Origin of the sequence: Polynucleobacter finlandensis (assembly GCF_018881755.1) — a bacterium.
Taxonomy (GTDB): domain Bacteria; phylum Pseudomonadota; class Gammaproteobacteria; order Burkholderiales; family Burkholderiaceae; genus Polynucleobacter; species Polynucleobacter finlandensis.
Genome location: NZ_JACVPS010000015.1, coordinates 1 through 57671 on the forward strand (window position 1 = coordinate 1; position 57671 = coordinate 57671).

52 protein-coding genes and 1 tRNA gene (1 of these 53 running past the window's edge) are annotated in these 57671 nt (G+C 47.1%); 19 read left to right on the forward strand and 34 right to left on the reverse strand.

All coding sequences use genetic code 11. The annotated features are described in order from the left end of the window. The coding region (locus tag ICN49_RS09910; RefSeq protein WP_216167915.1) for a lactonase family protein at positions 1-475 on the forward strand (475 nt) is incomplete at its 5' end. A 168-nt stretch (positions 476-643) separates the two neighbouring features. Here the strand turns inward: ICN49_RS09910 and ICN49_RS09915 are convergent. The 13 genes from ICN49_RS09915 to rpsU all read right to left on the reverse strand — a co-directional run bounded on the left by ICN49_RS09915 (position 644) and on the right by rpsU (position 14908). Beyond that, the gene (locus tag ICN49_RS09915) at positions 644-1600 is read right to left on the reverse strand and encodes an amidohydrolase family protein (protein ID WP_216167916.1); all 957 of its coding nucleotides are present in this window, start codon (positions 1598-1600) and stop codon (positions 644-646) included. An 18-nt stretch (positions 1601-1618) separates the two neighbouring features. Then, positions 1619-2680, reverse strand: coding sequence for an isocitrate/isopropylmalate dehydrogenase family protein (locus ICN49_RS09920; RefSeq protein WP_216167917.1), 1062 nt, complete (start codon positions 2678-2680; stop codon positions 1619-1621). Between the two features lie 20 nt (positions 2681-2700). Next, on the reverse strand, positions 2701-3675 hold the full coding sequence (locus ICN49_RS09925; protein WP_216167918.1) for a Bug family tripartite tricarboxylate transporter substrate binding protein: 975 nt from the start codon (positions 3673-3675) through the stop codon (positions 2701-2703). A gap of 364 nt (positions 3676-4039) precedes the next feature. After that, positions 4040-4831, reverse strand: a complete 792-nt coding sequence (locus tag ICN49_RS09930) for a sulfite exporter TauE/SafE family protein (RefSeq protein ID WP_216861192.1) — start codon at positions 4829-4831, stop codon at positions 4040-4042. An 84-nt stretch (positions 4832-4915) separates the two neighbouring features. After that, positions 4916-6214 (reverse strand): amidase, encoded by a 1299-nt coding sequence (locus ICN49_RS09935; protein ID WP_216167919.1) that lies wholly within the window; start codon positions 6212-6214, stop codon positions 4916-4918. A gap of 64 nt (positions 6215-6278) precedes the next feature. After that, positions 6279-7250 carry an ABC transporter substrate-binding protein gene (locus tag ICN49_RS09940; protein WP_216167920.1) on the reverse strand — a complete coding sequence of 324 codons (972 nt, stop codon included), beginning with the start codon at positions 7248-7250 and terminating at the stop codon, positions 6279-6281. 29 nt (positions 7251-7279) lie between these two features. Further along, positions 7280-8095, reverse strand: coding sequence for an ABC transporter permease (locus tag ICN49_RS09945; protein WP_216167921.1), 816 nt, complete (start codon positions 8093-8095; stop codon positions 7280-7282). After that, entirely contained in the window at positions 8092-8880 is a 789-nt protein-coding gene (locus ICN49_RS09950; protein ID WP_216167922.1) for an ABC transporter ATP-binding protein, read from the reverse strand. Before ICN49_RS09950 ends, ICN49_RS09945 begins: the two co-directional genes overlap by 4 nt. A 384-nt stretch (positions 8881-9264) precedes the next feature. Further along, positions 9265-9341, reverse strand: a tRNA-Ile gene (locus ICN49_RS09955). A gap of 13 nt (positions 9342-9354) precedes the next feature. Next, positions 9355-11904, reverse strand: a complete 2550-nt coding sequence (gene rpoD / locus ICN49_RS09960) for an RNA polymerase sigma factor RpoD (protein WP_216167923.1) — start codon at positions 11902-11904, stop codon at positions 9355-9357. A gap of 224 nt (positions 11905-12128) precedes the next feature. Further along, the gene (gene dnaG / locus ICN49_RS09965) at positions 12129-14078 is read right to left on the reverse strand and encodes a DNA primase (RefSeq protein WP_216167924.1); all 1950 of its coding nucleotides are present in this window, start codon (positions 14076-14078) and stop codon (positions 12129-12131) included. A 19-nt stretch (positions 14079-14097) separates the two neighbouring features. Then, complete coding sequence (locus ICN49_RS09970) at positions 14098-14544, reverse strand: GatB/YqeY domain-containing protein (protein ID WP_216167925.1); 447 nt, start codon at positions 14542-14544, stop codon at positions 14098-14100. Between the two features lie 151 nt (positions 14545-14695). Next, the gene (rpsU, locus tag ICN49_RS09975) at positions 14696-14908 is read right to left on the reverse strand and encodes a 30S ribosomal protein S21 (protein ID WP_011903537.1); all 213 of its coding nucleotides are present in this window, start codon (positions 14906-14908) and stop codon (positions 14696-14698) included. Between the two features lie 65 nt (positions 14909-14973). Here rpsU and tsaD point away from each other — a divergent pair, with 65 nt between their 5' ends. Next, a complete protein-coding gene (tsaD, locus tag ICN49_RS09980) occupies positions 14974-16047 on the forward strand; it encodes a tRNA (adenosine(37)-N6)-threonylcarbamoyltransferase complex transferase subunit TsaD (protein ID WP_216167926.1) in 1074 nt (357 codons plus the stop codon). A 24-nt stretch (positions 16048-16071) separates the two neighbouring features. Here the strand turns inward: tsaD and folE2 are convergent, their stop codons facing one another. Genes folE2 through xseB form a run of 4 tightly spaced genes read right to left on the reverse strand, consistent with a single transcriptional unit; the run spans position 16072 to position 19970 of the window. Next, positions 16072-16899, reverse strand: coding sequence for a GTP cyclohydrolase FolE2 (gene folE2 / locus ICN49_RS09985; protein ID WP_216167927.1), 828 nt, complete (start codon positions 16897-16899; stop codon positions 16072-16074). A gap of 25 nt (positions 16900-16924) precedes the next feature. Further along, the gene (gene dxs / locus ICN49_RS09990; protein ID WP_216167928.1) at positions 16925-18829 is read right to left on the reverse strand and encodes a 1-deoxy-D-xylulose-5-phosphate synthase; all 1905 of its coding nucleotides are present in this window, start codon (positions 18827-18829) and stop codon (positions 16925-16927) included. 17 nt (positions 18830-18846) lie between these two features. Beyond that, complete coding sequence (locus tag ICN49_RS09995; protein WP_216167929.1) at positions 18847-19737, reverse strand: polyprenyl synthetase family protein; 891 nt, start codon at positions 19735-19737, stop codon at positions 18847-18849. Continuing rightward, positions 19737-19970 carry an exodeoxyribonuclease VII small subunit gene (gene xseB, locus ICN49_RS10000; RefSeq protein WP_216167930.1) on the reverse strand — a complete coding sequence of 78 codons (234 nt, stop codon included), beginning with the start codon at positions 19968-19970 and terminating at the stop codon, positions 19737-19739. Before xseB ends, ICN49_RS09995 begins: the two co-directional genes overlap by 1 nt. A 162-nt stretch (positions 19971-20132) precedes the next feature. On the opposite strand from xseB, the gene ICN49_RS10005 reads away from it, so the two are divergent. After that, positions 20133-21239, forward strand: a complete 1107-nt coding sequence (locus tag ICN49_RS10005; protein WP_216167931.1) for an aromatic ring-hydroxylating oxygenase subunit alpha — start codon at positions 20133-20135, stop codon at positions 21237-21239. Between the two features lie 23 nt (positions 21240-21262). Further along, positions 21263-22093 carry a sulfurtransferase gene (locus ICN49_RS10010; RefSeq protein ID WP_216167932.1) on the forward strand — a complete coding sequence of 277 codons (831 nt, stop codon included), beginning with the start codon at positions 21263-21265 and terminating at the stop codon, positions 22091-22093. Here the strand turns inward: ICN49_RS10010 and ICN49_RS10015 are convergent. From ICN49_RS10015 to polA, 3 genes are read right to left on the reverse strand one after another with little or no spacing between them, the layout of a single operon-like run. Further along, complete coding sequence (locus tag ICN49_RS10015; RefSeq protein WP_216167933.1) at positions 22090-22863, reverse strand: ZIP family metal transporter; 774 nt, start codon at positions 22861-22863, stop codon at positions 22090-22092. The two genes, ICN49_RS10010 and ICN49_RS10015, sit on opposite strands and share 4 nt — an antisense overlap. A 5-nt stretch (positions 22864-22868) precedes the next feature. Beyond that, positions 22869-23765, reverse strand: coding sequence for a dienelactone hydrolase family protein (locus ICN49_RS10020; protein ID WP_216167934.1), 897 nt, complete (start codon positions 23763-23765; stop codon positions 22869-22871). A gap of 39 nt (positions 23766-23804) precedes the next feature. Then, positions 23805-26636 (reverse strand): DNA polymerase I, encoded by a 2832-nt coding sequence (gene polA / locus ICN49_RS10025; RefSeq protein WP_216167935.1) that lies wholly within the window; start codon positions 26634-26636, stop codon positions 23805-23807. Between the two features lie 151 nt (positions 26637-26787). Between polA and ICN49_RS10030 the strand changes: the two genes are divergently transcribed. From ICN49_RS10030 to ICN49_RS10040, 3 genes are read left to right on the forward strand one after another with little or no spacing between them, the layout of a single operon-like run. Beyond that, positions 26788-27132: a hypothetical protein gene (locus ICN49_RS10030; RefSeq protein ID WP_255535503.1), complete on the forward strand. Its 345-nt coding sequence runs from the start codon at positions 26788-26790 to the stop codon at positions 27130-27132. 3 nt (positions 27133-27135) lie between these two features. Beyond that, positions 27136-28113, forward strand: coding sequence for a homoserine kinase (locus ICN49_RS10035; RefSeq protein WP_216167937.1), 978 nt, complete (start codon positions 27136-27138; stop codon positions 28111-28113). Further along, positions 28110-28892, forward strand: a complete 783-nt coding sequence (locus ICN49_RS10040) for a BPSS1780 family membrane protein (protein ID WP_216167938.1) — start codon at positions 28110-28112, stop codon at positions 28890-28892. Before ICN49_RS10035 ends, ICN49_RS10040 begins: the two co-directional genes overlap by 4 nt. A 5-nt stretch (positions 28893-28897) precedes the next feature. Here the strand turns inward: ICN49_RS10040 and ICN49_RS10045 are convergent, their stop codons facing one another. Then, a complete protein-coding gene (locus ICN49_RS10045) occupies positions 28898-31297 on the reverse strand; it encodes a UvrD-helicase domain-containing protein (protein ID WP_216167939.1) in 2400 nt (799 codons plus the stop codon). A 24-nt stretch (positions 31298-31321) separates the two neighbouring features. Here ICN49_RS10045 and ICN49_RS10050 point away from each other — a divergent pair, with 24 nt between their 5' ends. Together ICN49_RS10050 and galU are read left to right on the forward strand one after the other, a co-directional pair. Continuing rightward, entirely contained in the window at positions 31322-34213 is a 2892-nt protein-coding gene (locus tag ICN49_RS10050; protein ID WP_216167940.1) for a valine--tRNA ligase, read from the forward strand. Positions 34214-34232: 19 nt separating this feature from the next. Beyond that, complete coding sequence (gene galU, locus ICN49_RS10055) at positions 34233-35117, forward strand: UTP--glucose-1-phosphate uridylyltransferase GalU (protein ID WP_216167941.1); 885 nt, start codon at positions 34233-34235, stop codon at positions 35115-35117. A 28-nt stretch (positions 35118-35145) separates the two neighbouring features. On the opposite strand, the gene ICN49_RS10060 is transcribed toward galU, so the two are convergent. Both ICN49_RS10060 and alaS read right to left on the reverse strand, forming a co-directional pair. Then, on the reverse strand, positions 35146-35373 hold the full coding sequence (locus ICN49_RS10060) for a sulfurtransferase TusA family protein (protein ID WP_216167967.1): 228 nt from the start codon (positions 35371-35373) through the stop codon (positions 35146-35148). 14 nt (positions 35374-35387) lie between these two features. Continuing rightward, a complete protein-coding gene (alaS, locus tag ICN49_RS10065; RefSeq protein ID WP_216167942.1) occupies positions 35388-38012 on the reverse strand; it encodes an alanine--tRNA ligase in 2625 nt (874 codons plus the stop codon). 126 nt (positions 38013-38138) lie between these two features. On the opposite strand from alaS, the gene ICN49_RS10070 reads away from it, so the two are divergent. The 3 genes from ICN49_RS10070 to ICN49_RS10080 all read left to right on the forward strand — a co-directional run bounded on the left by ICN49_RS10070 (position 38139) and on the right by ICN49_RS10080 (position 41976). Next, positions 38139-38600, forward strand: coding sequence for a tripartite tricarboxylate transporter TctB family protein (locus ICN49_RS10070; protein ID WP_216167968.1), 462 nt, complete (start codon positions 38139-38141; stop codon positions 38598-38600). Positions 38601-38618: 18 nt separating this feature from the next. After that, the gene (locus ICN49_RS10075; protein ID WP_216167943.1) at positions 38619-40121 is read left to right on the forward strand and encodes a tripartite tricarboxylate transporter permease; all 1503 of its coding nucleotides are present in this window, start codon (positions 38619-38621) and stop codon (positions 40119-40121) included. Positions 40122-40203: 82 nt separating this feature from the next. After that, entirely contained in the window at positions 40204-41976 is a 1773-nt protein-coding gene (locus ICN49_RS10080; protein WP_216167944.1) for a glutamine--tRNA ligase/YqeY domain fusion protein, read from the forward strand. Here the strand turns inward: ICN49_RS10080 and ICN49_RS10085 are convergent. Beyond that, positions 41957-42853: an SDR family oxidoreductase gene (locus tag ICN49_RS10085; RefSeq protein WP_216167945.1), complete on the reverse strand. Its 897-nt coding sequence runs from the start codon at positions 42851-42853 to the stop codon at positions 41957-41959. The genes ICN49_RS10080 and ICN49_RS10085 overlap by 20 nt on opposite strands. A 27-nt stretch (positions 42854-42880) precedes the next feature. On the opposite strand from ICN49_RS10085, the gene ICN49_RS10090 reads away from it, so the two are divergent. Together ICN49_RS10090 and ICN49_RS10095 are read left to right on the forward strand one after the other, a co-directional pair. Next, complete coding sequence (locus ICN49_RS10090; RefSeq protein ID WP_216167946.1) at positions 42881-43918, forward strand: CDP-6-deoxy-delta-3,4-glucoseen reductase; 1038 nt, start codon at positions 42881-42883, stop codon at positions 43916-43918. Between the two features lie 42 nt (positions 43919-43960). Continuing rightward, a complete protein-coding gene (locus tag ICN49_RS10095) occupies positions 43961-45154 on the forward strand; it encodes an acetylornithine transaminase (RefSeq protein WP_216167947.1) in 1194 nt (397 codons plus the stop codon). Between the two features lie 29 nt (positions 45155-45183). Here ICN49_RS10095 and ICN49_RS10100 read toward each other — a convergent pair whose 3' ends face one another. From ICN49_RS10100 to ICN49_RS10130, 7 genes are all read right to left on the reverse strand, one after another. Further along, on the reverse strand, positions 45184-45900 hold the full coding sequence (locus ICN49_RS10100) for an ABC transporter ATP-binding protein (RefSeq protein ID WP_216167948.1): 717 nt from the start codon (positions 45898-45900) through the stop codon (positions 45184-45186). Next, a complete protein-coding gene (locus tag ICN49_RS10105) occupies positions 45900-46667 on the reverse strand; it encodes an ABC transporter ATP-binding protein (protein ID WP_216167949.1) in 768 nt (255 codons plus the stop codon). Before ICN49_RS10105 ends, ICN49_RS10100 begins: the two co-directional genes overlap by 1 nt. Then, a complete protein-coding gene (locus tag ICN49_RS10110; protein ID WP_216167950.1) occupies positions 46664-47746 on the reverse strand; it encodes a branched-chain amino acid ABC transporter permease in 1083 nt (360 codons plus the stop codon). Before ICN49_RS10110 ends, ICN49_RS10105 begins: the two co-directional genes overlap by 4 nt. Next, a complete protein-coding gene (locus tag ICN49_RS10115) occupies positions 47739-48674 on the reverse strand; it encodes a branched-chain amino acid ABC transporter permease (RefSeq protein ID WP_216167951.1) in 936 nt (311 codons plus the stop codon). Before ICN49_RS10115 ends, ICN49_RS10110 begins: the two co-directional genes overlap by 8 nt. Positions 48675-48771: 97 nt before the next feature. Then, positions 48772-49953, reverse strand: coding sequence for a branched-chain amino acid ABC transporter substrate-binding protein (locus ICN49_RS10120; RefSeq protein ID WP_216167952.1), 1182 nt, complete (start codon positions 49951-49953; stop codon positions 48772-48774). Between the two features lie 23 nt (positions 49954-49976). Continuing rightward, a complete protein-coding gene (ispH, locus tag ICN49_RS10125; RefSeq protein WP_216167953.1) occupies positions 49977-50918 on the reverse strand; it encodes a 4-hydroxy-3-methylbut-2-enyl diphosphate reductase in 942 nt (313 codons plus the stop codon). Between the two features lie 6 nt (positions 50919-50924). Next, a complete protein-coding gene (locus tag ICN49_RS10130) occupies positions 50925-51371 on the reverse strand; it encodes an FKBP-type peptidyl-prolyl cis-trans isomerase (RefSeq protein WP_216167954.1) in 447 nt (148 codons plus the stop codon). A gap of 30 nt (positions 51372-51401) precedes the next feature. On the opposite strand from ICN49_RS10130, the gene radC reads away from it, so the two are divergent. The 3 genes from radC (at position 51402) to rpmG (ending at position 52653) form a co-directional block, all read left to right on the forward strand. Continuing rightward, positions 51402-52097 (forward strand): RadC family protein, encoded by a 696-nt coding sequence (radC, locus tag ICN49_RS10135; RefSeq protein ID WP_216167955.1) that lies wholly within the window; start codon positions 51402-51404, stop codon positions 52095-52097. Between the two features lie 143 nt (positions 52098-52240). After that, positions 52241-52474, forward strand: a complete 234-nt coding sequence (gene rpmB, locus ICN49_RS10140) for a 50S ribosomal protein L28 (RefSeq protein WP_088526345.1) — start codon at positions 52241-52243, stop codon at positions 52472-52474. 11 nt (positions 52475-52485) lie between these two features. Beyond that, on the forward strand, positions 52486-52653 hold the full coding sequence (gene rpmG, locus ICN49_RS10145; RefSeq protein ID WP_015421876.1) for a 50S ribosomal protein L33: 168 nt from the start codon (positions 52486-52488) through the stop codon (positions 52651-52653). A gap of 70 nt (positions 52654-52723) precedes the next feature. Here the strand turns inward: rpmG and ICN49_RS10150 are convergent, their stop codons facing one another. Genes ICN49_RS10150 through purN form a run of 3 tightly spaced genes read right to left on the reverse strand, consistent with a single transcriptional unit; the run spans position 52724 to position 56175 of the window. Then, positions 52724-53923: a DesA family fatty acid desaturase gene (locus tag ICN49_RS10150; RefSeq protein WP_216167956.1), complete on the reverse strand. Its 1200-nt coding sequence runs from the start codon at positions 53921-53923 to the stop codon at positions 52724-52726. A gap of 33 nt (positions 53924-53956) precedes the next feature. Continuing rightward, positions 53957-55549 carry an RsmB/NOP family class I SAM-dependent RNA methyltransferase gene (locus ICN49_RS10155; protein ID WP_255535504.1) on the reverse strand — a complete coding sequence of 531 codons (1593 nt, stop codon included), beginning with the start codon at positions 55547-55549 and terminating at the stop codon, positions 53957-53959. Next, a complete protein-coding gene (gene purN / locus ICN49_RS10160; protein WP_216167957.1) occupies positions 55546-56175 on the reverse strand; it encodes a phosphoribosylglycinamide formyltransferase in 630 nt (209 codons plus the stop codon). Before purN ends, ICN49_RS10155 begins: the two co-directional genes overlap by 4 nt. Before the next feature lie 38 nt (positions 56176-56213). Here purN and ICN49_RS10165 point away from each other — a divergent pair, with 38 nt between their 5' ends. Together ICN49_RS10165 and ileS are read left to right on the forward strand one after the other, a co-directional pair. Next, the gene (locus tag ICN49_RS10165; protein WP_216167958.1) at positions 56214-57164 is read left to right on the forward strand and encodes a bifunctional riboflavin kinase/FAD synthetase; all 951 of its coding nucleotides are present in this window, start codon (positions 56214-56216) and stop codon (positions 57162-57164) included. Then, positions 57139-57671: the 5' portion of an isoleucine--tRNA ligase gene (gene ileS / locus ICN49_RS10170; RefSeq protein ID WP_439650863.1), read on the forward strand. 2347 nt of this gene lie beyond the right edge of the window; the window shows 533 of its 2880 coding nt (coding positions 1-533); it begins with the start codon at positions 57139-57141; the stop codon falls past the right edge of the window. Before ICN49_RS10165 ends, ileS begins: the two co-directional genes overlap by 26 nt.

Here is a 57671-nt window from a genome sequence, read left to right on the forward strand (position 1 = left end):
AACCGGCGAAGTTATTGTCTTTGCTAGGGATATCAAGTCGGGAACCTTAACTCAAATTCAAGCTACCTCAAGCCTTCCAAGTGATAGCAAGTTGGTGCCCGGCAGACCAAGACCTCCAACTGGCTCACCTGAGGCGACTGCTTTTGATGACTCTAATATGATCTTCTGCGCTGAAATTAAATTGACCCCTAATGGTAAATTTCTTTACACATCCGAAAGAACTAAGAGTACATTAAGCGGCTTTGAAGTAGACCCAGCAACAGGAAAAGTAAAATATTTATTTAACATTCCAACAGAGGAAATGCCTAGGGGATTTAACGTTGATCCTAGCGGACAATTTTTAGTTGCCTCCGGGCAAAAGTCTGAGAAGGTTTCGCTTTATTCCATAAACCAAAGTACTGGCGAGCTCGCTCTAATTGAAAGAGTGCCTGCTGGTAAAGGTGCAAACTGGGTTACATTTGTAAAAACGAAGTGACGCTATGATTCACAAAATGAGAGCCGCCTCCGGGTGGCTTTTTTTAATAGCCTAGAGCTCCATTCCTACCCCGGCAGATCTATATGTTTATTGAGGCGGTGGCGGAAGATATGGGAGATTGCTTACGCTCTTATTGTCACTAAATGAAAAACCTCTATTAAGTCCACTCTAGAAGCGATATAGACGCTCCGGATTGCTCACTAGTACTTTCACTAAATTTTGGCGATTTGGAATCCAATCCGGTAGTAAGTTAAAGACCCTCACGTCGTTAGCAATTCTGTAAGGTGTTACTTGGGTTGCTGGAATGCCGGCGATGGTATTGGTATGGGGCCAATCACTTGCCCAGAGCATGCGATCAGGATTGGTTTCTACGTAAAGCTGAGCCAAATCTTTTACTTCAGAATAGTCAGGGCCCGCTTCAGAAATTCGATAAATACCAGATAACTTGATATAAATTTGGCCTGACCTAGCTAGATCCAAAATCACAGGTAACTCTACTTGTTTCTCAAAGCCCTTTGCTTTGATGGAGGCGAAGTGATCAAAAACAACAGGCACCGGAAGAGTGTAGATGGTATCGGCTATGCCGGCAATAACCTTAGCTGATGCGTAGATCTGAATATGTAGTCCAAAATCTTTTATACGCTGCGCCAAGGAAATTAATTGTTTGCGCGCCACTTCAGCATCAAAGATGCCGGAGGTAGAGAGATTCATGCGAACACCGCGGGCACCCATAACAATCATTTTAGTCAAGTCTTGATCGGAAGTTTTCTCATCAATCACAATCACTGCACGAGCAGAATTACCCATCTCTTCAGTAGAGAGTAGCTGGAAGGTGTTATCTGTACCATAAAAACTAGGCTGAATTAATACCACCCTGGAAAGATGTAGTTGCGTGAGATGTTTTCTGAGCTCAGGTACTCCACACTCAGGTGGGGTATAAACTCGATCTGAAACCATAGGGTATTTAGATTGGGGACCGATAACATGAATATGACAATCACATGCACCAACAGGCACATCAAAGTTAGGCTTCAATTGAGACTCCGCAAAAGATTCGGTAGAGAAAAGTGTGCTACCCGCGAGTAGTGCAGTTGAACTGGCAATGAAATTTCTTCTAGTGATCATGGCCTACCCTTAAAAAAACTAGCCTTTAGAAAAATGTCTAACAAAAGAATCGCCTACTGCTTTGGTACCCAGGTTTCCGCCAATATCTCTGGTTACTTCGCCGGAGTCAATTAATAGCCCAACGCATTTTTCAATTGCTTTTGATGCATCAGTAAACTGAACTTGAGTGGTTTTTTGGCCATGCCAGTTTAAGAGCATGGCTGCTGATAGAACAAGCGAGAATGGGTTAGCGATATCCTTACCAGCAATATCAGGCGCAGAGCCATGTGCTGCCTGGCCCATGGCGTATTGCTCCCCAGCATTAAGCGAACCACCTAGGCCAAGACTGCCAGATAGCTCCGCCGTAAGGTCAGACAAAATATCTCCGAACATATTAGTTGTGACGATAGTATCAAAGCGTTCTGGTGCACGCACAACATGAGCCATCATGGCATCAACAATGAAATCATCAATTTGCACTTGTGGATAGTTTTGGCCAATGGCTTTGCAAATATCGATAAACATACCATCACCAATTTTGAGGACGTTCGCTTTGTGAACAATGGTGACATGCTTTTTGCGAGTCATTGCTAGCTCAAAAGCTGCTTTTGCAATACGTTCACAACATTGCCTGGTAATCCTTCTCAGAGAAATAACTACATCAGGCGTGATGAGCATTTCGCTGCCGCCAGATTCAATATTCCTATCAGCATAAAAGCCTTCAGTATTTTCTCGTACGACAGCTAGATCAAAAGGCTTTACGCAGGTCGGTACCTTTGGATATGTGCGCGACGGCCGAATATTGGCAAATAGATCTAATTCTTTTCTAAAGAATTTAGAGGGATTAATCTCGCCTTTAGACTCATCTTTGAAATCGTACGTTGCCATGGGTCCGAGCATCAGGCCGTTAGCCGCCTTTACTTTTTCAAGCAGTATTGAGGTAACGGTGCTACCATATTTTTCTAAGCTACTATGTCCAGCAATTTCTTGCTCCAGTTTTAAGCCTAAATTAAATTTAGCAGAGGCGTTCTCCAATACTTGAGTTGTCACAGCCATGGTTTCTGGGCCGATACCGTCCCCAGGAATAATGATGATTTTCATGTCTTCTTCTTAATTTGAATCTAGTCGTTCTTAATTTCAATGGTCTTTAATAGTTTGCTGTATTTAATAGTTTCACGCTTAATGAACTCCATAAACTCGGCTTGTGAATTTATCTTAATGAATAAGCCATCCTTCTCTAAGGGGCCGCTAAAGGACGGATCTTTTAATACCTCGTTAATTTCAGCATTTAAGTAATTTGCAACATAATCTGGAGTACCTACGGGGGCAAAAATACCTCCCCAAAGTGTAAAGTTAAATCCCTTAATGGCATCTTCGGATACGGTATGCACTTCAGGAAGAATAGCCATTCTCTTTTCGGAAGATACCGCAAGCGCTCTGAGAGTTTTGCTTTCAATATGAGGAATGACAGCGGGTGCGCTTGAGAAAAAGATATCGACATGACCGCCAAGCAAATCAGTCATTGCCTGCCCAGCTCCCTTATAGGGGGCATGCGCCATATTAATATTCATATCTTGCGCTAGAGATGCCGCAGCTAAATGTCCGGGCGTCCCACTACCCGATGAGGCGTAAGTCATTGAGCCTGGTTTTGCTTTGGCGAGCTTAATAAATTCAGGGAGGGTACGATAGCTAGAGTTTCCTGGTGCCGCAAGAATGAGAGGGGCATCTCCTATTAGTGCAACGGGCCTGAAATCTTTATTGGTATCGTAGCCCACATCCTTATTCACAATTGGATTGATCACCATTTCGCCAGTTTGGCCTAAAAGGAGGATGTAACCATCAGGTTTTGATTTGGCAACATATCTTGTGGCTAGGGCCCCTGTAGCCCCTGGCTTGTTTTCAACTACAAAAGTTTGTTTTGTGCGAATACTCAGCTTATCTGCTAATCGTCTAGCTAGAACATCACCCAGACCCCCTGGGGCATAGGCAACCACAATCGTTACAGGTTTATTAGGAAAAGGGGGCGCAGAACTTTGTGCGTTGCAATGTGAAATTAAGAATAGTGCGGTTAACAGCGCGCAAAAAATTGTCTTCATTCTATTGAGATTGACCTATGCAAAGTAGTTGAATGATCTTAAACCTGGCTCTAAAGCGTGGGAATGATTTATCGACCATAAGTAGATATTACACAAAGATAAAACTCCCACATTTTCTGATGGACTCACTAGGTCTTAAATCTGAGACCAACGGACTGTGAGGGCAGACATTTAAAGAAAACCGCCAGGATTTCAATAGGTTACACATCCTGATTATCAGTGTGTGAATATTTTTGCGACTAATCTAACGAGAATATAAAAAGTATGATTTTACTTTTTGGCTTTCAAAACCACAGGATTTTTGGAGCAGCCATCTAATACCTCGTTGCTCCGCAGTATTTTATGATCTAGCAATTAAACCGGTTTAAAACCCAAAAGCCTTTCTGCTTTCGTTCAGCATAAATAAAGCAACAAATAAAAGAGTGAATCCAAAAATTCGCTTTAATTTTGGAACTTCTATGTTGCTAACCACTTTTGCCCCTAGAGGCGCAACAAGCACACTCGTAATAACAATACACAGCAATGCGGGTACATACACATAGCCAAGTGAGTACTCCGGCAGAGATAAATTTCCCCAACCCCCATAGATATACCCCAACGTGGATGATGCAGCGATTGGAAAACCCAAGCCAGATGAATTTGCCATAGCACTATGGGGCTTAATATTGCACCAAATCATAAATGGGACTGTAATAAAGGCGCCGCCCGCACCTAATAGACTCGCGATCACACCCGTCAACACGCCAAAAGCAAAGAGCCCAAAGGCTCCAGGCAGAGCTCGTGCAGCATGAGGGGCTTTATTAAAAATCATTTGGCTAGATGAGTAGATGATAAAAATAGCAAAACCCAGCGATAGCCAAGCCCCATTAATGACATCAAAAAATTTGCTGCCGCCTATTAATGCCCCTAACACAAGCCCGGGGGATAGGGCGCTAACCAGCCTCCAATTAATATTGCCGTATTTCTGGTGAGCCATCACAGCCGAGGAAGTGGTAAACAAAACGCTGGCCATACCTGTTGCAATTGCCATATGCATCAGAACATTTTGATTAAATCCTAAATGACCAAATATTAAAATCATCAGTGGAACTAAAATCATTCCACCCCCGATTCCTAGCAATCCAGCCAAGAATCCAGATACAGTCCCACCCAACATCAACCAAGCGATATCAATTATTGAAATACATCACCCCAAAAAGAAAAAGCAGAACTTCACGAGTTAGGGTGTGCAAAATTATTTTTATGCCAGAGCAAACTCAGAAAATTTTGCAACACTGAGTAATTTAGCGTCACCTCGGTAGTTCCCAATGAGCTGTATACCTAGTGGCAATCCATTCTTTGACTTGCCAGCAGGAATAGTAATGGAAGGTATTCCTAAAAAGCTCCAAAGGGCACAGAAAATCGGATCACCAGTAGAGACTAAGCTCTTCGGAGCTTCCCCACTTGCAGGAGCCATTAAGAATGCATCAAATTTATCAAAATAAGTGCCGATAGATGTGCGGAGCTTTTTCTGCAGAAACTTTGCAGCGATATAAGCAGGCGCACTATGTTTTAGACCCCTGGCCACCAACTCTTGAATATGAATGCTAAGTAAATCATTCACATGCTGAGAATGATCCGCATGAATTTCTGCGGCCTCTGCCTCCATAATGAGATTCATCGCCTGAATCGCATCCCAATACTCTTGTGGCAAAGATAGTTTTTGAACAATAGCACCGGACTCCTCGAGTCTCTGCGCGGCTAAATGCAAAGCCTGCTTTTGGTCATCAGACATCATATGGTCTAGCGGCGTCTCCAGCAAAGCAATCTTCGGCTTATCTAACATCGGCAATTCTCTGTTAACGCCAAATACCAAGTCAGCAATAACAATTAACTCTGGGTCAGACCAATCGCTATTTTTTAAATTGTTAAAAGCAAACGCCATATCATCAACTGACCGTGTGAAAAATCCAATGTGATCTAGTGAATAAGATAAGGCGTGAGCTCCAGACTTGGAAACCGCACCATAGCTTGCCTTATACCCCACTACCCCACAATATGCTGCCGGCCTAATAATTGAGCCTTGCGTTTGTGAGCCTAGACCTAATGGCACTATCCCCGCGCCAACTGATGCAGCCGACCCGCTAGAGGATCCACCGGGCGTATGTTCTGCATTAACAGGGTTTGTCGTTGGGCCTGGATTACGCCATGCAAATTCAGTAGTAACTGATTTACCAAAAATTATTCCGCCAAGACTGCGAATTTTTTGAACAATAGCTGCATCTTCAGCGGGGGTCTTATCTTTATAGATTGGTGACCCATTAGTCGTTGGAAGATCAACCGTATTGATAATATCTTTTACGGCAATTGGAATTCCTGAGAGTGGGCCAGGTTTTATCTGCTTTGCCATTGACTCTAATGTAGCCCTTGAGACAAAGGCCTTGAGAACTGGCTCTACCTCATTTGCCTTATCAAAAGATGTCTGCAATAAATCCATGGGCTTCAGTCGATTAGCAGAAATTAAGTTACAAGCCTCAGTTAGTCCAATTGTGTTTTTCATATTTTTTAGTTAAGCCAAAGAAATGGGGCGTAAAAATACGCCCCAAGTAGATTAATAATCGAGATTACTTTAGTTTTAAAGCGTTTTGAATATAGGTTTCGTTAATAAAATTTTCAAATGCAGGCTGCTCTTTTAGGTTGCCCAAAGCAATTTGTGTATCCATTGAAATTTTGAGTGCTGCAGGAGTAATTTGAACGTTCTTTGGAAAAACGTTTTCACTCATCATACGAGTTACCGCATTTTCAACCACTTGTGGATCAAGTGTTGGAAATTCCTTCTTAGCAACCTCAATAGCGCCCTTAGGATCTTTAGCCATAAAACGAAGCGCAACTTCCATGCCGTTCACCATTCTCTGAGCAGAAACAGGGTCAACAGTCTTCATTGCAGTAATGGATGAGAAAGCGTAAGCACCATAAGTTTTCGGGAAGCCCAAAACAACCTTCATTCCCTTAATCGCTACCTGATCAAGACCTGGCTCGTATAAGACTGCTACTTTAGCTTGGCCGCCCAATAAGGCTGCTGGCTCAGTACCAAGAGGAACTTGGATCGTGTCGACATCTTTTTCACTCATGCCATTTTCTTTAAGCAACTTAAGGAATAAGGAAGTACTTGTCGTTGGCATTAAACCAGTCACTACTTTTTGACCCTTGATATCCTTAATACTTGTAAATTTGACATCAGGAGCTGTTGCAATCCATACAGCTGCGCCGTTAACTGCATTACTAATAACGCCAACATTGGCGCCTTTTGAAGCGGCAATGGCAGTCCATTCAGGGCCATGAATTGAAAATTGCGAACTTCCTGAAAGCACTGAAGATAAAGCTGCAGTGGGAGATCCAGCAGTTTCTTTAATCACACTTAAGCCTTGGTCTTTAAAGAAACCTTTATCAATTGCGACATAAAGGGGTAAATACAACATCGACTGAAACGCCTGAGAAATAGTGACTGTTTTTACTTCAGCAGTTGCGCTAAACGACGCGCCGGCAATGGCTAACGCCGCAACCGTTACTTGTAGCTTTCTATAAATCGATTTCATGAAAAACCTCCGTGAGATTATTAAAAAAATTACATCCGAATTTGTGTACGTCCTGCATCATCGCGCCATGGGAATAAGAGGCGCTCCAAGGCATCAATACCGTGATACAAAAAGAAACCGACGATCATGAGCATGAATAATCCAACCCATACTGAATTGAGCTCATACAAGCTTGATGCGTTATAAATCATGTGCCCCAAACCAGCTTTAGATGAAATAAATTCACCTACAACAGCGCCAACTAATCCAAAACCTACATTGATACGAAAATTGGAAACAATTGCCGGCATTGACGAGGGAACAACGACTTGACGAAATATTTGTTTCCTATTTGCACCCATTGAGTAAAGCAGTGATTGCAAATCTTTATCGGCCTCTTTGGTTGCTTGATGAGCTGCGATCAAGGCAATAATGGCCGTCATAGAAACGACTAAAACAACCTTAGCGCCCAAGCCCGTACCAAACCAAAGCAAAATAATGGGAGCCAAAGCAATTTTAGGAACGCTATTGATAGCAACAATGAATGGCTCAACAATTTGTGACACCCATTTTGAGTACCACAGTAGTAACCCAATACTTGTCCCAACAAGGGTGCCAATGACAAAACCTAATAAAGCTTCCCAGAGCGTGTATCCCGTATCAATAAAGATTGAGTAATCCATCACACTTGCGATAAACCGCTTCCAAATACCAAATGGAGTGCCAATTAAAAACTCTGAGATGAGCCCAAACTCCGCCAATGTTTGCCATATGGCGAAAAAAATCACAACCGATAAAATTTGGATAAGGGACTTTCCAAAACCGGTTTCCAGCATTTGACTTATGGATCGCTTCTCTTGATTCATACCACTTCATCCTTTCTAGTTTGGATATCCAACTCTGAACAGAGAAGATGAAAATATTCGCCGAAATTTTTATGCGATCTAGCCTCTATCGGGGAGGATCGCTCAATATCAATATGATGTACATTTTTTACTACGGTAGGTCTTCCGCTTAGAGCAACTACCCGTTTAGATAGAGCAACAGCTTCATCAATATCGTGAGTGACCAGAATGACTGTCTTTTTAAACTTTGCTACGGCATCTAACAAAACGCTCTCAAGGTACAGTCTGGTTTGGTAATCTAAAGCTGAAAATGGCTCATCTAACAAGAGTATGTCCGGATCCATTAGAAGGGTACGAATGAGTGCAACGCGCTGTCGCATGCCGCCTGATAGGGTCTGAGGGTAAGCTTTTTCAAATCCAGATAAGCCAAAAGTATTGAGATAGTCTCTTGCCTTTTCCACTCCATTGGCATCATCCTCGCCGCGCACCCGTAATCCAAGCATGACGTTCTCGAGAACTGTGCGCCATGGGAACAGTAGGTCCTTTTGCATCATGTAGCCCACCTTACCTCTTAGGCTTTGAATTTTGTTGCCTCGATAGATCATATTGCCGCTATCAGTCTCAAGCAGGCCGGCGATGATATTGAAGATCGTCGACTTTCCGCAGCCACTAGGCCCAATGATGCTCAGAAAATCCTGCTCCATCACGTCAAATGTGAGTCCGTTAAGAACGGGAACTGGTCCGCCTTTGCTGGCGAATGATTTATGTATTGAATCCAATGAAAGTTGAACTACAGGGTTACTCACTATCAATCTCCATTAAATATTTTTATTAGGGTTGATACTTACATGTGCTTGCACCACTAGCGAGTCCATTTGCATTCATTTAGTGCGGCATTCATCGATAAGAGTGCAGCATTCATCAATCTGGTGCGCACCTTCAATTCATTGGTGAATCAAAATAAAAAGTGTCGATAGGTTTATATGGATGTTCATTTGGGATTGCTCTCATCCGAAGTCACAAGTACTTGCAATGTTGATTACCCACAACCTACAAGCAGTTCATTGCTCCAACTAGAGACCCATATGTTTATTGGAGTTGCGCTGGAAGATGTGTGAAGATTGCTTACACACCTAGTAGCACAGAAAGAAAAACGACTTAGGAATTTCTCCCTAAGTCGTTGATTTCATTGGTGGGCCCACCAGGACTTGAACCTGGGACCAAAGGATTATGAGTCCTCTGCTCTAACCAACTGAGCTATAGGCCCGTTAGTCTTTGGTTCAATCCTCTTCGAGGAAAGTCTTGAGTTTGTCGCTGCGGCTTGGATGACGCATTTTTCTCAGGGCCTTAGCTTCTATCTGACGAATACGCTCACGCGTCACGTCAAACTGTTTACCAACTTCTTCGAGCGTGTGATCTGTACTCATCTCAACACCGAAACGCATACGTAATACTTTTGCTTCGCGTGGTGTTAATGAATCCAGAACATCCTTCACCACATCGCGCATAGATTCATGCAATGCGGCTTCAGCTGGAGCCAAGGTATTGCCATCCTCAATGAAGTCACCTAAATGAGAATCTTCATCGTCGCCAATTGGCGTTTCCATGGAGATAGGCTCTTTAGCAATCTTCATAATCTTACGAATCTTGTCTTCAGGAATCTCCATCTTCAGCGCCAAAGTTGCAGCATCTGGCTCATGACCAGTTTCTTGCAAGATTTGACGGCTGATACGGTTCATCTTATTGATCGTTTCAATCATGTGAACCGGGATACGGATCGTACGGGCTTGGTCAGCGATAGAACGGGTAATCGCCTGACGAATCCACCAAGTTGCATAGGTGGAGAACTTATAACCACGACGGTATTCAAACTTATCTACCGCCTTCATCAAACCGATGTTTCCTTCTTGAATCAAATCCAAGAACTGTAAACCACGGTTGGTGTATTTCTTAGCAATCGAGATCACCAAACGTAAGTTGGCTACAGTCATCTCGCGCTTTGCTTCACGTGCACGCTTCTCACCAGCAGTCATGCGTTTGTTCACTTCTTTTAATTCTGGAAGTGGAATAACAACACGGGTTTGAATATCAATTAACTTCTGTTGAAGTTCTTGAACAGCAGGCACGTTACGTTGCAAGAGTGCGGTATATGGCTTGTTCTCTTTTAGCAACTTATCAGTCCAAGTCAGATTCATGGACATCTTAGGGAAGTCTTTCAAGACATCACCACGATTTACGCCAACCTTGTCTACTAATAAGCTAACAATGCCGCGCTCTAACTTCCAAACTTGATCCACTTGTGAGCGCATGGTGTCACACAACTTCTCAACACTCTTCGCAGTCAAACGGAAACCAAGCAACTCACCGCGGATGAGATCTTGCGCCTTGATATACGCTGGGCAGTTATAACCTTCTTTATCAAATGCACGGCGCATCTTATCGGCCTGAGTACGAACAATTGCAAATTTCTCAAGGGAAATCTGCTTTAACTCTTCAAGCTGTTTTGCATTCGCTGTAGCCGCACCGCCGCCACCGCCGCCTTCGTCTTCACCAACATCTTCGCCCTCTTCGGCATCTGGATCAACTTCTGGCTCTTCTGGTCCAAGCTTAATATCTTCAGCATTTGGATCTACCAATCCGTCTACGAATTGATCGATCTCGATTTCACCGCTAATGATCTTATCGACGTTGATCAAAATTTCGCCAATGGTGACTGGGCAAGCAGCTAGCGCCATCACCATGTCTTTGAGGCCAGCCTCAATCTTCTTGGCAATCACGATCTCGCCTTCGCGAGTCAGCAAATCAACCGTACCCATCTCACGCATATACATGCGGACTGGATCAGTTGTACGACCAAACTCTGAATCAACCGTTGATAAAGCAGCTTCCGCTTCTTCTTCAGCCTCTTCTTCTGTAGTTGCTGCAGAACCATTCTCATTTAATAAGAGGGTTTCAGCATCAGGGGCTTGCTCGTAAACAGTAATGTTGATGTCGTTTAAAAGGCTAATCAAAGTTTCCAATGCATCGGCATCAGATAACTCATCAGACATCACGTCATTCATCTCACCATGAGTTAAGTAACCCTTGGACTTACCCATCTTAATCAGAGTCTTCAGACGTGTACGACGCAACTCTTGCTGTGCTTCAGAGCCCAACTGTTGTGCTGCGAATTCTTTTAAAAGCGCTTTTTCTTTTGCCTTACGCTCACGCGCCTTTTGACGGTCGGTTAAGACTGGCTCTGCGCCCTCAACCGGAGCGTCAGCCTTGGCTTTACGACCGCGAACTTTTTTCTCTTCACCAACAACTTCAGTAGCACCCTCAACTTCTGGTGCTTTTACTTTTTTCCCCTTAGCTTCTGCTTTTGCATCTGCTTTTGGCTCGGCCTTCACAGCTTTTGCTGGTACAGCCTTAACAACAACTGCTTTTTCTTTTTTAGCAGGCTCAACTTTTGCGACTGGTTTAGAAGCTTTGGCCGGAGTCTTTGCTACCGGCTTTGCAACAGCCTTTACTGGTTTGGCTGGAGTCTTTGCTTTAGCGACTGGCTTAGCTGCAGGTTTTGCTGGAGCCTTTGCCTTAGCGACTGGCTTAGCTGCAGGTTTTGCTGGGGCCTTTGCTTTGGCGACTGGCTTAGCAGGCGTCTTTGCTTTGGCTGCAGGTTTTGCTGGGGCTTTAACCGGCTTGGCTGGAGTCTTTGCCTTGGCTACCGGTTTTGCTGGAGCTTTTGCTTTAGCAACTGGCTTAGCAGGCGTCTTTGCTTTGGCTGCAGGTTTTGCCGGAGCTTTTGCTTTTAGAGTTGTTTTAGCGGCTGGTTTTTTCTTGATATTAGGCATTTATTAGCACTTACTCACATTACTGTTGATTGATATCGACTGATTAAGTACAGCCACGTTGTTCACTTGCCCAAAATTTCATCAAAATAAAGCGCAAGTGACTGAATTAAATCGTTTTTTTCTTGGGAACAGAGGATTATAGTCGATTGTGACTTTTTTACCCCCACTTATCGTAAAAATATGGGGTTAATTTCTCTGATTTCTAGGGTGAAATCCGTTATTTCTTACGAGAACTTCAGCCTCTCGCCTAACTCACGATATCTAGCCCGATCTTGGTCGGTTGCCGTGTTTGCGGCAAGCTTTTGGGCAATCTGAGTCATCTCTAGCTTGAGATGGGTTAACTCGAGCTTTTTAAAGGCGCCATCTAAATCAGCCTCAGCACCCTCTAGATCTAAATCAGACCCCATGACCCGCTTTCTGAGCGCTTCGTACATCGGCGCCAATTCGCTACGAGACAGTTGCTCTTGGAACATGGCAAAAGCACCCGCCCCGACCATAGCGGGCTTTTCACCTTCACCAGGTACTAGCTCGACTTGATCGCATTGCGCCAATAAATCTTGCATCAATGTGAGCGTCTTAGTAGAGCGTTGTTCAGATGCCTGCAAAGCTAAGTCGCGTTTATTAGGATCTAAAGCCTTACCCAAATGCGGAAACTGAATTAATACCCGCAAAATTTGTACAGCCAAATCCGTGGGCGCTTGAGGGGGAGCAATGTTTTGTGCAACGACTCTTTTGGAAGATCCCTTTGAAGCTTGCCATGGTGCGCCTTGCGCTCTATTACCAGTGTTGGTATTCGTAAAGCCAGGTGCACGCGTTGGGCTTGCAGAATACGATCCAGTTTGTACAGGAGCAGGTGCTACTGTTAAACCACAAAAAGCCTCTAACTCTGCAGGTGTTGAGTTTGTTCTGATCGCCAGCTCGCGCAATATTTGTGTACGCAAAGCGATCGGTGGCATGGAGAGCAACAAAGGTTTAGCCGCATGATGCGTTTGCGCCCTACCCTCTGGCGTGGTGAGTTCATGCCCTTCGCTAGCAATCTTGAAGAAGAAGCTCGAGATTGACATCGCCTCTTTAATGACTTTTTCAAAAGCAGGGGCACCATAGGCACGAACATAACTATCCGGGTCATGTTCAGTCGGTAAGAATAAGAAACGAATTTCTTTATCGTCAGACATCAAGGGCAAGCAAGCTTCTAGCGCTCTCTGCGCTGCACGTTGCCCTGCAGAATCACCATCAAACGAAAAGACCACGCGATCGGTTTGGCGCAAGAGCATACGCACATGATTAGCGGTACATGCAGTACCTAAAGTAGCTACGGCATTCGGGAAACCCAATTGCGCAAGCGCCACTACATCCATATAGCCTTCGCACACCAAGACATATTCTTGTGCACGAATGGCCTGTCTTGCCTCAAATAATCCATAGAGCGTATTGCCCTTAGAGAAGAGTGGCGTCTCAGGGGAATTTAAATACTTCGGCTCGCCTTGATCCAAGATGCGCCCACCAAAACCAATCACCTGACCTTTGGGATTACGAATCGGAAACATAATCCGATCACGAAAGCGATCGTAACGTCTTGCGGTTTGATTGCCTTCGCTCTGCTCACTCTGAATGAGTAAGCCACCCTCTAATAATGTTTTAGCCACTTCATCATTAGCGTAAGTACCAAATACTGCTTCGAGGCCTTGCCAACCATCTGGTGCATAACCTAAGGAATAACGCTTGGCAATTTCTCCGGTAAGGCCACGACCTTTTAAATATTCCACGGCACGTGGCGCCACTTTGAGTTGTGCGCGATACCAATCAGATGCCGCACTCATGACTTCGCTCAGAGCCATCGCTTGTTGCTGTCTTGCTACGTCTTGAGCGGTACGCTCCTCACGTGGCACAGTAAGTCCAGCTGAACGCGCTAAATCTTCAATCGCATCTACATAACCCAACCCCGAATACTCCATCGCAAAACTAATGGCTGAGCCATGCGCTCCGCAACCAAAGCAGTGATAAAACTGCTTGGTGGGTGAAACAGAAAATGAAGGGGATTTTTCAGAATGAAACGGGCACAGACCTTGATAGTTTGCACCCGCTTTTTTTAACTTTACGTGCTCCCCAACCACATCAACGATGTCAATCCGATTTAAAAGATCGGCAATGAAGGATTGAGGGATGAGTGCCATTAGCGCTGAACTGAGTGGCTCACTTCGCCAGAGCGGCTTTCACCAAGGCAGAAACTTTTCCCATGTCCGCCTTACCAGCCAATTGCGCCTTGAGAGTACCAATGACTTTTCCCATGTCTTGAGGACCAGCCGCACCAGTGGCGCTCACCGCCGCAGCTACTGCAGCTTCAACCTCAGCATCTGACAATTGCGCAGGCAAATACGCTTGCAAGATGGCCATTTCGCCAGCTTCAATTGCAACCAAATCATCGCGCCCAGCTTTTTCAAACTGAGAGATTGAATCTTTGCGTTGCTTCATCATTTTTTCTACAGTCGCTATGACGCCAGCATCATCGACCACGATGCGCTCATCTACTTCACGTTGCTTAATGGCAGCCAATAAAAGACGGATGGCCCCTAAACGTGCAACGTCTTTTGCACGCATAGCGTTTTTCATATCTTCGGTAATTTGGTCTTTGAGACTCATGTCATGTTTCCTGTTGTACTGAATACCCTGAATGGATTCTTACATTGATTTTCTAACGATTATTACTCGGACGCTGAAAAAGCAAAAACCCGCTGCGTTTCACCGTCAGCGGGTTTCAAAGCTTCTCGGTGAAGAGAGCTTTTAAATGCGATTAGTAAAGCTTTTTAGGCAACATCTGGCTGCGAATACGCTTGTAATGGCGTTTTGCAGCTGCTGCTTTTTTGCGCTTGCGCTCAGCAGTTGGCTTTTCATAGAACTCGCGAGCACGCAAGTCGGTCAAAAGGCCATTTTTTTCAATGGTGCGCTTGAAACGGCGTAATGCCACTTCAAAAGGTTCGTTCTCACGGAGGCGTACTGTAGTCATACTTGTTTAACTCGTTTATGCTGGAAAATTACTGAATCACGGATTCTATCACGGCTAAGCGAAAAATGATTGTTTTAGGTATAGAAACTTCTTGTGACGAGACCGGGGTGGCTTTATACAACACCATGCCCTGGGAGAGTGCACAACCCGCTTCCCTAGGCATTCTGGGGCAGGCCCTGCACTCGCAGATTGCTATGCACCGTGAATATGGGGGCGTTGTACCGGAATTGGCTTCTAGAGACCATATTCGCCGGGTTTTACCCCTTTTAGACGAGTCTTTAGCCCAGTCTGGACTGGCACTCAAGGATATTGATGCGGTGGCCTATACCCAAGGCCCTGGCCTAGCTGGGGCCCTCCTAGTGGGCAGTGCCTTTGCTAAATCCCTTGCCCAAGGCCTAAACCTCCCCTCCATTGGGGTCCATCACCTTGAAGGGCACCTACTATCCCCGCTTTTAGGGGAAACAGCGCCGCAATTTCCGTTTATTGCCTTACTGGTTTCAGGTGGCCATACCCAGTTAATGAAAGTCAGTGGGGTTGGTCGTTATGAGCTCCTTGGTGAAACGCTAGACGATGCCGCGGGAGAAGCATTTGATAAAACAGCCAAGCTATTAGGCTTGGATTACCCAGGTGGTGCAGCGATTTCTAAACTGGCAGAAAAAGGACGGCCTAGTCAATTTGATCTGCCTAAGCCAATGCTGCATTCCGGTGATCTCGATTTTTCATTCTCTGGATTAAAGACAGCGGTTCTGAACCAAGTGAAAAAGTTTCAAGAAAAAAATATTACCGACGCAACTGAAGTGGCGCAATTTCATGCTGACCTGGCAAGGGCCTTCGTAGAATCCTTGGTTGCAGTATTAGTTAGCAAATCCGAAAGAGCGCTCAAGCAAACAGGCTGTAAGCATTTAGTACTTGCTGGTGGTGTCGGCGCGAACTTGCAGTTGCGCGCAGCGCTGAATGAGAAAGCGACTAAAAATGGTTTTGAAGTGCACTACCCACCACTAGATCTGTGTACGGATAACGGGGTGATGATTGCCTTTGCGGGAGCGCTGCGTTTACTTGCCCCCAACAACGGCTCAACAACATCGGGTGCATTTGATATCAAGCCCCGCTGGGACTTGCAGAGCAATAACCTCGTTTAAATCTCAGAGGTAGAACTTCACTCGTTATTTTGTCAGGCTGATCTTGGCAAAAGCGCTGTGATTATGAATCGACTCAAAGTTCTCAGCCTCAACCACAAATGACAGGATGCGTTCGTCAGCCTTGAGCTGACCAGCAACATCACGTACCAAGTCTTCAACAAATTTTGGATTGCTGTAAGAACGTTCGGTAACCCACTTCTCATCTGGGCGCTTGAGCAAACCCCACAACTCGCTTGAAGCTTCACTCTCAGCAGCAGTCACCAAATCTTCAACTGTCATTTTGGTTTTTGGATCCAGTGCCACTGTCATCGTCACATGCGAGCGTTGATTGTGCGCACCAAAATCTGAAATCTCTTTTGAGCAAGGGCACAAACTCATTACCGGCACTACAGCGCGCAAGTTCAATTCAACATCGATTGAACCAGTGGCATTTTTCTTACCCTTGGACATCCAAGTAACTTCGTAATCCATCAAACTTTCAACACCTGAGACCGGCGCTGCTTTTTTGACGAAATGGGTATAAGTAAATTGCACACGACCTTCAGTGGCATCCAAGAGCGGCAACATTTCGCGAACCATAGAAACTACAGAGGTGCTGTCGATTGGCTCATCTTGTTGTTGCAAGATCGCCATGAAACGCGACATGTGCGTTCCCTTGATATGCGCAGGCAATGCAACATCCATCTCAAAATTACCCACCGATGGAAAGCTACCAGTCTTGGTACGAATGGTGAGCGGATGGCGCACCCCACGAATGCCTACTTGCTCAATCGGCAAGGCACGCTCATCCCGAGTGGATTGCACATCGGCCATCACACTAGGTTTGAGAAAAGATGCATTCATATCGTTCATGGCTCTATTTTCCGGCAAAACCAGCTTATTTGCCTACGAATGCTGAATTAATGTTCAAGATTGCTGGAAAACGCCGTGTAATGGACTGGTGAATACCTTCTACATCCAGGCCACACTTGGCCATAAGCAATTTGTAGTCACCATGCTCGATAAATTCATCGGGAATACCCAGTTGCAATAAAGGCTTATTAATCCCCATTGCTGAGAGTGCTTCTAGGCAAGCACTACCCGCCCCACCTTGAATCGCGCCATCTTCAACCGTGACGAAATAATCATGGTCACTCGCTAAGGATTTAATGAGATCCACATCCAATGGTTTTACAAAACGCATATTGGCAACCGTTGCGTCTAAGCGCTCAGCAACGTCTAGTGCTGGGTACAGCAAAGTACCAAATGCCAATATGGCTACGCGACTACCAATAGCTGCCGTTGATTTGCGACGCAACTCACCTTTACCAAAAGGAAGTGTGCGCAGCTCTTTAGAAGGGATTGTGCCAACACCCGCACCACGTGGGTAACGTACTGCACTCGGATGGGATTGATGGAAGGCAGTCGTTAACAAATCTCGACACTCTGCTTCATCAGCAGGGGTCATCACCAACATATTGGGAATGCAGCGTAAAAATGGGATGTCATACACGCCAGCATGAGTCGCACCATCTGCACCGACTAAGCCGGCGCGATCTAATGCAAATAACACCGGCAAATCCTGAATCGCTACATCATGAATCAATTGATCGTATGCACGCTGTAAAAAAGTGGAATAGATTGCCACCACTGGTTTCATACCCTCACATGCCATACCAGCAGCAAAGGTCACCGCATGTTGCTCAGCAATGCCCACGTCGTAATACCGCTTCGGAAAATTCTTTTCAAACTCGACTAAGCCAGAGCCTTCACTCATTGCTGGCGTAATGCCTACCAATAGTGGATCAGCATGCGCCATATCGCACAACCATTCGCCAAATACTTGCGTGAAGGTTTTCTTGGGAGGAATGTCAGGCTTCTTCACACCCTCTTCTGGGTTGAACTTACTGGGACCGTGATAGAGCACAGGATTGGCTTCGGCTAATTCATAGCCCTGGCCTTTACGGGTCACCACATGTAGAAACTGCGGACCACGCCCTTCAAGCGCAAGGCGACGGACGTTTTGCAACATCGGAATCAAAGCCGCAAGATCATGGCCATCAATAGGACCGAAGTAATTAAAACCAAACTCTTGAAAAATGGTCGATGGCGAAACCATGCCTTTAGCGTGATCCTCTAAGCGTTTAGCAAACTCTCGTAAAGGGGGCGCAATAGATAAAACGCTATCAATACCTTTTTTGGTTGCCGAATAAATATTGCCACTGAGCAAGCGCGCGAGGTGTCGATTCAATGCACCTACCGCTGGCGAGATGGACATATCGTTATCGTTCAATATCACCACGAGCGGCAAGTCGTCATACACGCCTGCGTTATTCATCGCCTCAAAAGCCATGCCGCCGGTCATGGCGCTATCACCAATCACAGCAACAGCTACTTGTTTTTCGCCTTTAGTCTGGAATGCTCTTGCCATCCCCATCGCCGCAGAAATGCTGGTAGATGAATGGCCCGTCCCGAAAGCATCGTATTCACTTTCAGTACGACGCGGGAAACCCGATAAACCGTTGAGCTGGCGCAGAGTGCTCATGCGCTCACGGCGGCCAGTCAAAATCTTATGGGGGTAACTCTGATGACCCACATCCCAAACGATCCGATCGTTTGGCGTATCAAAAACGTAATGCAAAGCAATTGATAATTCCACCGTGCCCAAATTAGAGGAAAGGTGCCCACCTGTTTTAGAAACAGAATCTAAAACAAACTGGCGTAATTCAGCGGCCAATGCTGGCAACTCTTCACGGGAAAGCTTTTTTAAATCGGCGGGGGATTGTATGGAATCTAAAGTCATCGAATCTAAGGTCAAACCTATTTGCCTCTACTGACTACTAACAGAGCTAAATCTTGTAGGGCTTGCGCTTTGCTGCCAAAAATCTCCAGACTGGCAATCGCCTCTGCTTGCAATTGCTTTGCCTGCTTCTGTGCATAGTCTAAACCCATCAAGGTTACGTAGGTAGGCTTATCGTTGGCGGCATCCTTACCAGCCGTCTTTCCGAGGGTTTGACTATCTGCCGTAGCGTCTAGAACGTCATCAACAATCTGAAAGGCCAGGCCAAGGGCCTGAGAATAATTTTTCAGGCAAGTCATTTGGGTAGGGTTCAAGTGAGCGGCAATACCGCCCAATTGCACAGCGCAAGATAACAGCGCACCTGTTTTCATGGCATGCATTTGCTTCAAACCAGCAAGATCTAATTTCTTGCCAACGCTATCTAAATCAATTGCTTGACCACCGGCCATACCGCGCGAACCGGATGCCGCAGCCAAGCTACTCATCATGAACAAACGCACGTCAACCTCGCACTGTGCGTTTGCCAAAATTTCAAAGGCGCGCGTTTGCAAGGCATCGCCGACCAACAAAGCAGTGGCTTCGTCGTAGGCCTTATGAACGGTAGGCCGTCCTCGGCGCAAATCATCGTCATCCATGCAAGGCAAGTCGTCATGCACCAATGAGTAAGCATGGATACATTCAATCGCAACTGCGGCTGCGTCTAATGCCTCGACTTTGGCATCACCTAGTGAGCCCGCTGCATAAACCAATAAAGGACGAATACGTTTACCGCCACCTTGAGCCGCATAACGCATTGCCTCATGCAATCGCTTAGGCGTCGTTTGATCTGAATCAAGCAGAGACTCTAATGCAGACTCGGTACGCGTGGAGTGCGCACTAAGCCACTCCTGAAATTGAAAAGCTGAAGTCATTAGGCCTCAAATACACGCACTTGTTGCTCAACCTGAGCAAGCACGCCCTGACAATGTTTGAGTAGTGCCGCGCCACGTTGGTAGGCCAAAAGGGTTTCTTCTAGAGAGAACTTTCCAGACTCCATGTCAGAAATTAACTTCTCAAGCTCTTTAACTGCCTCTTCATAGCGCAATTTGGGATCAATTTGGGCCTCAAGAGCAGGCTTTTGACTCTCTGATTTTTTAGCTGGCATAGACCCGTTTCCTTTGTATTTCTTGCACAAACAGCCCTATATATTAAAGCGAGAAGCCCTTTCGATGGGTATAATTCATCCCTTCCTTTCCAATATCGACTCGTCGATGGTTGGATTGGTTATTCCGCTTAGCTTCGGCTGACGTTTTCGGGGGTGGGGAGAATGACTAATCTGGCTACCGCGCAGAAGCTTGCGCCGTCCAATCTACAACTGCCGGTTTCGGCATATTTTGACGTTGATTTGTATCAGCGCGAAATTGAACTGCTTTTCAAGCAAGGGCCTGGCTATGTCGGCCACGATCTCATGGTGCCCGAAATTGGCTCCTATCGCACATTGGCCGCAGAAAATGAAGGTCGCATTCTGGTTCGCAATGAGGCCGGTGTAGAACTCTTATCAAATGTTTGCCGTCATCGCCAAGCACTCATGCTCAATGGCTCCGGCAAAACAGAAAATATTGTTTGTCCACTGCATCGCTGGACCTACGATCTGAATGGCGATCTTTTAGGCGCCCCTCATTTTGAAGACAAGCCCTGCCTCAATCTTGGCAAGTCCCCATTGCAAAACTGGCAAGGACTGTTATTTGAAGGTCCGCGTGATGTGAGATCTGATCTTGCCAAGCTGGGTGTTGCAGATGATCTCAAGTTTGATGGCTATATGCTCGATCACGTTGAGGTGCACGACTGCAACTACAACTGGAAAACATTTATCGAGGTTTATCTCGAGGACTACCATGTCGTTCCATTTCACCCTGGCTTAGGAAAGTTTGTTTCTTGCGAAGACCTCCGTTGGGAATTTGGCGACTGGCATAGCGTGCAAACGGTTGGCATTCATAAAGATTTAGCAACGCCCGGATCACCCGTGTATCGCAATTGGCATGAAGCAGTGTTGCGCCAATTTGGCGGAAAATCACCACGCCATGGGGCAATCTGGCTGACCTATTACCCTAATGTCATGGTCGAGTGGTACCCAGGCGTGCTCTGTGTTTCTACCCTACATCCACTTGGTCCGAATAAAACACGCAACATTGTTGAGTTTTATTACCCAGAAGAGATTGCTCTATTCGAGCGTGAGTTTGTTGAGGCTGAACGTGCCGCCTACATGGAAACCTGCATCGAGGATGATGAAATCGGCGAACGCATGGATGCAGGTCGTGCTGCCCTCTTTGCTCGCGGCATCAACGAAGTTGGTCCATACCAAAGCCCAATGGAAGACGGCATGCAGCATTTCCACGAGTGGTATCGTCGTGTCATGAACTATCAAGGCGTTTAATTTAATTCACAAAAGGTCACTTCATGACTCCTCTTATTACTGCTAACCAGTTAGAAGAAATCATTAACAGTGGTGAAAATGTGTTGCTGTGTGACTGCCGCTTTGATTTGGCTGATACATCTGCCGGTAGAAAAGCCTACGAAGAAAGTCACATTCCAGGCGCCATCTATGTCGACCTCGATCAAGATCTGTCTGGTGAAAAAACCGGCAAGAATGGGCGACACCCATTACCGACTCCAGATGCTTGGGCCAAAACAAAAACACGCCTCGGCATGGATAACAACACCCTGGTAGTTGCTTATGACAAACAGGGCTCTGTATATGCCAGCCGTTTGTGGTGGATGCTCAAAGCGACCGGTCATGCCAATGTGCGAGTACTGGATGGCGGGCTAGATGCCTGGAATGGCCCTATCGGAACGATTCCCCGTCAACCAAGTCCTGCAAGTCAAGCGATTGAGGCCATGCCGTATGTCGGTCTCGTATTAGCTGATGCAGTGTCTGAGAACTTGCAAACCCAGAAAAGTGTTGTGATGGATGCACGCGCTAACGATCGCTTTCATGGTCAAAATGAAACTTTAGATCCAGTCGCAGGCCATATCCCCGGCGCAATCAACCGCTTCTTTAAAGACAATCTATCTGCCACCGCATTTAAAGCACCAGAACAACTCTATAAAGACTTTGTGGATTTTCTAGGCCCCCTCAAAGCATCCGATGTCATTCACCAATGCGGCTCGGGAGTTACTGCGTGCCATAACTTACTGGCGATGGAAATTGCTGGGTTGAAGGGGTCGCGCCTCTATGCTGGCAGTTGGAGTGAATGGTGCGCAGACCCCCAGAGGCCTGTTGAAACTTAACGCAAGTTAGATAGTAGGATCACGAAACCTACGCCACAAGCAATCAACACTGTTTGACGTAAAGACTCTGCCCAATGCGGGCGACGATGCATTTGCGGAATCAAATCACTCACTGCAATGTAAATAAAACTGCTAGAGGCAATGACTAGAAGATAGGGCATGGCAGCATGTGCTTTTTCTAAGAAAAAATAAGCTAGCACGCCACCGACCACAGCAGATAAACCGCAAATCAAGTTGTACAGCAAAGCCCGTGTACGCGAAAAGCCAGCATTGAGCAAAACAATAAAATCGCCAATCTCTTGCGGAATCTCATGAGCAATGATGGCAAGCGCTGTAAAGATGCCCACTTGATAATCCGCCATAAAAGCAGCAGCGATCAATACCCCATCTACAAAGTTATGCAGTCCATCGCCAATCAAGATCATGCTACCGCTTCGTCCAGCAGCCTCTGCGTCATGACCATGGTGATGATTATGACCATCGCCTTCGTGATGATGACTATGACGCAATAAAGAAATTTTCTCTAACAAGAAAAATCCCAGCAAGCCAGCAAGCAAAGTGGCAAATAAGAGTTGCGGGCTTGTACCCTCCATGCTGAAGGCTTCGGGTAAAGAATGCAAAAAAGCAGTAGCTAGCAAAATTCCGACCGAAACGCTCACCATGTTGTGAACCATCTTGGAAAGCAATGCCAAGGAGAAGGTGGCGGCTACAAGAACGCTAGCCGTTCCTGCAAGCGCAGTTACCAAGAGAATGCTTTGTAAAACTGTCATAGCAATCACACTACTCCGTTTTTCTTAAACCAAGCCAAGCATTTTGCCCAACCATCTTTTGCGGGGCCTTCGCGATAAGACTCGCGGTAGTCCGCATGAAACGCATGGGGGGTATCTGGATACACCTCAAACTGGGATGCCTTGGCTGCAGCATTAGTAGGCGCGGCTTTTGCTAAAGCCTCACGCATTTGATCAATGCTCACCAAAGAGATTCCAGCATCAGCAGCGCCATAAAGTCCTAAGACGGGGGCTTTTAAGTCTGTAGCAATGTCAACTGGATGACGTGGATTGCCTTCGGTTTTGTCACCAATCAAGCGGCCATACCAAGCTACGCCGGCACGTACCTGTGGCAATGTGGCGGATAGCCAAGTAATGCGCCCGCCCCAACAAAAACCAGTCACGCCAACCCGTTTTAAGTCGCCCCCATTTTTTCCAGCCCAGACCAATGCAGCCTGCAAATCACCCAACACCTGGGAGTCAGGCGTCTTAGAAATAATATTAGTAAAGATTTCAGCAATCGTGCCGTATTGACTGGGATCACCAGCCCGTACAAAAAATTCTGGGGCAATGGCGAGATAGCCTAACTTTGCAAAACGACGGGTGACATCAGCAATGTACTCATGCACGCCAAAGATCTCACTCACGACGATCACGATTGGCAGTGGGCCTTTGGCCTTTTCTGGACGTGAGACATAGGCCGGAATTTGAGAGCTGCCCACTGGGATAGATTGCTCGCCAGCAGTCAAACCTGTAAAGCTCGTTTCAATAGCAGCGGCCATGACAGGCTGTGATGCTGGCGCCAAGCCAATCCCAATGCCTGTTGCAGCAATCGCAGAGGTCTTGATAAAACTTCTTCTATCACCCTGAATACCTTGTGAAGCTTGATGATTTTTTTTGTTCATTGCATTTATCCCCATTTCACCCAAGCATTTTTATCAAACTCAGTGGGCTTCTTCCCAATTATCGCCAATACCAATACTCACTAGCAATGGCACTTTCAGATCGGCTACTGTACACATCAAACCTGGTAATTTTTCCTTTAGCAGATCAATCTCATCCAAAGGCACATCAAATACTAATTCATCATGCACCTGCAAGAGCATGCGGGTTTTGAGTTGCTCTTTTTCTAACCAATTCTCGACAGCAATCATGGCTAACTTAATTAAGTCTGCGGCAGTGCCTTGCATCGGCGCATTAATCGCAGCACGCTCAGCGCCTTGACGACGAGGTCCATTAGATCCCTTGATCTCTGGTAACCACAACCTTCTACCAAAAACCGTCTCTACATAACCATTTTCGCGCGCCTCGACACGGGTGCGCTCCATATATTGGGCTACACCAGGATAGCGATCAAAATACTTGGCAATATAGTTTTGTGCTGCAGAACGTTCAATTCCTAAATTACCTGCCAGACCAAACGCACTCATGCCATAAATCAAGCCGAAGTTAATGACCTTGGCGTAGCGACGCTGCTCGGAGCTCACATCATCCAAAGGCACACCAAAAATTTCAGCTGCAGTTGCTTGGTGTACGTCCTTACCAGTATTGAATGCCTCTAGAAGGTTTTCATCTTCGGCAATATGCGCCATAATGCGCAATTCAATTTGCGAATAGTCTGCTGAAAGTAACTTACAACCATCCGCCGGAATAAAAGCCTCCCGAATTCTTCGCCCCTCTTCAGTACGCACGGGAATATTTTGCAAATTGGGATCGCTAGATGCAAGGCGCCCGGTTACTGCAGTCGCTTGAGAGAAGTTCGTATGTACCCGACCCGTCTTTGGATCAGCCATGCGCGGTAACTTCTCGATATAGGTTGACATCAATTTAGCCAAGCTGCGGTAATCCAAAATACGAGCTGGTAATGGGTAGTCTTCAGCTAGCTTTTGCAACACTTCTTCATCGGTTGAAGGTGCGCCTGAGGGCGTCTTCTTAATCACCGGTAACTCCAATTGCCCAAATAAAATTTCGGCAATCTGCTTGGGTGACTGAATATTAAAAGGCTGTCCCGCTAGTTTATGTATCTCACCTTCCAGTTCCAGCAGGCGTTTTCCGACCTGTTGGCCCTGCTTGGCCAGTAACGCGGAGTCGATCCGAATGCCATTGCGCTCCATGATGCCCAGTACTCGCATAGCAGGCATCTCAATCTGCTGGTATACGTAGAGCAAGCCTGGGCTAGCCTGTATCTGGGGCCACAGCTCTAAGTGGAGTCGTAAGGTGATGTCCGCATCTTCAGCTGCGTAATCAGTGGCGATCTTGAGATCCACTTGATCAAAGCCAATTTGATGCACGCCTTTGCCGCAAACTTCTTCGTAGCGAATGGTCTTCACGCCAAGATGCCGTTCTGCCAGGCTATCCATATTGTGCGGTAAGTGAGATTCCAGAACATAAGATTCAAGCAAAGTATCGAACTGAATGCCGCCTAAAGTAATTCCGTAATTGGCAAAGATGTGACTGTCGTACTTTAAGTTTTGACCGACCTTGGCATGAGAAGAACTCTCTAACCATGATCTCATTCGCAACAGCACTAAGTTGCGGTCTAGTTGAGTTTCGCCATTGCGATGGGCTACCGGAATGTAACAAGCCTCACCTGGTGTTACCGATAAAGAAATGCCAACCAACTCTGCTGCTAAGGCATCTAAACCAGTGGTCTCGGTATCGACTGCGGTTAACTGTGCAGATTCAATTTTCTTGAGCCATCGATCTAAAGCAAGCTCATCTACTACGCACTCGTAATGTCGTGTAATCCCATCATGTAAATCTGTTGTGGCTTGAGATAACACGGTTGTTGGAGTAGACGCAATCTCTCTCGATTTTTTTGCGGCTAATTCATTCGGGGAGATGCCGGGTAAAGGACTGCCAGCCAAGTCAAAGACCGCCTCCCCTTGATTTGACTGAGGGCTAGGGTTGTTCAGTTGCTTTTCTACATCTCGCAACCAAGTCTTAAATGCATAGCGCTCAAACAGCTCACGCAAGAGTGGCGCATCTTCAGGCTTTGCATGCAAGTCATCCAAACTCAGGAGATGTGGATCTAGATCGCAGTCTTTTTTGACGGTAATTAATTCACGCGCTTTAGGAAGCCACTCTAAGCTGGCTCGTAAATTTTCACCGACTACACCTTTTACTTGCTCAGCGTTTGCCATCAAATTATCAAGATCACCAAACTCAGCTAACCACTTATTGGCTGTCTTAGGTCCAGCTTTTGGGACACCGGGAACGTTGTCAACAGCGTCACCAATAATAGATAAGTAATCCACAATTCGTTCCGGTGGCACTCCAAACTTTTCAATCACACCTTCGATATCCAATTTTTCATTGGTCATGGTGTTGATCAAAGTCACTGAGGCATTCACAAGCTGCGCTAAATCTTTATCGCCTGTTGAAATAATCGTTTCCCAACCGGCTTGAGTAGCCTGACAAGATAGGGTAGCAATCACATCGTCAGCCTCAACTCCCGATACCATCAAGACGGGCCAACCTAGAGCCTTTACCATCGCATGAATAGGCTCGATTTGCTTCACCAGATCTTCGGGCATTGGCGACCGATGCGCCTTGTACTCGGAGTACATTTCATCCCGAAAAGTCTTCCCTTTAGCATCAAATACACAGGCAATATGATCAGCCTTTAGCTCGGATCTGGCCCTGCGCATCATGTTGACCATCCCATAAATTGCCCCCGTTGGGTCACCAGCCCCATTTCTAAGGTCTGGCATGGCATGGAAGGCGCGGTAGAGGTAGCTAGAGCCGTCTACCAACAAGAGTCTATGTTTAGTCATACCGCAATCGTACAATCTAGTTGCTAACTTCCCACGGGTCTGGTTTGGGAACCGATCTGGAGTGGGACTAAAAAGGTGAAAAATGATGCATGCTCTAACCAACTTATTCAGCCACTCCTGGAGCCAGGCCCTTGTTTTAACTAGCTTTTTCATGGCTTTTGGCATATTGGGAAGTGGTAATGCTGCTGCCCAAAATATGAGCCAAGCTCTTAGCCCTGCCGAGCTCCAACAAATTAATAACCAGCCACTTGCTCCAGCAGTGAGTGCATCTGGCGCGATGAACACCCCAGAAATGCGCAAGCCTAGCTATCAATTTAAAGATGGGAACGGGACTGAAGTGACTGAGTACAAGGATTCAAATAGCCCAACCCAAGTTCAGGTAAAAACGAAATTAACGACTTACGAAATGTCACCTCCCGACTCTGTTAAACCTGGCGCCCAGTCTGGCGAAGGCAGTTTACTGAGTGTGCCCAGCATCAGCATTCCAATTCGGTAACGTATGGCTGTATTTACCCCGATCGAGCTTGGCGATATCTCAGACTGGATCGCGCGGGACTTCAATATTGGCGAGGCTACTGCTATTCGCGGTATTCATGGCGGCATCGAGAATTCCAACTTTTTCTTAGATACCGTTCTTGATGGCAAGAAACAAGAATTTGTTTTAACGATCTTTGAAAGATTGTCTGCAGAACAACTTCCCTACTATCTTGAACTCATGCGGCACTTGGCGGACAAAGGCATTACCGTACCAAAGCCAATCGCTAATCAAGATGGTGCGATTTTGTTTTCCCTCAAAGGTAAGCCTGCGGCAATCGTTACCAAGCTACCCGGTCTATCGCGATTAGACCCCGAAGTGAAGCACTGCGTATTGGTGGGCGAGATGCTTGCCAAGATGCATTTAGCAGGCGCCGATTTTCCTAAAACACAAATAAACTTGCGTAGCCTTACTTGGTGGCAAAAAACAGTGCCTCAAGTCTTGGCACATTTAAATCAAAATCAACAAGATTTGCTCGCTAGCGAATTAGCCACTCAAGAAAACTTCTTCGCCTCAAGTGAATATGCCGCATTACCGCAAGGCGCAAGTCATTGCGATCTCTTTAGGGACAATGTCTTATTTGATCCGCAAGGATCTGCCGATACTTCAAAAGACCAATTGGGCGGCTTCTTTGATTTTTATTTCGCCGGCACGGATAAGTGGCTATTTGATTTGGCAGTGACGGTAAATGACTGGTGTTTGGCTAGCAACAAAAAAGATTTAGATCCTGCTCGCTTTAATGCGCTAATGGATGCCTACCAATCCGTGCGCCCACTGACTGCCGATGAAAAATCTAGCTGGTCAATGATGGTCCGCGCGGCTGCCTTGCGCTTCTGGATCTCTCGCTTGTGGGATTTTTATTTACCGCGTGATGCGCAGATGTTGACGCCGCATGACCCAAGCCATTTTGAACACATTCTTTTAAGCCGCAAAGCCATATGAAACTAAACTGCGTCGCCCCTAAAGAGGGATACACCTGGATCCGCCAAGGGATTTGGCTTTTTAAGCAAAGCCCTATTGGATTTTTGATGCTGGTCTTTATGTATGTGTTTCTTGCACAGCTTGCTGTACTCGTGCCGGTGATTGGCGTCTTTGCAGTCTTGGTTCTGACGCCGACCCTCTCCGTGGGCTTTATGACAGCGTGTCGACAGGCCATTCAAAAAGAACGTATTCGCCCCATGGTGTATTTGGCAGCACTCCAATCCACCGCGGTGGTTCGTAAAAGAATTTTGCAACTAGGTCTTGTTTACGCAGCCCTCATTCTGGCACTCAGTTTTATCCTGAGCATGCTTGTTGATTTTGAATTGCTACTTCCCCTGATGACAAGCGATAAGCCCGTCACTCCTGAGGCTATTCGACAAATTTATTTGGTCTTGTTTTTTGGGGCCATTCTGTACATTCCGGTAGCGATGCTGATGTGGTTCTCGCCGATCCTGGTGGCCTGGGAGGACATGTCGATTCCTCAAGCACTCTTCTCCAGTTGCTTAGCTTGCTGGACTAATCGCGGGGCGTTCTTTCTGTATCTTGCCATCTGGAGCGTGGTCCTGATTGCCATTCCACTCATCATTGGGTCTGCGTTAGATGCAGTGGATCTTGGGCAGGCTGCCTCATTCATCGTCGCTCCGCTTTCAATGGCGGGACTCACTGTGATGCATTGCTCTTTCTTCGCAACATGGAAAGCCTGCTTTGCAGACAAAGAGGAAGCTACGCTCTTAGCGTAAGGTAGCTAGTCAATAGCACTCAGTTTCGCAATGCTCAGTTGTAACCACTTCACACCATGTCGTTTGAAGCTCACTTGAGCACGTGCATCCGCATCATTACCCTCTAAGCCGGTAACACGTCCTTCACCAAACTTGGTGTGAAATACATTTTGCCCAATCGTGAATGGATAGTTACCGCGGGGCGGTGAAACAAGTCTTTGAACTGTGGTCGAGGCAGAACCCACTCTTCCTGTGCGCGCAGGCGCTTGACCATAAGTTTGATGTCGTACTTGCTGACGCTCATTACCAGAGTCAAAAAAATCATTGGATTCATATTCGCGTTGACGTGTATAGCCATCTTGCCAAGTTGATCCTGAACTTCTACCGCTGCCACCCCAACGAGAATCCTTAGCCTTAGGAGTCAGCCACTTAAGCGAATCAGCCGGCAGCTCTTCTAAGAAGCGAGATGGCATGTTGTAGCGTACTTGGCCATGCAACATGCGTGACTGAGTATGGGAGAGATACAAGCGCTCTTTAGCCCGGGTAATCGCCACATACATTAAGCGACGCTCTTCTTCTAGGCCATTGAGTTCATTCACACTATTTTCGTGTGGGAACAAGCCCTCTTCCAGGCCGGTAATGAAGACGGCAACGAATTCGAGACCTTTGGCCGAATGCACTGTCATTAACTGCACAGCATCTTGACCGGCTTGAGCCTGGTTATCACCCGCCTCTAGAGATGCATGCGATAAAAATGCTGCGAGCGGAGAAGCTGCAACCATGCCTGGCTCAGCCTCACCAGACAAGGTCGCTGCAGTAGCGTCTTGACCATAGCCCTCTTCCGCAATGAAAGCAGTTGCGGCATTCACAAGTTCTTGCAAGTTCTCTACGCGATCTTGGCCTTCACGCTCAGTCAAATAATGCTGAATCAAGCCACTGTTCTGAATCACAAACTCCACCGTCTCAGGCAAAGTATTGTGACGGGTTGCTTCACGCATGTGATCAACCAAGCGCACAAATCCGCTCAGTGATGTGCCCGCTTTTCCAGTCAACGTGGTGGCAGCTAAATACAGGGAACATTGCTGAGCTCTTGCCTCATCTTGCAATGCTTCAATGGATCTCGCACCAATACCCCGGGTTGGGAAGTTCACAACGCGCGAGAAAGAAGTATCGTCGTTTGGATTCTCCAAAAGACGTAAGTAGGCTAGTGCATGTTTAATTTCTGCACGCTCAAAAAAGCGTAGTCCGCCATATACACGGTAAGGAATAGCGGCGGAGAACAAGGCGTGCTCAATGATGCGTGATTGCGCATTACTTCTGTACAGCAAAGCGATCTCGGTACGCTTGATGCCGCTACTCACTAAGGCTTTGATTTCATCAACCAGCCACGCCGCTTCTGCATGATCACTAGCCGCATCGTAGATTCGGACTGGTTCGCCATGACCCGCATCGGTACGAAGATTTTTTCCCAGACGCTCAGTATTGTTAGAAATCAGATGATTGGCAGTATCTAAGATATGACCGTGCGAGCGATAGTTCTGCTCTAGCTTGACCATCATCGGATGAAATTGTTTTTCATAGAGACGCATGTTCTCTACATCAGCCCCGCGGAAGGCATAAATACTTTGATCGTCATCACCAACAGCAAAGACGGCGCTAGTACCAGCGCCACTCACATTCGCCTTACTAGCATCATGACCAGATAGCAGTTTTAACCAGGCGTATTGGAGCGCATTGGTATCTTGAAACTCATCAATCAGAATATGACGGAAGCGTTCTTGGTAATGCGTCCGAATCGCTTCGTTATGTTTCAACAATTCATAACTACGCAATAAGAGCTCTGCAAAATCGACTACGCCCTCACGTTGACACTGTGCATCGTAGGCTTCATAGAGCTGCGCCATTTTGGCTTGGAAGTCATCACCTGAATCTAAGTCACGCGCCCGCATTCCACGCTCTTTGGCATGGGCAATGAAATACTGCAATTGCTTGGGTGGATATTTCTCATCATCCACTTTCAAACCCTTCAAAAGGCGTTTGATAGCAGATAACTGGTCCTGGGTATCCAGAATCTGGAAAGTGGACGGTAAACCCGCATCCTTGTGATGCGCCCGCAATAAACGGTTGCAAAGACCATGAAAGGTGCCAATCCACATGCCCCGAGTATTAATGGGCAACATGGCACTCAGGCGCAACATCATCTCTTTGGCAGCCTTATTGGTGAAGGTCACCGCCAAGACGCCAATAGGCGAAACCTGACCCGTTTGGATCAACCAGGCTATACGGGTGGTGAGGACGCGGGTTTTACCGCTACCCGCCCCAGCCAAAATTAAGGCTGATTGGGCCTGGCCATTTTCATTTACGGGCGGGAGGGTCACTGCCTCGCGCTGTTCTGGGTTGAGGTTCGCGAGCAAGTCTGAGTACATCGTCCCAATTATAATTTGCCTCTTATGCCAAATGCTTCGAATACCCCTAATTCACCAGCGAGCAGTCCAGCGGACCAGCTTGCTAAATCCTACGAACCCGCACCCATAGAAGCGCATTGGGGGCCAGAGTGGGAAAGCAGAGGCATTGCCACAGCCTCACTCGAAGAAGGCAAGGAAGACTTTAGCGTTCAACTACCACCCCCGAATGTCACCGGTACGCTCCATATGGGTCACGCCTTTAACCAAACCATCATGGATGGCTTGGTACGACATGCTCGTATGTCCGGTAAAAATACCTTATGGGTACCCGGCACAGACCATGCTGGTATCGCCACACAAATTGTGGTTGAACGTCAGCTTGATGCGCAAAAAGTTTCTCGCCACGATTTAGGTCGTGAGAAGTTTCTAGAAAAAGTATGGGAATGGAAGGAAACTTCCGGCAACACGATTACCAACCAGATTCGTCGTCTCGGCGCCTCGATTGATTGGAGCCGTGAATATTTCACAATGGACAGCAAGATGTCCAAAGCAGTGGTTGAAGTATTTGTCCGTCTGCATGAGCAAGGGCTCATTTACCGTGGCAAACGTTTGGTCAACTGGGATCCCGTTTTAGGAACTGCCGTTTCAGATCTGGAAGTAGTAAGCGAAGAAGAAGATGGCTCGATGTGGCACATCCACTATCCACTCACTGATGGCTCTGGCCATCTAACGGTTGCTACTACTCGCCCAGAAACCTTATTGGGTGACGTCGCAGTGATGATCAACCCTGAAGACGAACGCTATAAGCATCTTATTGGTAAATCAGTCAATCTACCGCTGTGCAATCGCGAGATTCCCATCATTGCCGATGACTATGTTGATTTGAACTTTGGTACCGGCGTGGTGAAGGTAACCCCTGCTCATGACTTTAATGACTATGCAGTCGGTCAACGCCATCAATTGCCACTCATCAATATCCTGACCTTGGATGCCAAGATTAATGAGAATGCACCTACCGTGTATCAAGGTATGGAGCGTTTTGCCGCTCGCAAACAAATCGTTACTGATTTAGATGCTGCAGGCCTCTTAGAAAAAGTACAGCCCCATAAATTAATGGTGCCTCGCGGCGACCGCACTCAAACGATCATTGAGCCGATGCTCACAGATCAATGGTTTGTGGCAATGTCCAAACCAAGTCCTGATAATCAATATCAGCCAGGTTCATCGATTGCCGGCGCTGCATTAGATGCGGTTACCAAAGGTGACATCAAACTTGTCCCAGAAAACTGGATCAACACTTACACCCAATGGCTCGAAAATATTCAAGACTGGTGTATCTCGCGTCAACTGTGGTGGGGCCATCAAATCCCAGCCTGGTATGGTGAAGATGGCCAAATCTTTGTGGCACGCTCTGCAGAAGAAGCCAAAACCAAAGCTGTAGCTGCAGGCTATAGCGGCGCTCTAAATCGCGATCCTGATGTACTTGATACCTGGTTTAGCTCAGCGCTTGTCCCCTTCAGCTCATTGGGCTGGCCAGAACACACTCCTGAACTCAAGCACTTCTTGCCCTCATCTGTATTGGTTACTGGCTTTGACATCATCTTTTTCTGGGTAGCGCGCATGGTCATGATGACCTGCCACTTCACTGGTAAGGTGCCATTCCATACTGTTTATGTTCACGGCTTGGTGCGAGACTCCGAAGGCCAGAAGATGAGTAAGTCCAAGGGCAACACTTTGGACCCAATTGATCTAATTGACGGTATCAAAATTGAAGAGTTAGTTGGTAAAAGAACCTCTGGCTTGATGAATCCAAAACAAGCTGAAAGTATTGGCAAGAAAACCAAGAAAGAATTTCCGGAAGGCATTCCTGCATTTGGTACTGATGCCCTACGTTTTACTTTTGCATCTCTTGCTTCACTAGGTCGCAATATCAACTTTGATCAGAAACGCTGCGAAGGTTATCGCAACTTCTGCAACAAACTCTGGAATGCCACCCGCTTCGTTCTCATGAACTGCCCAGGTGGCGATGAAGAAAATGGTCTTGCACCTTGTGATAATCAATGTGGTCCAGAAGGCTACTTAGACTTCTCTCCTGCAGATCGTTGGATTGTTTCTTTATTACAAAGAACCGAAGCCGATGTTGCTAAAGGTTTTGAAAACTACCGCTTTGACAATATTGCCTCAAGCATCTACCAATTTGTTTGGGATGAGTACTGTGACTGGTACCTTGAACTGGCCAAGGTGCAACTGCAAACTGGTACGCCAGCACAGCAACGCGCAACGCGTCGCACCTTACTCCGTGTTCTGGAAACCATCTTGCGTATGGCACATCCATTAATTCCATTTATCACGGAAACACTCTGGCAAACCGTTGCCCCAATATCTGGCAAAGAACTTGTCAAGCAAGAAAAGCAAACCATTGCATTACAGCCTTATCCAGTTTCTCAGCCCGAGAAAATGGATGAGCAGAGTGAGGTATGGGTTGCTCAAATTAAAGCTATTGTGGATGCCTGCAGAAACCTGCGGGGCGAAATGCAAGTCCCCCCCGGACAAAAAGTACCGCTCTGGATTAGCGGTCCCGAGGCACTATTGAAGCAAGCCACCCCTTACCTCACTGCTTTAGCTAAATTATCTGAAGTCAAAATCTACACCGATGAGTCCGCCCTAGAGAAAGATGCCCCTGGAGCACCAATGGCTCTAGTGGGCAGTATGAAACTACTATTAAAAATTGAGGTTGATGTAGCTGCAGAGAGGGTGCGCCTAAGTAAAGAAATTGAGCGCATTGCAAATGAAATTATCAAAGCACGCATTAAACTTGATAATGAAAGCTTTGTAGCTCGCGCCCCGACTGAGGTCGTAGCCCAAGAAAAACAACGGCTTGTAGTATTTGAACAAAACCATGAGAAGCTTGTTACACAACTAGATCGATTGAAATAATAAGAGAGCTAAATTCGAAATGTCTATGAATACCAAAGCAGTTACTAAAGCAGTTTTTCCTGTTGCTGGCTTAGGCACTCGTTTCTTGCCGGCTACTAAAGCCAGTCCCAAGGAAATGCTGAATGTGGTTGATAAGCCGCTGATTCAATATGCGGTTGAAGAGGCAATTGCCGCCGGCATTACTGAAATGATTTTCGTTACCGGTCGCAGCAAACGTGCGATTGAAGACCATTTTGATAAAGCCTATGAATTAGAAGCAGAGTTAGAGGCTAAGAATAAAAAAGAATTACTCGAAATTGTTCGCAGCGTTAAGCCAAGTCATGTGGATTGCGTATACGTTCGCCAGCCAGAAGCTCTGGGCCTGGGCCATGCCGTTTTATGTGCAGAAAAGTTAGTGCGGGATGAACCCTTTGCAGTGATCTTGGCTGATGACTTATTGGATGGAAACCCACCTGTTCTCAAGCAAATGCTTAAAGTCTTTGATGAGCAAAACGGCTCAGTATTGGCTGTAGAAAAAATTGACCCTGCCAAAAGCAGCTCTTATGGCATTGTGTCGGGGAATGAAGTTAGCAAAGGCATCTACCGCCTCAATGGCATCGTAGAGAAGCCGCAACCAAAAGACGCTCCATCAAACTTAGCAGTAGTTGGTCGCTACGTTTTATCTTCTGAGATCTTTAGACATATTCGCAATCTCAAGCCAGGTGCTGGCGGAGAGATTCAGCTCACTGATGCGATTGCCGCATTGCTCAAAGAAGAGCCTGTATTTGCTTATGAATACGATGGTGTGCGCTATGACTGCGGTAGCAAAATTGGCTTGCTCAAAGCTTCTGTGGAATTTGCTTTACGTCATCCAGAAGTGAAGGATGATTTCGCTGCTTACTTAAAGAGTCGCTCTTTAGGCTAAGCAGTCTATCTTTTCGTCTGTCTTTCGCCTATCTTCTCTTGAGGAAGAAAACCAAGATATTGCCTTCATTGGCAGTTGCGATGAGCTCATTACCTGTCTGTTTAGCAAAGGCAGGGAAGTCATGAGCGGCGCCAGCATCGGTTGCCTTAATCTTCAGGACTTCACCTGACTGCATCGTTGCTAAAGCTTTCTTGGTGCGCAAAATAGGTAGTGGGCAATTCATGCCAATGGCATCTACCTCTGCGTTAAATACGATATTGCTGATTTCGGTCATTTGCTTGCAACCCAATCTTTAACGCCCGCTAAAGCGGCCCCCAAGGCTGCAGGATTATTTCCGCCGGCCATTGCCATTTCTGGCTTGCCGCCGCCTTTGCCACCCACCTGCAAGGCTACGAAATTGACGAGGTCACCAGCCTTTACCTTACCAATGGCATCGGCAGTCACACCGGCCACCAAACTCACCTTATCGCCCTGCACAGAGGCCAACACAATGGCAGCAGTCTTCAGTTTTGCTTTGAGGGCATCCATGGTTTCTCGTAAGACTTGCGCATCAGCACCATCTAAACGAGCAGCCAAGACCTTGATGCCGTTGACATCCACTGCTTGGGTAGCCAACTCATCACCTTGACTAGCAGCAAACTTAGAGTTCACTTTCTCCAACTCACGCTCAGCTTGACGCAAACTGTCTTGCAGTTGGGTCACGCGATTGACTAAGTCTCCAGGGTGGGTTTTGAGTACAGCAGCAGCTTCGTTAATCTTGTCTTCAAGATCTTGCAAGAAGTGCAAAGCATTTTGTCCAGTAACCGCCTCAACGCGACGAATACCAGCAGCCACACCACTTTCTGAAACAATCTTGAGGCTACCGATATCACCAGTGCGTTCTACGTGCGTACCGCCACAAAGTTCTTTTGAGCTACCAATTTCTAGTACGCGTACTTCATCACCATATTTCTCACCAAAGAGCATCATGGCGCCAGTCTTCTGGGCATCATCTAAAAACATCACTTTTGCTGAAGTTGCAGCATTGGTCAAAATCTCACGATTGACAATATCTTCAACTTGTCTAATCTGGGCAGCAGTAATGGGTGCGTTATGCGTAAAGTCGAAGCGGGTCTTACTCGCATCAACTAAAGAGCCTTTTTGTTGCACGTGATCGCCTAAGATTTCACGTAAAGCTTTATGCAGAATATGGGTAGCGCTATGATTGCGCATGGTCTCGGTTCTTAGTTGCACATCGACCAGCGCATTGATGGAATCGCCCACCTTAAGTTCACCTTCAGCCACTTCACCTTGGTGACCAAATACATCAGCCTGAATCTTGAAAGTATCCTCAACCGTAAAGCGCACACCTTCATTGCGTAACTCACCTTTGTCGCCCACTTGGCCGCCTGACTCAGCATAGAAAGGCGTGCTATCCAAGACAACGACTGCAGCATCGCCCGCCTTAACGGATGGGACTGATGAGCCATCCAGATACAGCGCCGTTACCTTTGCGCCCTCATGTTTTAAGCTGTCATAACCGTGGAACTGCGTTGGTTTACCTGAGTATTCCAGGCCCTGAGCCACTTTGAACTTACCGGCAGCCCTGGCTTGATCGCGCTGCTTTTGCATCGCTACTTCAAAACCTTGCGCATCGACAGTAACATCGCGCTCGCGACAGACGTCTGCGGTTAAATCCAATGGGAAGCCAAAGGTGTCATGCAAACGGAATGCAGTTTCACCATCGACCACTTTTGCACCGCCGGCCAAAGCGCCTTCCAATATTTCCATGCCATTAGCAATCGTCTGAAAGAAGCGTTCTTCTTCTTGCTTGAGCACTTCACTCACCTTGTCTTGTGCAGCACGTAGTTCTGGATAGGCTTCGCCCATTTCTTTAACGAGGGCTGGCACTAGTTGATAGAAGAATGGTTTGCGTGCACCCAATTTATAACCATGACGAATCGCACGACGGGCAATACGACGCAGGACATAACCACGACCAGCGTTACCAGGGATCACGCCATCTACCACCACAAAACTACAGGCTCGGATGTGATCAGCAATCACCTTGAGTGACGGACTCTCCGCATCACAATTTCCTCCGCCAGCGGCATCTACCGCCTCTTTTGCGGCTTTGAGCAAATTAACAAACAGATCGATTTCATAGTTGGAATGAACCTTCTGCAAGATTGCGGCAATACGTTCAAGGCCCATACCAGTATCAACGCTAGGCTTAGGCAGTAGATGCATATTGCCCGCTTCATCACGGTTGTATTGCATGAACACATTATTCCAAATCTCAATGAAGCGATCGCCATCTTCATCTGGACTGCCTGGAGGGCCGCCGGGAATATGTTCACCGTGATCGTAAAAAATCTCAGTGCAAGGACCGCAAGGGCCTGTATCGCCCATCATCCAAAAATTGTCGGATGCATAACGCGCACCTTTGTTATCACCAATCCGAATGATGCGATCAGCTGGTACGCCAATTTGATCTTTCCAAATCGCATATGCCTCGTCATCTTCGGCATAGACCGTCACTAAGAGTTTTTCTTTGGGAAGCTTAAAAACTTCCGTTAATAAATCCCAAGCAAATTGAATGGCGTCTTTCTTGAAATAGTCGCCAAAAGAGAAATTACCTAACATCTCAAAAAAGGTATGGTGACGGGCTGTGTAGCCCACGTTATCCAAGTCATTATGTTTGCCACCAGCCCGGATGCATTTTTGGGCAGTTGTCGCGCGGGTATAGGGGCGCTTATCAAAGCCCAAAAACACGTCTTTAAACTGGTTCATCCCTGCATTGGTAAATAGCAGCGTGGGGTCATCCCCCGGTACCACTGGGCTGGATGGGACGATTTGGTGGCCTTTGGCGGCAAAGAAGTCCAGGTAGGCCTGGCGAATTTGGGAAACTTTCATGGGAATAATTATCGCATTCGCACCAGTGCAGGGCAAACCCTAGACAAGATACCCCCCTACCTGCCTTACAATCGCACAACATCAATAAATAAATCGGCACAAATGTCGATGAACAAGGAGCGCAACTTGAATATCCGCAATCAAAAAGACTTTGGTGCAGGGATCATGTATATGGTCATCGGCCTATTCTTTACCTTTGTAGCCTTGCAATACCAAATGGGCACACCCGCCAAAATGGGCCCAGGCTATTTCCCATTGTGGCTTGGCATTCTCATGACAGCCTTAGGCCTGCTCATTTTGGTGAAATCTCTCAGCGCTAAAGCAGCGATTGAAAAGATTCCCAAGTTTGACTGGAAAATCATTGGCATGATTACTGGCTCTGTCGTTCTTTACGGCATCCTTTTGCCAACAATGGGCTTTATTATTGCGATTGCCGTCTTGGTATTTATGTCTGCTAGCGCCAGTCATGAGTTTCATTGGAAAGGCACTTTAGTCAATGCGATTGTCCTGATTGTCTTTACCTACTCCGTATTTGTGCTGGGTCTGAAGCTTCAGTTCCCATTGCTACCTTTCTTTCTTCAACAATAACGAACCCGGACTCTAAAAATGGACTTATTTGCTAATTTAGCCCTCGGTTTCGATACAGCGTTTACGCTGCAAAACCTTCTTTACTGCCTGATTGGTTGCGTGCTTGGCACCTTGATTGGCGTTCTTCCTGGTCTTGGCCCAATTGCAACGATTGCAATGCTTCTGCCAGCAACCTATGCTTTGCCTCCAATTGCCGCATTGATCATGTTGGCTGGTATTTACTACGGCTCCCAGTACGGCGGCTCCACCACTGCCATTTTGCTCAACATCCCAGGTGAAACCTCCTCGGTGGTGACGGCGATCGATGGGTATCAAATGGCCCGAAACGGTCGAGCGGGCGTAGCCCTCTTTACCGCTGGTATGGGCTCATTCTTTGCAGGGTGTGTAGCAACCCTCGTATTGGCAGCCTTTGCTGCACCACTCTCCCAATTAGCATTTAAATTCGGTCCCGCTGAATACTTCTCCCTAATGGTCTTGGGGTTAATTGGCGCGGTGGTTCTTGCTTCCGGCTCATTGGTTAAGGCTATTGGCATGATCGTTTTAGGCTTGTTAATGGGCTTGATCGGTACCGACGTGAACTCTGGCGTATCACGGTATGCGTTTGACATCCCTGAATTAAGTGATGGTATCGGCTTCGTTGCGGTGGCAATGGGCGTCTTCGGCTTCGCTGAAATCATGACCAATCTGGAAAAGAAAGGTGAGGATGAGGGCTTCTTAAACAAGATGACCACTATGATCCCAACCAAGCAAGACGTGAAGCGTATGATCCCCTCGATTTTGCGTGGCACAGCTATTGGCTCAATTTTGGGTATCCTGCCAGGCGGCGGTGCTGCTTTGGCTGCTTTCGGCGCTTACTCAGTTGAGAAGAAATCCTCTAAGTACAGCCATGAATTTGGTAAAGGTGCCATTGAGGGTGTAGCAGGTCCAGAGTCAGCTAACAATGCTGCTGCTCAAACATCCTTTATCCCATTGCTCACCTTAGGTATCCCACCTAATGCTGTGATGGCATTGATGGTTGGCGCGATGACCATTCACAACATTCAGCCTGGTCCACAGGTAATGACCAGCAACCCAGCCTTGTTTTGGGGTCTGATTGCGTCAATGTGGATCGGCAATATGATGCTGATTATTTTGAACTTGCCATTGATCGGTATGTGGGTACAGCTCCTGAAGATTCCTTATCGCTTTATGTACCCAGCGATCTTGGTGTTCTGCTGTATCGGTGTTTACACCGTGAACAACACTGTCTTTGACGTATACGTCACAGCAGCTTTTGGCTTAATTGGCTACCTGTTCTACAAATTGGGTTGTGAACCCCCTCCATTACTCCTTGGCTTCATCCTCGGACCAATGATGGAGGAGAACTTCCGTCGCGCTTTGTTGCTCTCCCGCGGTGATTTCACAACCTTCTTAACCCGCCCACTCTCATTAGGCCTGCTCATCGCAGCAGCCCTCTTGGTCGTTATCGTGGCTTTGCCGGCAGTAAAAGCAACCCGAGAGGCCGCCTTCGTAGAAGAGTAATCTTCAGTCTCCATAGAAACGAGCCCGCAGCAGTTTGCGGGCTTTTTCTTTATGGTTTGGGGCTTTTCTCTACAATGTGGGCATGTCCCAAGATAGCAAACCACCTAAAGCCGCTGCCGGCGCAATAGCCGAGCCCTCCAATTTTTTACGTCAGATCATCGATCATGACTTAGCCAGTGGCGCATTTGCTCAGCGTACAGATTTAGCCAATCAAGCCATCCCATCTATCATTACCCGCTTTCCACCAGAGCCAAATGGCTACCTGCATATCGGTCATGCCAAAAGTATTTGCCTGAACTTTGGCCTGGCGGCTGACTACAACGCATTGCCTGGCGGCGCTCGCTGCAATATGCGCCTAGATGACACCAATCCGGTTAAAGAAGATGTTGAGTATGCCGACAGCATTTTGGATGCGGTGAAATGGTTGGGCTTTAGCTGGGGTGATCATCTGTATCACGCCAGTGATTACTTTGATCGCCTGTACGAGTTTGCAGAAATTCTGATTCAAAATGGGAAGGCGTATGTTGACAGTCAAAGTGCTGAAGACATTCATACCAATCGCGGTAACTTTGGCCAAGCTGGAAAAAATAGCCCTTTCCGTGACCGCAGCCCTGCAGAAAATCTTACCCTCTTCCGTGAAATGCGCGATGGCAAATTTAAAGATGGTGAACATGTTCTGCGCCTGAAGATTGATATGGCGCATCCGAATATTGTGATGCGCGATCCGGTCGTCTATCGCATTCGCCACACTGATCATCACCGCACAGGCAGCAAGTGGTGCATCTACCCTTTATACGATTACACCCACTGCATTTCGGATGCACTGGAAAATGTTTCACACTCCATTTGCACTCTGGAATTTGAAAACAATCGTCCGCTCTATGACTGGATTGTGAACGCATTAAAAGAGCTGGGTATCTTCAAAGATCCTGTGCCACATCAGTATGAATTCGCCCGCCTCAATTTAACTTACACCATCACCAGTAAACGTAAGTTGTTGCAACTGGTGGAAGAGAATCATGTCGAGGCTTGGGATGACCCGCGTATGCCAACCATAGTAGGTATACGTCGTAGAGGCTACACCCCAGAAAGTATTCGTTTGTTCTGTGAGCGTATTGGGGTCTCGAAAGCAGATAGCTGGATTGATATGAGCACGCTGGAGCAAGCCTTGCGCGATGATCTAGAAGCTAGAGCACCACGGGCTACTGCCGTACTCAAGCCACTGAAGTTGGTGATTGAAAACTTCGATGCTGCAGCTAGCGAGTCTTGCTCAGCACCTCGTCACCCCCAGCATCCTGAATGGGGTAATCGTGAATTCAATTTCACACGTGAGTTGTGGATTGAAGCCGACGACTTTATGAGAGAACCTGTTAAAGGATTCTTTAGACTCTATCCGCCCACTGGTGATCAGCCTGGTGGAAGAGTGCGCTTACGTCACGGCTTCGTGATCGAGTGCACTGGCTTTGAAACTGATGCTGCTGGCAATGTCATTCAAGTGAATGCGACGCACTTTGCCGACAGCAAAAGCGGGACGCCAGGGTCAAATAATTACAAGGTTAAAGGCAATATTCATTGGGTGAGTGCCGCTGAAGCCATTCCAGCTGAAGTGCGAATCTACGACCATCTCTTTAGTGATCCGCACCCTGATAGCGGTGATAAGAATTTCTTAGACGCAATCAATCCAAATTCCAAGAAAACCATCACTGCTTACCTAGAACCTTGCATGAACGATGCCAAAGCGGAAGATCGCTTCCAGTTTGAACGTCATGGCTATTTTGTCGCAGACCAATCTGATTCAAAACCTGGCAAGCCAGTCTTCAATCGCGCAGTCGGCCTCAAGGATTCTTGGAAATAGTCTTCAAAAATACTGCCACGCTGGGATAGCGTAGCGGGGTTTTGAGTTCGGGCAATCGAGTATTGGTCACACGCCTGGATTCACGCATAAACGACCACAGCATTGGACTGACTATTTTCTGCAACTCTGCTGCAGGCATTCGCGCAGGCCGCTCCAAACCAAAAGCATCTGCCACCTCGTCAAAGTAATCCCCCATTTTGGTTTCACCGCCGTCACAGGCATTGATAACCCTCTGAGGTTTGCCGTGATACACCGCAGCGCAAACCAAGCGGGCCAAATCATCACTTTGGATGTGATTTGAATACGCATCCTCATCCGATATTAGCGCTGGCGTCCTTGCTTGCAAGCGCTCGACTGGGAGGCGATTGGCAGCATAAATGCCCGGTACGCGCAGAATCGTGACAGCGACACCATGAGCTGGTCCCCATAGGCGTAAGACCCGCTCAGCATCGACCCTCCGCTTCGCGCGCTCACTTTGAGGATTTACTGGCGTTATCTCAGACACTCGACCCCCTTTATGGTCACCATAGACCCCTGTAGTACTCACATAAATGAGGCGACTGAGGCTAGCGGGCCCTTGGGCTAAAATTCGGGTCAGGTTGCGGGTTCGGCTATCACGATGACCTATGTTCTGGGGTGGCGCCAAATGAATCACGGTTTCCGCCAAACCACTTAAACGCCAGAGAGTCTCTGGCTTGTCTAAGTCCCCCAAAATAGGAGTGATGCCAAGTCCCCTCAATTCTGAAAAACGGCTTTGCTGCGAAGTGAGCGCAAAAACGCGATAGTTCCGACAAAGCTGTTTAGCTACTCGGAGACCAATGTCGCCACAGCCAATGATCAGGATTCGGGGTTTACCAAAAGATTGCATAAGTGACATCGTAACGATTTATTGAAAGGAATGAGAGTGTCCTACCAAGTCACGCTCAAAACGAGCGGTAAACAATTTACTGTGAATCAGGATGAAACTGTCCTGGAAGCTGCTCTGCGCCAAAATATCAATTTACCCTATGGCTGTAAAAATGGTGCCTGCGGATCTTGCAAAGGCAAAGTCCTAGAGGGTCAAGTTACCCATGGCCAGCATAGCGAAAGCGCCATGTCACGTGCCGACGAAACTGGCGGCGCTACTTTATTTTGTTGTGCCCACCCTCAATCTGACTTGCTCATTGAGGCTCGCGAAGTACAAGGAGCTGGAGATATTGCGATTCGCAAAGTGCCTTGTCGCGTCAATGCGATTGCCAGGCACGGCAGTGATGTGGCTATTTTGAAACTCCAACTGCCTGCTTCTGAACGCTTTCAGTTTCTAGCGGGTCAGTATCTTGAATTTCTACTCAAAGATGGCCAACGCCGGGCCTATTCCATTGCCAATGCTCCAGAGCAAGAAGGCCCACTAGAGTTGCATATTCGTCACCTGCCAGGTGGACTGTTTACAGATTTTGTCTTTGCTGCAAAAGATCCAGCGCTCAAGGAAAAAGATATTCTGCGTTTTGAAGGCCCGCTAGGTAGCTTCTTCCTAAGAGAAGACTCCAAGAAGCCCATCATCTTTGTATCGGCCGGCACTGGCTTTGCCCCCATCAAATCCATCATTGAACAAATGCAGGCGAAAAAGATTCAAAGGCCTATCTCCCTGTATTGGGGTGGACGTCGTCCGAGCGACCTCTATATGAATAGCTTATGCGAGACCTGGGCACAAGACCTGCCGGACTTTAAATACATCCCGGTGATTTCTGATGCACTCCCTGAAGATGCCTGGGATGGTCGTAGTGGCTTTGTGCACGAAGCAGTGATGACGGATCACCCAAACCTCAAAGACTTCCAGGTCTACGCTTGCGGAGCCCCAGTCATGGTCAATGCCGCACGTCAGGACTTTTCATCACAATGTCATCTGCCCGAGGAAGAATTCTTTGCGGATTCCTTTACTAGTGCCGCAGATCTTGCGGGATAATAAAATCCTCTTTCTATTTAACCGTTGCAGACAGTCATCAGAATGAATAAGCCAGCCCAGTCCGTAGATGCTCACTCTATTATGTTCATCACCCAAAGACCAGAATTGGTCATGGCTGAGGGACAAGGCTCGTGGCTAACGGATAACAACGGTAAGCGCTATTTAGACTTCTTGCAAGGCTGGGCAGTCAATTGCCTGGGCCATGGCAACCCCGGCATGATCGCGGCACTCAACGCTCAAGCCAAAAAACTGATTAATCCAAGTCCAGCGTTTTACAACGAGCCGATGATTCGCCTGGCAAATCTACTCACGGACAATAGTTGCTTTAATAAAGTCTTCTTTGCCAACAGTGGCGCTGAAGCTAATGAAGGCGCAATCAAGTTAGCGCGCAAATGGGGTCAACTCAATAAGTCTGGTGCTTTTGAAATCATCACCTTTGATCACAGCTTTCATGGCCGCACGATTGCCACCATGAGCGCTTCTGGTAAACCAGGTTGGGACACGATGTTTGCCCCACAAGTTCCAGGCTTTCCTAAAGCAGATCTCAATGATTTGGACTCAGTCAAAAAACTGGTGACTAATAAAACTGTTGCAGTCATGGTTGAGCCAGTTCAAGGTGAAGGCGGTGTGATTCCAGCGAGCGCCGAGTTCATGACGAGCCTGCGTAAATTCACCAAAGAAAATAATATCCTCTTGATCGTGGATGAAGTACAGGCAGGTTGTGGTCGCACAGGCACTCTATTTGCTTATCAGCATTACGGCATTGAGCCTGACATCATGACCTTAGGAAAAGGTATTGGTGGCGGTGTTCCACTCGCAGCACTGATGGCAACGGATGCAGTCGCTTGCTTTGTTCCTGGCGACCAAGGCGGCACTTACAATGGCAATCCATTAATGACTGCAGTTGGCATTAGCGTAATTGAGCAACTATTAGCCCCAGGGTTTTTAGACTCCGTCAAAGCCAAAGGCCAATTACTGCGCTCTGAACTCCTTGCTCTCTCTGAAGAATTTGGTCTTGAAGGCGAACGTGGTGAGGGTCTCTTACGCGCCCTCATGCTTAGCAAGGACGTTGGTGGAAAATTGGTAGACCTAGCGCGTGATCGCAGCCCAGAAGGTTTACTCATTAACTCACCGAGACCCAATCTATTGCGCTTTATGCCAGCACTCAATGTGTCTGATGATGAGATTCGTCAGATGTGCAATATGCTGCGCGAGTTGTTAAAGCAGGTAGCTTAAATATTGCTTAACCCGAATTATTCGCCTACTCACTCACCTAGATAGGCAGTTCGCACTCGTGGGTCTTGCAAAAGCTCTTTACCCGCTCCACTGAAGGTAATTAAACCGCTCTCCATCACATAAGCGCGATCAGCCATCTGCAATGCTAAGCGTGCATTTTGTTCTACCAACAATATCGTCATACCCTTAGCAGCAAGATTGCGAATCACATCAAAGATGGTCTCCACCATGATGGGTGATAAACCCATAGATGGTTCATCAAGCAATAACAACTTCGGCTCTGCCATCATCGCCCTGCCCATTGCTACCATCTGTTGCTCACCGCCTGATAAGGTTCCGGCCAATTGAGATAGACGTTCTTTTAGCCTAGGGAAATAAAAATACACCTCTTCTAACTTGCGCTCAAATGCCTTGGCATCCGTTTTTAAGAATGCCCCCATCTGTAGATTTTCTAAAATGGTCATACGCTTAAAAACACCGCGACCTTCAGGAACCAAACCTAAGCCTAGCTTGACCAATTCATATGCAGGCATGGCTTTTGTCTGCTGCCGATTAAATTCCACCTCACCAGCTGCTGGACTCAATAATCCGGCAACCGCCTTGAGGGTTGAGCTTTTGCCAGCGCCATTTGCACCGATCAAAGCGACTAGCTCACCTTCTCCCACATGAAAATCAATTCCCTTAACGGCATTAATCCCACCGTAAGCGACTTTGAGATTCTGAACTTTTAAGAGTGCTGAGCTCATTACACAGCCCCCTGACCAAGATAAGCACGAATGACTTCTGGATGAGTACGCACATCTGCTGGCTTACCAGTAGCAATCACCTTGCCATAGTCTAAGACAGTCAAGTTATCGCAAATCCCCATTACGAGACTCACATCATGCTCAATGAGCAAGATCGTTGTGCCATCCTCCCGAATGCGTAAGAGCAATTCACGTAACTCTAATTTTTCGGTGGCGTTCATGCCCGCAGCAGGCTCATCCAAAGCTAAGAGCTTAGGCTCAGTTGCTAAAGCTCGGGCGATCTCTAGGCGACGTTGATGTCCATAAGACAAGTTGCGCGCCTGCATATCCGCATATTCACTTAAGCCAACATACGCCAGCAACAAGCGTGATTTTTCACGAATAGCCCGCTCTTCCTTTTTTGTCGACGGGAAGCGAAAGATAGCGCCGAGCAAGCCAGCGTTAGAGCGGCAATGACAACCCACCATCACATTTTCAAGAACGGTCATTTCACCAAAGAGACGAATGTTCTGGAAGGTTCTGGCTAATCCAGCTTTAGTGACATTAGCAACAGACTCTGGAGAATAGGCAGCACCATCAAAAAGAAATATGCCAGCATCGGCCGGATAAAGTCCGGTGATGACGTTAAAGAAGGTGGTCTTGCCGGCACCATTAGGGCCAATTAAGCCCACAATCGATCCGTGTGGGACTTGTAAGCCAACATTTTCCAAAGCCTGCACACCACCAAAGCGTTTGGATACATCCGTGACATCGAGTAGCAAAGTCATGATGCGCTCCGCTTCTGCCAAATGCCACCAGGGCGATACAGCATGACCAGAATTAAAGCCAAGCCATAGATCAATTGACGAATCACCTCGACATCAACTAGGACATGACCAAATAGAAAATTCTGTACAGGTTGTGCCACACCGCGCAAGACTTCGGGAAAAACAGCCAGCAAGATGGCACCTAATATCACTCCAGGAATATGGCCAATACCACCCAAGACCACCATGGCTAATACGACGATAGATTCCCACAGCGTAAATGACTCGGGCGATACAAAACCTTGGAATGCAGAAAAGAGGACGCCGGCAACTCCGGCAAACGAAGCGCCAATGGCAAAGGCCATTAACTTCATATTGCGCGTATTAATACCCATGGCCTTAGCAGCAATCTCATCTTCGCGAATAGCCACCCATGCGCGCCCAATCCGCGAGTCTTGTAAATGTAAGCACACGATTGCCACAGCAATCGCCAGCAATGCAAATAGATAAAAGACAAGATACAGACCTGGCATCTTGATAAAACCCAAGTCCAAGGTCTTGGCAAAATTAATACCAAATAATTGAATTGGATCAATTGCCGTAATGCCCTTTGGACCATTGGTCAGGTTCAGTGGACGATCCAAGTTATTCATAAAGATACGAATGATTTCACCGAAACCTAAAGTCACAATCGCCAAATAATCGCCGCGTAACTGCAGTGTGGGTAAGCCCAAAAAAATTCCAAATACGGCCGTCACAATGATCGCGAAAACGACAACGAACCATGGTGAAAAATGCATGCCTGCCGGAAAAACAGTGGCAATCGCTTCAAAATTCTGAGGTAAATGCGGAGAAGCTAGCAAAGCATAGCTATAAGCGCCCAAGGCATAAAAAGCGATGTAACCCAAGTCTAATAAGCCCGCAAAACCCACCACTACATTTAGACCTAAAGCCAAAACAATGTAGAGCAAAGCAAAATCTAAAACACGCACCCAGTAATTGCCGCCACTAGCGCCCACCACCCAAGGCAGAAGAATCAGAGCAACTACTCCTAGCCATAAATACGTGGCTCGATTGATTTGAGTAAAACGATTAAGCACGGTCCGAGACTTTCTCGCCGAGCAAACCAGTAGGACGCAACACTAAAACCAGGATAAGCACGAGGAAGGCAAAGATATCTTGGTAGTTAGAACCAAAAACGCCGCCTGTTAGCTCGCCAATGTAGCCGGCACCCAATGATTCAATTAAGCCTAAGAGCAGGCCACCCAACATAGCGCCCTGTAAATTTCCAATGCCACCTAATACGGCAGCAGTAAAGGCTTTAAGCCCAGGAATAAATCCCATATAGAAATGCACATTGCCATAATTACTGGCAATCATCACGCCCGCTAGACCGGCCAATGCACCGCCCAACATAAAGGTGATGGAGATCACACGATTGGGATTGACACCCATCAGTGCAGCAATTTGTGTTTGCTCTGCAGTGGCGCGCATAGCGCGGCCTAGCTTAGTTTTTTCCACTAAGAACAGTAACCCGCACATGACTACTAGCGCAACCACAATGATGACAATTTCTTTTCCGGTAATAGTTGCACCGCTACCAAATACGTCAATAGGGCTTGATGGCAGCAACTGTGGATAGGTCATGGGATTACGCGACCAGATCATCATCGCAATTGTCTGCAGCAGAATTGACATGCCGATGGCAGAAATCAAGGGGGCTAAACGCGGGGCATTACGTAATGGGCGGTAGGCAATGCGCTCAATCAAATAGCTCAGACCGGCGCAGACCGCCATCGTGACCGGTAAGACGATTAAGAGTGTTAACCATCCTGGTAAATCACTTGTGAGACTCAGAATCAACCGCAGCAATGACAACGACACCATGGCACCGATCATCAATACTTCACCATGGGCAAAATTAATAATGCCCAGTACGCCATACACCATGGTGTAACCCAGAGCAATCAAGGCATAAATGCTACCAAGCACTAAGCCGTTGATGATCTGCTGGAGGAGGATATCCATTAATTCAATCGGGAAATTAAATGAAATGAGTTTAGGTCACAAGATAAGGTCAAAAAAAACAGCACCGCAATTGCGGTGCTGTTTGAGTTGAGGCCTCTTACATCTTAATGACTTCAAGAACCGTTTTCTTTTTGTCTTTAAAGTCGTACAAAGTAATCACGCCTTCTTTCATATCGCCTTTGTTATCAAAAGCAATGTTGCCAATCAGGCCCGTCATCTTAGTATCTGGCATCACCAACAAGATCTTAGAAGGGTCGGTAGAGTTGGCGCGCTTCATAGAATCCACCAAGACATACACCGCATCATAGGTAAATGGCGCATAAATTTGCACATCAGAATTAAAGCGTTCTTTGTAGCGCCTCTGGAAGTCTGCACCCTGAGCCATTTTAGAAAGAGCCATACCTGCTTCAGAGCACACTACGTTCACCACCGCATCACCAGCAAGTTCAGCCAATTTTTCAGTACACATGCCGTCACCACCAACTACTTTGGCTTTAATACCAAGCTCTGCTGCCTGCTTAGTTAATGGACCACCAGTCGCATCCATACCGCCGTACATGATGACGTCAGGCTTAGTGCCCTTCACTTTAGTCAGAATGGCTTTGAAGTCAGTAGCCTTGTTATTGCTAGCCTCGCGGGTAACGACTTTGACGCCAGCAGCTTTAATGGTTTTTTCGAACTCATCAGCTAAGCCTTTACCGTATTGAGTGGAGTCATCAATGATGGCTACGGTTTTTGCTTTCAAGTTTTTGGATACGTAGTCAGCCAAGGCTGGACCTTGTTGCGCATCTGTTGCTACTAAGCGATAAGTCGTTTTAAAACCCTGCTTGGTGTAATCAGGATTGGTAGATGATGGGGAAATCTGGGTAATGCCTGCATCACTATAAATTTTTGATGCTGGAATACTGGTGCCAGAGTTTAAGTGGCCAACAACTCCAGCCACTTTTGCATCAACTAATTTTTGCGCGACTTGCGTTGCTGTCTTTGGATCTTCTGCATCATCCTCAGGCACCAAAGTCAAAACGACTTTTTTACCGTCAATCGTCAAGCCGGCCTTGTTAATTTCTTCAAGAGCGAGGCGTGCGCCGTTTTCATTATCTTTACCCAAGTGCGCAATCGGGCCAGTCAATGGGGCAACGTGACCAATTTTGACCTCAACAGCATCGCTAGGAATCGAGCTAGCTTTGTCGCCACCTTTTCCGCAGCCCGCTAGCATCAATACCGTAGCAGCTGAAACGGCCAATGCACTCTTGATAAATATCCCTTTTGAATCGCTCATCAACAACTCCTTTAGTAAATGCATCAGTTAACTAAGTTTTTAGGTAATGAAAATATTACATCTTCGACAACACCGTCTAGATTGCGCACCTGTCTGGGTCCAAATTCTTGTATGCGCGCCACAATCGCCTGTGCCAAGCTCTCGGGGGCTGAAGCGCCTGCAGTTAGGCCTACCCGCTTTTTACCAGCAAACCATTCTGGCTTCAGTTGTTCAGGTGCATCCACCATATAGGAAGGTACGCCTAATTTTTCAGACAACTCTCGCAAGCGATTGGAGTTAGAGCTCGTCGCGCTACCCACGACAATCACCACCTCAACTTGGGGTGCCATAAATTTGACAGCATCCTGGCGATTCTGTGTCGCATAACAAATATCTTGCTTACGAGGCTGAACAATCTTGGGAAACTTTTGGGTCAAGGCTTCAACAATCTCTTTGGTTTCATCTACAGAGAGCGTGGTTTGCGTGACAAAAGCCATTTTTTCATCTGCTGCAAATGGCAGGCCTGCTATATCAGCCACCCTCTCAATCAAAAACACGCCTTCTTTGACCTGGCCCATCGTGCCCTCAACCTCAGGATGCCCTGCATGGCCAATCATCAACACAGTGAAGCCGTCTTTACACATCTTCACAACCTCAAGATGCACCTTGGTCACTAAAGGACAGGTCGCGTCATATACCTGCAGCCCCCGCTCCTCTGCATCCCTACGAACTTCTTGAGATACCCCGTGAGCGCTAAAGACCACAATGCCACCCTTGGGAACTTCATGCAATTCCTCAACGAAGACTGCGCCTTTTTCTCGCAGCTCATTGACCACATAAACGTTGTGCACAATTTCATGTCGCACATAAATCGGCGCGCCAAAACGTGTCAATGCTTCATCTACGATATGAATCGCTCTATCAACACCCGCGCAAAAACCACGGGGTTGAGCCATCAAAATTTCTGCAGTGTCTTTATCGCTCATCTGGATTTAAAGGATGCCAACGATTTCAGCTTCAAACGTCACCGGCCTTCCAGCCAAGGGGTGATTGAAATCAAACCAAGCGCCCTCTTCATTAATCGATTGCAACACACCCGCATATTGAGCGCCGCCAGGAGCATTGAACTCAATCACATCACCAGGATTAAATTGCACGTCGTCATCGCGCCCTTCTTTCAAAGCGCCCAAGGAAACCCACTGCACTAAATCGTCTTTGCGCTCTCCGAAACTTTCTTCCGGCGGCAATAAGGCAGTCTTTTTTTCACCCAAACCAAGTCCTAACAACACCTTTTCAAAACAAGGCGCAAATTGTCCAGATCCCATCATCACCGTTGCAGGGCGGTCAATAAAGGTATTGATGTAATCCTCCCCACTGGGCAAAGTCAGCCGATAGTTGAGAGTCAAGTAGGAGTTAGGCAACACCGTAAGCTTAGTCATAAGGTGATTGTATCTAGACCCGTACAAACTATGCACTCCCCGATTTCAGATTGGCCTAAAACAGAGCAGCCCCGAGAGAAGCTCCGCACCCATGGGGCGGCTTTTTTGACTGATGCTGAGTTATTAGCCATTTTTCTCAGGGTGGGGGTGAAAGGTAAGTCAGCCGTAGCCCTTGCCGAAGACCTGCTTCATCACTTTGGAAGCCTGCCAAAGCTATTGAATTCCAGCCCAGAAGAGCTGACGCAAATCCATGGAATGGGACTATCTAAGTGGTCACAAATCCAGGCCGCCTATGAGCTGGTAAAGCGTAGTCTTGAGGAGGGATTGGCTCAAGACTCTATTTTTTTATCGCCCATGCATGTCCGAGAGTTCTTACAGGCCAAAATTGGGCGTCTACCCCATGAGGTCTTTCTTTGTCTTTACCTGGACTCCCGCTATCGCCTAATCGAGTGTCAGGAGCTGTTTCGGGGCTCCATCACCCAGACCGCCGTATACCCCAGAGAAATCCTCAAAGAAGCCTTGGCCAGAAATGCCAGCGCCCTAATCGTGGCTCACAATCACCCTAGTGGCAACCCGATTCCCAGCGAAGCTGACCAAAACCTTACCCAAACCCTCAAAAACGCCTTGCAATTGGTCGATATTCCCCTGCTTGACCACTGCATTGTGAGCGGCAGTGGATTTTTCTCGTTTTCGGATGCTGGCCTTATGAAAATTGGTGATAAATGATAGTAAATACTAACTTAACTAATAATTTACACCCCAAAAAGCCTTTTGGCCTGGCAGGGCTCCAAACTAAAGCGCATTGGGGGTAGATCAAAAGGGGCTTAGCCTGATACAATCTTCTTTTTTCGCAATTAATGGAGTCCGTCATGGCAAAAGTTTGCCAAGTCACTGGGAAGAAGCCGATGGTTGGCAACAATGTATCCCATGCAAACAATAAAACGAAGCGTCGCTTTTTGCCTAATCTGCAAAACCGCCGTTTCTGGGTTGAATCTGAAAACCGTTGGATTAGCTTGCGCTTAACCAATGCTGGTTTGCGCGTTATCGACAAAAATGGCATCGATGCTGTTTTGACTGATCTACGTGCACGCGGCGAAATTTAAGGAGCACAAAAATGGCTAAAGGCGGCAGAGAAAAAATCAAATTAGAGTCATCAGCTGGTACTGGTCACTTCTATACCACTTCAAAAAACAAGCGTACAAAGCCTGAGAAAATGGAGATCATGAAGTTCGATCCAACCATTCGCAAGCACGTTGCTTACAAAGAAACAAAGCTCAAGTAATTTACGTACTTGCAGCAAATAAAAAACCCGCTACATCAGCGGGTTTTTTATTGTCCATGACTCGACCAACTTATACGTAGCGACGTAATCGTAAAGAAAAGTCACGCAAACTCGAGAGGCCACTCTCTTCGGCACGCTGACACCAAGTATGCAATTGCGATAACAACTGATCACCAGTTGCATTAGAACGACTCCAGATTGCTTGCAAGTCGCGTCGCATTTCAATCATCTTGCGCAACTGTGTATTGCTAGCAATCAACTCTTCAAGCTTTGCCTTTTCTGCCTCGCTTAAGCGGGCTTCATCTTTACCCAACCAGGTGCGCGCATCCTTTAGATGTGAGGCTAATACCTGCATATGCTGGACTTCATTACTAAAGAAACTCCGCAGAGTCTTACTATAACGAGCCATGATTTCATAACGGTTGGCAATGATTGCCTCAAGAGTGCCTTGATCTGCGGGGCGTAAGTCGCTCAGCACTGGCTTTGGTGAAGTCTTCTTCACTTTAGCCAAACCTACTGTGCTCATCATCTGAATATAGAGCCAGCCAATATCGAATTCGTACCATTTGTTGGAAAGCTTGGCACTCGTCGCAAAGGTGTGATGATTATTATGTAACTCTTCGCCGCCAATCAAAATTCCCCAGGGAACAATATTGGTGGAGGCATCTTCACAATCGTAGTTGCGATATCCCCAGTAGTGGCCAATACCATTGATGATGCCGGCAGCAGTAATCGGAATCCACAGCATTTGTACAGCCCAAACAGTCAGGCCAATTGCGCCAAATAAAAACACATCGATGATGAGCATCAAACCAAGACCTTGCCAAGAAAGGCTGGCATAAACATTGTGCTCAATCCAATCATCTGGTGTGCCATGGCCAAACTTATCTAGTGTCTCTTGATTTTTGGATTCTGTTTTGTAGAGTTCAGCTCCACGAGAAAGAACGGTGCCAATACCGAGGATTTGTGGGCTGTGCGGATCATCAACGGTCTCGCATTTAGCGTGATGCTTGCGGTGAATGGCTGCCCACTCCTTAGTAACCATGCTGGTTGTAAGCCACAACCAAAAACGGAAAAAATGGGATGCAATTGGATGCAAATCTAAAGCACGGTGCGCTTGGCAGCGATGCAAAAAGATCGTGACGCTAGCAATCGTGATGTGGGTAACGATCAAGGTGAAAACCAGAATTTGCCACCAAGACCAGTCTAAATATCCGTGCGCAAGCCAATTCAGAAAGAGGTCAAAACTTGAAACTGAAGCTGTGTTCAAAAGGGTGTCCCTAAAGAGGTCTAAACCTTTATTTTAATTCTTCTCAGCCTTCTCCAGCTTCTTAGTTTTCACTTTTTTCTCTGTTAACGCTTCTTTCTCGCCATCCGCTACTGGTGCGGACGCTTTCTTTTGGAACACGGCCCCAAAGAAACCATCTGTTCCATGAATATGTGGCCACAACTGCCACCAAGGGTTATCCAGACTGCAACCAACGGGTAAGGCATCTTTTGGAAAAAGGGGCTTGAGCACCTCAGCCGCTGGAACAACCTCAAAATTAGGGTGCGATGCTAAGAAAGCCTCGGCAATGGCTTGATTTTCTTGGGGTAACAAGCTGCAGGTGGCATACACCAGGCGACCACCTGGCTTTAGCAAGCGACTTGCAGAGGCCAAAATATTGCTTTGCTTTTCATTTAACTCCAAGAGTCCAGCAGGCGTTTGACGCCATTTGATATCCGGGTTGCGTCTGAGTGTTCCCATACCGCTACAAGGGGCATCAACCAAGACTCGATCAATCTTTCCGGCTAGACGTTTGATCTTGGCATCGTTCTCACTATCAATCCACACAGGATGAACGTTTGAAAGGCCGCTACGGGCCTGCCTTGGCTTCAAATTGGCCAAGCGACGCTCAGATGTATCAAGAGCATACAAACGCCCTGTGGAGCGCATGAGTGCCCCAATCGCTAAAGTCTTGCCACCAGCACCAGCACAGAAGTCGACCACCATTTCACCGCGCTTAGGTGCAAGCAAATAGGACAGCAACTGACTGCCCTCGTCTTGTACTTCAAACATGCCAGCTTTAAAGCCAACAGTGTTCTGCAAAGCAGGCTTACCCATGATGCGAACACCATCAGGCGCATAAGGCGTTGGAATGGCTTGATAACGCCCACCCAAGGCATTCATCTCGGCGAGTAATTGCTCGCGAGTTGTCTTCATCGTATTGGCACGCAAGTCCAGCAAGGCTGGTTGCATCAAAGACTTAGCAAGTTCCTCACGCGCTTCTTCACCAGGATATTTTCCAAATGCATCCCAAAGCCAGTCGGGCAAGTTGTTGCGAACCAGTGGATTTAAAGTGGCACGGTCAACGGTTGAGACATGTTGCAACCATTCGTATTCGCCAGGTTTGAGCACGTGAGCTAAGTCAGCAATTGCACTCTCTGCACGATTAGCCGAACCAAGACCACCTTCAGTCAGAGCGGACATCAAACCCAAGAGGGCTAAGCGTCTAGCTTGAGAACCTTCGCCACTCACGGCAAGTTGAGAGAGCTCGTTTTTACGACGCAAAATAGCAAATGCACTCTCTGCAATCAGCGCGCGATCGCGATTGCCAAGCTGCGGCTCGGAGCGGAAATAGCGACTCACCACCCGATCAGCTGGTTGCTCAAAACTCAACAACTCTGGAAGCAAGCGCTCTAAATGCAGCGCATGTTGAGGCAAAGCCTTGGCGTTGGAGAAATTCTTTTGCCCTACTGGTGCAATGAGGTTGCCACTAGCATTGCGACGCTCAGTACTACGTTGTGGATCTCTAGATTTAGCAGCGTAACTTTTTTCGGGGCCTAGCCTTGAGCTAGATCTGGAGCCGGATTTAGAGCTACTACCAGCTCCGCGGGATGAACGTTCTTTACTCATAATTTCAATAATTGCGACTCTGGGGGGAAAAGCTTCACTTGATTACCTTCTATTCGCAATCGTCCATCAAGGAACCATTTTACGGCCCGCGGGTAAATCTGATGCTCAGCGGCTAAAACTCGCGCCGCCAAACTGTCGGCATCATCTCCTTCAAGTACCGGAACAGAGGCCTGACAGATGATTGGACCCTCATCCACGCCTTCGGTCACAAAATGTACGGTGGCACCATGTTCCTTCACGCCGGCCTCTAAAGCACGCTCATGCGTGTGCAAACCAGGGAAGGCTGGCAGCAAGGCTGGGTGGATATTGATCAATCTCCCCTCAAAATGACGAATAAAGCCCGGAGTCAGAATTCTCATAAAACCGGCTAAGACCACCAAATCAGCACCCAATTCATCAATCTTGGCAATTAAGGCTGCATCGAAAGACTCTCGGGAAGCATGCTCACGGTGCTCAATGAAAAAGGCTGGAATGCCCTGAGAGCGAGCAAAATCAAGGCCATTAGCGGCTGAGTGGTTAGCAATGACCCCGGCAAACTTGACCGGCCACTGCTCTTTTTGGGCTATTTTGACGATGGCCTCGAAATTAGATCCGCGGCCTGAGATTAAGGTGACGATAGAAGGCATGCCCACAATATAATTCAAGGCTACCCTGAAAGCGATTTGTGAACGTATTCCGTGGCCCCACCCAGTTTTCTGCAGGACCAGCTTGTGCCTTAACCATCGGCAATTTCGATGGCGTGCACAGGGGTCATCGCGCCCTGCTCGAAGAGCTTAAAAAGGGAGCCGAGGAAAAAGGTTTGGTCAGTTGCGTCATGACGTTTGAGCCCCACCCTAAAGAATTCTTCTCCCCAGAACAGGCGCCACCGCGCATTCTCAATTTGCGGGACAAGTTAGCTGCCTTTGCAGAGATCGGCATTGATCGTGTCGTCGTAGAACATTTCAACTCCGCATTTGCCGCACTCACTCCCGAAGAATTTGTTTCTGACATTCTGATGAAACGTCTCAATGCAAAATGGATTTTGATTGGGGATGATTTTTGCTACGGGGCAAAACGTGCTGGTAATTTTGCAACGCTCAAAGCAGCTGGTGAAAAATATGGCTTCGAAGTTTCTAGCATTCATACCGTTCATGAAAGTGGTGAGCGCATTTCTAGTTCAGCATTACGCACTGCACTTGCAAATGGTGATATGACCCAAGCCAAAAAACTACTTGGTCGTCACTATGGAATTTCTGGGCACGTGATTCATGGTCAACAACTTGGCCGCACTCTTGGCTTTCCAACATTGAACCTAGCGGTTGCTAATCACTTGCATCACCGCAAACCTGCTACCAGTGGCATCTTCACTGCCCAGGTCATTGGCCTGACGGATAAGCCTTTGCCAGCGGTAGCTAGCCTTGGCGTCAGGCCTACTGTAGAAGATGAAGGTCGCGTTCTACTGGAGACCCATATCTTTGATTACCAACAAGATGTTTACGGCAAAATTATTACCGTTGAACTCTTAGAAAAAATTCGTGATGAGGCAAAGTACGATAGCCTCGACACTCTTACACAAGCTATTGCAGCAGATGCAAAGCACGCCAGAAATTATTTCCAGAAAAAAGTCTATGTCTGAAAAAGAAAACACTTATCCCGTCAACCTACTAGATACATCCTTCCCAATGCGGGGCGATCTTGCTAAACGCGAACCGCAATGGGTCGCGCAATGGCAGAAACATAAACTGTACGAGAAGATTCGGGAAGCACATGCCAATCAACCGAAGTTCATCTTGCATGATGGCCCTCCTTATGCGAACGGTGATATTCATATTGGCCACGCTGTTAACAAGATTCTGAAAGACATGATCGTGAAGTCCCGTTGGCTCATGGGCTTCGACTCCGTATATGTTCCTGGCTGGGACTGTCATGGCATGCCCATTGAGATTCAGATTGAAAAACAGTTTGGTAAAAATTTACCCACTGCAGAAGTTCAATCCAAAGCACGAGCCTATGCGCAGGTTCAGGTAGATAAGCAAAAGATTGACTTTGAGCGTCTGGGCGTTCTAGGCGACTGGAATAACCCTTACCTCACCATGAGTTACCGTAACGAAGCTGATGAGATTCGTGCATTAGGCAAGATTTG

Excerpts from the sequence above, each read along its gene's own strand:
- polA (WP_216167935.1), bottom strand. The coding sequence starts at position 26,636 with ATGACTAAACATAGACTCTTGTTGGTAGACGGCTCTAGCTACCTCTAC.
- ICN49_RS10130 (WP_216167954.1), bottom strand. The coding sequence starts at position 51,371 with ATGACTAAGCTTACGGTGTTGCCTAACTCCTACTTGACTCTCAACTAT.
- purN (WP_216167957.1), bottom strand. The coding sequence starts at position 56,175 with ATGCCTTCTATCGTCACCTTAATCTCAGGCCGCGGATCTAATTTCGAG.
- radC (WP_216167955.1), top strand. The coding sequence starts at position 51,402 with ATGCACTCCCCGATTTCAGATTGGCCTAAAACAGAGCAGCCCCGAGAG.
- ICN49_RS10095 (WP_216167947.1), top strand. The coding sequence starts at position 43,961 with ATGAATAAGCCAGCCCAGTCCGTAGATGCTCACTCTATTATGTTCATC.
- ICN49_RS10030 (WP_255535503.1), top strand. The coding sequence starts at position 26,788 with ATGGCTTTTGGCATATTGGGAAGTGGTAATGCTGCTGCCCAAAATATG.
- ICN49_RS10015 (WP_216167933.1), bottom strand. The coding sequence starts at position 22,863 with ATGACAGTTTTACAAAGCATTCTCTTGGTAACTGCGCTTGCAGGAACG.
- tsaD (WP_216167926.1), top strand. The coding sequence starts at position 14,974 with ATGATTGTTTTAGGTATAGAAACTTCTTGTGACGAGACCGGGGTGGCT.
- ICN49_RS09935 (WP_216167919.1), bottom strand. The coding sequence starts at position 6,214 with ATGAAAAACACAATTGGACTAACTGAGGCTTGTAACTTAATTTCTGCT.
- ICN49_RS09940 (WP_216167920.1), bottom strand. The coding sequence starts at position 7,250 with ATGAAATCGATTTATAGAAAGCTACAAGTAACGGTTGCGGCGTTAGCC.
- ICN49_RS10005 (WP_216167931.1), top strand. The coding sequence starts at position 20,133 with ATGACTAATCTGGCTACCGCGCAGAAGCTTGCGCCGTCCAATCTACAA.
- ICN49_RS10155 (WP_255535504.1), bottom strand. The coding sequence starts at position 55,549 with ATGAGTAAAGAACGTTCATCCCGCGGAGCTGGTAGTAGCTCTAAATCC.
- ICN49_RS10010 (WP_216167932.1), top strand. The coding sequence starts at position 21,263 with ATGACTCCTCTTATTACTGCTAACCAGTTAGAAGAAATCATTAACAGT.
- ICN49_RS09945 (WP_216167921.1), bottom strand. The coding sequence starts at position 8,095 with ATGAATCAAGAGAAGCGATCCATAAGTCAAATGCTGGAAACCGGTTTT.
- ICN49_RS10040 (WP_216167938.1), top strand. The coding sequence starts at position 28,110 with ATGAAACTAAACTGCGTCGCCCCTAAAGAGGGATACACCTGGATCCGC.
- ICN49_RS09970 (WP_216167925.1), bottom strand. The coding sequence starts at position 14,544 with ATGAGTCTCAAAGACCAAATTACCGAAGATATGAAAAACGCTATGCGT.
- ICN49_RS10080 (WP_216167944.1), top strand. The coding sequence starts at position 40,204 with ATGTCCCAAGATAGCAAACCACCTAAAGCCGCTGCCGGCGCAATAGCC.
- ICN49_RS10020 (WP_216167934.1), bottom strand. The coding sequence starts at position 23,765 with ATGAACAAAAAAAATCATCAAGCTTCACAAGGTATTCAGGGTGATAGA.
- ICN49_RS09925 (WP_216167918.1), bottom strand. The coding sequence starts at position 3,675 with ATGAAGACAATTTTTTGCGCGCTGTTAACCGCACTATTCTTAATTTCA.
- rpmB (WP_088526345.1), top strand. The coding sequence starts at position 52,241 with ATGGCAAAAGTTTGCCAAGTCACTGGGAAGAAGCCGATGGTTGGCAAC.
- galU (WP_216167941.1), top strand. The coding sequence starts at position 34,233 with ATGTCTATGAATACCAAAGCAGTTACTAAAGCAGTTTTTCCTGTTGCT.
- ICN49_RS10035 (WP_216167937.1), top strand. The coding sequence starts at position 27,136 with ATGGCTGTATTTACCCCGATCGAGCTTGGCGATATCTCAGACTGGATC.
- ICN49_RS10075 (WP_216167943.1), top strand. The coding sequence starts at position 38,619 with ATGGACTTATTTGCTAATTTAGCCCTCGGTTTCGATACAGCGTTTACG.
- ispH (WP_216167953.1), bottom strand. The coding sequence starts at position 50,918 with ATGAGCGATAAAGACACTGCAGAAATTTTGATGGCTCAACCCCGTGGT.
- rpsU (WP_011903537.1), bottom strand. The coding sequence starts at position 14,908 with ATGACTACAGTACGCCTCCGTGAGAACGAACCTTTTGAAGTGGCATTA.
- ICN49_RS09995 (WP_216167929.1), bottom strand. The coding sequence starts at position 19,737 with ATGACTTCAGCTTTTCAATTTCAGGAGTGGCTTAGTGCGCACTCCACG.
- ICN49_RS10100 (WP_216167948.1), bottom strand. The coding sequence starts at position 45,900 with ATGAGCTCAGCACTCTTAAAAGTTCAGAATCTCAAAGTCGCTTACGGT.
- ICN49_RS10105 (WP_216167949.1), bottom strand. The coding sequence starts at position 46,667 with ATGACTTTGCTACTCGATGTCACGGATGTATCCAAACGCTTTGGTGGT.
- ICN49_RS10115 (WP_216167951.1), bottom strand. The coding sequence starts at position 48,674 with ATGGATATCCTCCTCCAGCAGATCATCAACGGCTTAGTGCTTGGTAGC.
- ICN49_RS10085 (WP_216167945.1), bottom strand. The coding sequence starts at position 42,853 with ATGTCACTTATGCAATCTTTTGGTAAACCCCGAATCCTGATCATTGGC.
- ICN49_RS10050 (WP_216167940.1), top strand. The coding sequence starts at position 31,322 with ATGCCAAATGCTTCGAATACCCCTAATTCACCAGCGAGCAGTCCAGCG.
- rpmG (WP_015421876.1), top strand. The coding sequence starts at position 52,486 with ATGGCTAAAGGCGGCAGAGAAAAAATCAAATTAGAGTCATCAGCTGGT.
- dxs (WP_216167928.1), bottom strand. The coding sequence starts at position 18,829 with ATGACTTTAGATTCCATACAATCCCCCGCCGATTTAAAAAAGCTTTCC.
- ICN49_RS09920 (WP_216167917.1), bottom strand. The coding sequence starts at position 2,680 with ATGAAAATCATCATTATTCCTGGGGACGGTATCGGCCCAGAAACCATG.
- ICN49_RS10120 (WP_216167952.1), bottom strand. The coding sequence starts at position 49,953 with ATGAGCGATTCAAAAGGGATATTTATCAAGAGTGCATTGGCCGTTTCA.
- ICN49_RS10045 (WP_216167939.1), bottom strand. The coding sequence starts at position 31,297 with ATGTACTCAGACTTGCTCGCGAACCTCAACCCAGAACAGCGCGAGGCA.
- xseB (WP_216167930.1), bottom strand. The coding sequence starts at position 19,970 with ATGCCAGCTAAAAAATCAGAGAGTCAAAAGCCTGCTCTTGAGGCCCAA.
- folE2 (WP_216167927.1), bottom strand. The coding sequence starts at position 16,899 with ATGAACGATATGAATGCATCTTTTCTCAAACCTAGTGTGATGGCCGAT.
- alaS (WP_216167942.1), bottom strand. The coding sequence starts at position 38,012 with ATGAAAGTTTCCCAAATTCGCCAGGCCTACCTGGACTTCTTTGCCGCC.
- rpoD (WP_216167923.1), bottom strand. The coding sequence starts at position 11,904 with ATGCCTAATATCAAGAAAAAACCAGCCGCTAAAACAACTCTAAAAGCA.
- dnaG (WP_216167924.1), bottom strand. The coding sequence starts at position 14,078 with ATGGCACTCATCCCTCAATCCTTCATTGCCGATCTTTTAAATCGGATT.
- ICN49_RS09930 (WP_216861192.1), bottom strand. The coding sequence starts at position 4,831 with ATGTTGGGTGGGACTGTATCTGGATTCTTGGCTGGATTGCTAGGAATC.
- ICN49_RS09915 (WP_216167916.1), bottom strand. The coding sequence starts at position 1,600 with ATGATCACTAGAAGAAATTTCATTGCCAGTTCAACTGCACTACTCGCG.